The sequence below is a fragment of the Pedobacter sp. JY14-1 genome, assembly GCF_029269825.1.
GTDB lineage: Bacteria > Bacteroidota > Bacteroidia > Sphingobacteriales > Sphingobacteriaceae > Pedobacter.
The window spans coordinates 633432-691102 of sequence record NZ_JARJHU010000005.1; the positions used below are offsets into that span (position 1 = coordinate 633432).

Here is a 57671-nt window from a genome sequence, read left to right on the forward strand (position 1 = left end):
GACCAGCGGCAAATAAAACTTTAAAAGTGGAACTCATGTTTTGGGGGTAAAAAATAAAGATATACTGAACTATTGCTTAAATTGCCTGCTTTTATATACCTTATGAGCAGACCCTGGAACAGAACCGCCCTCACCTTCCTATTCACCGCAGTTGCCTTCCTGCCCCTTCAGGCGCAGACTGTAAGACCGGAAACAGCCGACAGTACAGCATACCGTGGTACGGCTACTAAGATCAACGCGTTGGTGCATACCAAACTGCAGGTAAAGTTCGATTACACAAAAAAATACCTTATCGGTAAGGAATGGCTGACCCTGAAACCCTATGCCTATGCGACCGATTCCCTCACGCTTGATGCCAAGGGGATGGACATCCGCTCGGTGGCTCTGGTAGAAGGCGGTACACTCCGCCAGCTCAAATACAGCTATGACCAGGAACAATTGCGCATACAGCTGGGCAAATCCTTTGCCCCGGGCCAGAACTATGTCGTATTCATTGACTATACCGCGAAACCGGATGAACTGAAGACAAAGGGCAGTGCAGCCATTACCGATGCAAAAGGACTTTATTTCATCAACCCGGACAGTGCCGTAAAAGGCAAGCCGGTACAGATCTGGACGCAGGGCGAAACCGAGTCCTCATCGGCCTGGTTCCCGACGATTGATAAACCCAACCAGAAGACCACCGCCGAGATCAGCATTACCGCACCGGCCAGATATGTGACCCTATCTAACGGAAAACTGGCCAGTCAGGTCAAAAATGCAGACGGCACACGCACCGATACCTGGAAAATGGACTTACCGCATTCGCCGTATCTGTTCATGATGGCTGTAGGTAATTTTCGCATTTATAAAGATAAGTGGAAAGAAAAAGAAGTCAACTATTACCTGGAGCCTGCCTATGCGCCTTATGCAAGACAAATCTTTGGGAATACCCCGGAAATGATCGGCTATTTTTCCAAACTCCTGGGCGTAGATTATCCCTGGAACAAATACAGCCAGATCGTGGTGCGTGATTATGTGAGCGGGGCCATGGAGAATACAACCGCTACACTGCACGGCGATTTCGTACAGCGCACGCCAAGGGAAATGCTGGACGAGCATTTCAGCCAGGCGGAAAGTACTATCGCCCATGAACTGTTCCATCAGTGGTTCGGCGATTACGTGACCGCTGAAAGCTGGAGCAACCTGACTGTAAATGAATCGTTCGCGAATTACAGCGAAGTACTCTGGGCAGAGCATAAGTATGGAAAAGATGCGGCAGATGAGCACAACTATGAAGACATGCAGCAATATCTGGGATCTGAAAAGGATGTCCTGAAAAACCTGGTGCGTTTTCACTACAGCGATAAAGAAGAAGTGTTCGATGCGGTTTCTTATCAGAAAGGCGGACGTATTCTGCACATGCTGCGCAGTTATCTGGGCGATGCCGTGTTCTTCAAAGGCCTGAACATCTATCTGAAGCAGAATGCTTTCAGAAACGGCGAGGCCCATCAGTTGCGCCTGGCACTGGAAGAAGCCAGCGGACAGGACCTCAACTGGTTCTTCAATCAATGGTATTTCCAGGCAGGACATCCGCAGGTGCAGATCAGTTACAACTGGGATGCCTCGTCGAAATCCCAGAAAGTAACCTTGAAACAAATCCAGCAAGGCCAGGTCTTTACGCTTCCGCTGGACATTGACCTGTATTCAGGAGGAAGTAAAAAGAGATTTTCGATAATAGCTAACCAAAGGGAACAAACTTTCAGCTTTGATGCGCCGGCAAAACCTGAGCTCGTCAATGTAGACGCCCGCAAGATCACGCTCTGGCAGAAGGAGGACCAGAAAGGCCTGGCCGAATTTGCAGTACAATATGCCCGTGCGCCTTTATACACAGACCGCCTGGAAGCCATAACCGCTGCTGGAAAAGAACAGCAGACCGCGGAAGGCCGGCAGCTCCTGATCAGGGCGCTGGACGACAAATACCATGCATTGCGGCTGCTGGCACTCGACTCAATAAACTTCGAAAATGCAGCACTCCTGAATGCCGCCCTCCCTAAAGTGCGCAGTATGGCATTGGGCGACCCATCGAACATCGTTAAGGCTAAAGCACTGGAACTGCTGGGTGCGCGTAAAGATGCTGCAGACTTGCCGCTGTTCCGTAAGTCGCTCGAAAGCCAGAGCTATGCAGTGCAGGCGGCAGGCCTGATGGGCCTTGCTATGCAGAATGATCAGGAGGCACTGGATGCAGCCAAGAAACTGGAAAAAGACCATAAGAAACAGCTGACGTCGGCCATTATACAGGTATACGCCAAATCTGGAGGTACCGCGGAAGTTCCCTTTGTAGTCTCAGGATTTTCCACAATGGGCGCTCAGGACCAGGTGAGCACCATTCCAGCCTTTCTCGCCATGGCCATGCGCACGGATGATATGGCTACGGTGAGACAAATTATCGATACGGCGAAACAACTTGGCCTGAAATACAAACAATATGGCATTCACAATTATGTCACAAAACTAATGGGCCAGCTTAAACAGGCAATGCAGGGTAAAACCGAAGCAGTGCAGTATATAGACAAGACCATACAGGAACTTCAGTAAACACACGATTAATAACCATAAATTACCCAAATGAAAAGAAGCACGCTTTTAGTTCTGGCCCTTTTAGCCAGCCTCACCTTCTCCTGCAAGACCAAAAAGATCGCTGCAAGGCCGGAACCGGCCCCAATGGAAAAACCGGGCGGTGACGATGAACTAGACAAGATCAGGAAACAGATGCCTAATGACGAAGTAGAACGCACTGAGAACGGCATCAAGTTTACCTTCAGCTCAGAAGTCCTTTTTCCTACCAATTCCTCTTACCTGAGCGATGCGGCAAAAAGCAAACTCGTCGATGTAGCAAAGATTTTGAGTTCGAAGGACCCTAAGCGAAAAATACAGATTGACGGCCACACAGATGCTACCGGCACACCTGAATACAATATCTGGTTGTCGGAAAAGCGGGCAGTTTCGGTGAAAAATTTCCTGGTCGCACAAGGCATAGAAGAATCACGGATCAAAACCTCCGGAAAGGGCGCCAACCAACCTGTAGATACCAACAAAACACCCGAAGGCCGGCTGAAGAACAGGCGCGTAGAGGTTACCCTGCTGAAATGAGCTTGGCAGCGTACTTACTGCCTTAGCCTTTTACCACCTAAGACATATGTCCAGGGTCAACTCCTGAGTTTCTGCTGAAGCTGAAAAAGGTATTGCACCGATTTTATCAGACCGCTGCCATACCAGGAGAACAACTCTCCGTCCACCAGCATTACCTGAACACCTGGAAGCTGCCGTTGCAGTTCTTCCAGGTGTTCCTGTCTAAAGGGATAGGGAATTGATGCAAGCATAACGATGTCCGGGTCCGTTTCCCGGATTGTGGTGATGTCCAGGTGGATGTAACGGTGCTTCCCCGCCACATTCCTGAGCCCGTTGCGGACAAGCAGGTCACTGATAAAAGTATCCCTCCCTGCGGCTATATAAGGGTAATTTCCAACCAGGTAAATTACTTTTTTATCGATTTTTTGCTGCGCAGCCAGTGATTGTAAATCGCTGAAACCTGCCTGCAGCAAATGGTTGAGATAGCTGGCTTCAGGTTCGCGGTCGACAATCGAACCTACAGATGCGATCATGGTCATGGCGTGTTCCAGGGTGGCAACGTCACTGGTCCATACCGGAAACTCATCTGCCAGCTGGCTGAGTTCGCCCCGTCGGTTTTCTTCCTTACCTGCAAGAATCAGGTCGGGCTGAAGACTGCGTATTTTTGCCAGATCCAGCATCTTGGGATCGCCGACTTTAACCCTGGCGGCAAATTTCGCAATCGGATGGATGCAGGAACGGGTAAGGCCCACTACTTCGTTATCAAGGCCGAGTTCAAAAAGGAGTTCGGTCTGAGAAGGCACGACTGAAACGATCCGCTTAGGAGGAAAACTGAATTGCATCGTTCTGCCAAGCTGATCTGTAAAACTACGCTGCATATGACAAAGATATACATAGGGGCCGCTCCAAACGATTTATTCATATTTTAATGCCTCCACGGGGTTTGATCTCGCAGCACGCCAAGCCTGCCAGCTTACTGTCACAAGAGCTAACGAGATGGTGGACAATGCCGTGATCAGAAAGATATCGGCGCCAACAGGTACGTGATAATCAAATTTAACCAGCCATTTATTCATAATGAAATAGCCGAGTGGCATCGCTACAATCAGTGCGACCAGAACGGTCCGTATAAAGTTCAGTGAGAGCATCCCGATGATTCCGGGGACAGTGGCACCAAGCACCTTACGCACGCCTATCTCCTTGGTACGCTGTTCTGCGCTGAACGCGGAAAGAGCGAACAGTCCCATACAGGAAATAAAAACCGATAAGCCTCCGAATACATTGGAAAGTACAGACAGCATTTTTTCTTCTTTAAATTTTCTTTCGACCAGTTCGTCTATAAAGCGTATTTCCGCAGGATACTCTGGATTGAATATCTTAGCGATGCGGCCAATCTCTGCCACATTTTCCTGAAGCCTGCGGTTTGTTCCCAAGCGCATGGTGATATTGCTGGTGCCTCCCGGGTCGTAAGTGATGACCATGGGCGTTTCTGCCTGGTTAGGACTGCCCCATACGATGTCTGCAAAAACACCGACAACTGTCCGCCTGATGTCGTTGTGAACGATCTGCTCACCGATGGGATGACGTAGATTCATTTTACGGACAGCGGTCTGGTTGAGCAGCACCGCTGCAGAATCAGAGGCAAAATCGGGGTTAAAATCACGCCCCTCAATAAGCCTGATTCCATTAGTCTTCAGAAAGTCACGCTCTGCAGCGATCTCATCAAATGTCACATCTTTATCGGACTCCTGCATTCCCCGCCAGCGTAGCCCTGCAGTCATCCAGCTACGATTGGAAATACTTGCAGAGGTCCTGCTGACTGCAGTAACTGCACCCGACCTCAGCAACTGTTCGCGGAAAACGGCGAATTTTTCTTTAAGGAGTCCTTGCTGTGGCATTTCAGCCAGCAAGGACTTTTCATATCCCAGTGGCTTGTTCCGGATAAACTCCAGCTGCCTGTAAATGATAATTGTGGCAATGATGAGTAACACGGAACATCCGAATTGCACGACTACAAGCACCTGACGCACATTCAGCGCATGACGTCCGCCTGTTTGCATCTTTCTCTTCAGTGCCTGTACCGGGCTGAAAGAGGAAAGGAGAAAGGCGGGATAACTACCGGCGATCAGACTGGTGAGCAGCAATAATGTTAAGGTAAGTAACCAATTGTCAGGATCAGCATAGTCAAGTTTTAATCCGATTTCAAGAAGCTGGTTGAATTTAGGCAAACAGAGCTCGACGATGATAATGGCAAGAGCAAAGCTGGCAAGTGTAAGGATAAGTGATTCCATAAGGAATTGTATGACCAGGGCTTTCCTGGTCGCCCCGACGGTCTTTCGGATCGCCACTTCTCTAGACCTCCGCTGTGCCCGGGCGGTGGCGAGGTTCATAAAATTGATACATGCCAGTATCAGGATTCCGAATCCGAGCGCACTGAATAGCTTGACTTGTTCGATCAGGCCTCCAACCGGCTTCCCGTTCTCGAATTTCCCGAACAGATGGCTGTCGGTCAGGCGATAGAGAAAAACTGTCGACTTGGATCCATTATTACTGGAATGGTTGCTGATAAAATCACGGATCCTATTGTTCAAAGCAGGCGCATCAGTATCGTGTTTTAGCGTTACCAGGGTATTAAAGGAGTACGCTGTCCATTGCGGATTGCGCGCCCAGTCATTGAGCCGTTGGAAGAGTTGCCAGTTGGTCAGGCATTCGAACCTGAAAGTTACATTGTCAGGCAGGTCTTTGATCACCGCAGCTACCCGTAAAGCCACTTGGTTTTCAAAGCGCAAGGTTCTGTTGAGCACTTGAGTGGTACCGAAAAGCTTAAGCGCACCGGTTTCGGTCAGCAAAATGGCATCGGGGGTATTAAGGGCAGATGGATCTCCACTAATATAAGTGTATCTGAAAATATGGAGAAATTCCGGGTCAACATAATGTCCCCTTAGTCTGAGCATCTGCTTCCCGTTACTGACCAATCGGCCGCCCTGCCACGTAACACGTGCGATTTTGCTGATCTCTGGGACTTCAGCCTTAAGTGCCCCTGCTAGTGCATCAGGAGTTTGTTCGGCCGTATGTTTAATCACTTTTCCTTCATGGAAATTGACCATGAGGCGATATATATCACCGGCTCCCCGGAACTGTTTGTCATAATTCCATTCATAACTAACGTAAAGCAGCAGGATCAGGCTGGCCGCCAGCCCGACTGCAAGTCCAATGACATTGATCAGCGCAGCCATTTTATGCTTCAGCAGATTTCTGAAGGCAATTTTAAGGTTGAGTTTAAACATAGGTTATGGTCGGTTACTTCGATAAAATATCATCATCCTTAATCACACCGTCTACCAGGTGCAGTATCCGGTTCCCAAATTGAGCATTGGCTTCCGAGTGGGTCACCTGTATGATGGTGATCCCTTCATCCTGGTTGAGCTTTTTGAACAGCTCCATAATCTGCAAGGCCTGCACGGATTGCAGGTTGCCTGTCGGTTCGTCGGCCAGGATGAGTGAGGGCCTTGCCACCAGCGCACGGGCAATACCTACCAGCTGCTGCTGGCCGCCACTGAGCTGATTGGGAAACAGGTCCTTCTTGGCGACCATATTGAAACGGTCTAGCATATCGGCGACCCGGCTTTTGCGCTCAGCGCCACCGATCTTCTGATAAAGCAGGGGTGCCTCGATATTTTCAGCTACAGTCATTTCATCGATGAGGTGATAGGCCTGGAAAACGAAGCCGATATGGCTTCTGTACAGTTCGATACGCCTGCGTTCGTTCAGCGTAGTGATGTCCTCACCCATGAAATGGTATTTGCCGTAGGTAGGTTCTTCCAGCATACCAAGAATATTCAGCAGCGTAGATTTTCCCGCGCCGGAAGGGCCCATAACAGACACAAATTCTCCCTGCCCTATAGTGGTGGTCACATGGCGCAGGACATAGCTTTTTACGCCTTTATTGGAATAATATCGCTCAATGTCTTTTAGTTCGATCATCGTTTTTTAAGTGTTATAGATTAAATAGCGCTGTTGTGATGGTTATTCATATTTCAGTGCATCTACCGGGTTCGTCCTGGCCGCTTTATAAGCCTGCATGCTCACGGTCAGGAAAGCGACCATCAGTGTAAAGCCGACAGAAAGCGTAATGACCCACCAGGAAAGGCTCACCTGGTAATCAAATCCGTTTAGCCACCTGGAAATCAGGATACCGGCCAGCGGCACGCCTGCCAGTACAGCAATAAATATGGTCTTCATGAAGGATACAGACAGCAGCCCCATAATGCTGGAAACGGAAGCACCCAGCACCTTGCGCACACCAAATTCCTTTGTGCGCTGCTCGGCGCTGTAAGCAGCCAGTGCAAAAAGCCCGAGGCAGGAAACGAAAATGGCCAGCCCGCCAAAAAGGTTGGCCAGGATGCCCAGTATCCGCTCCTTCTGGAGTTTCTCTGCATAAAGGCTGCTCACGAACTTCAGGTCTGGGGGGTAAGCGGGATTAATTTCTTTGGTGATCCGCGTGATGGTTTCTATATTGCTGCTTAAACTGTTCGCCGGGTTCAGTCTTAGGGTGATCTGTGAACTCCAGCCAGGGTTGAACGCGATCACCATCGGCTTCTCAGAATAAAACGGCGATCCCCAGATAAAATCCTGGAAAACACCTACTACGGTCCTTTCCTCGCCATGGTATTTTACCCTTGTGCCTACCGGATCCTTCAGCTTCATCACCTTTACCGCCTTGCTGCTCAGCAGCACGCCTGCGGTATCAGAAGCAAATTCACGTGAAAAATCCCTTCCCGCCAGCATTTTCAGCCCATTGGTCGCTGCGTAATCATAGGTAGTGACGATTTGGTTGAACACGACCATTTTATCGGCCTCATCCATCCCCGGCCATTCGAAATACCAGAAGCTGGAACCGTCACGGGAAATGCTTCCAGAAGATTGGCAGAGGTTGGTAACTGCACCGCTGCGCAGCAGGGCCTCGCGATATAGCGCAAACTTCCCGGTAAGTGTCCCCTCCTGCGGAATCTCTACCAATTGGTCGATATCGTAACCTACCGGTCTATCCCTGATGTAACCCACTTGCCTATAGATCATAGCTGTGCTGATGATCAGCACAATAGTAAAAGTAAACTGCAGCACCACCAGCACCTGCCTGAAACTGACGTTAAACATACCTGAGCGGGGTGTCCGCTTCCTGAAGATCCTGACCGGATCAAAGGATGAAAGGTAAAGTGCAGGATAACTGCCGGAGATGAGCCCGGTTACCAGGATACAGGCCAGCATGCCCAGCCAGTAAACCGGATTGCGGTAATCGATGTGCAGTTCCATATGGAGCATATGGTTGAAAGCCGGGAGCGAGACTTCTACAAGGACGATACTAATGGCCGCGCTGATTACAGTAAGCACGGTAGATTCCATGAAAAACTGACTGATCAGGGTACTGCGCTGCGCGCCGAGTGTTTTTTTGATGCCCACTTCCCTGGCCCGCTTCTCAGATTTTGCGGTAGCCAGGTTCATGAAATTGATGCAGGCGATCAGCAAGATGCCGATGGCCAGTGCAGTAAACAGGTATACGCTGCTGATCTCTCCGCCTACGCTCTTTCCGTTCAGGAAACTGCCATGCAGATGCTTTTCCGATAAAGGATAAAGGAACATCTCGGTATTTGAACCTTTCTGATGTCTTTTGATCAATCCGTGCAGCTTTTTATTGATGGCGACGACGTCTGCCTTTTTATCCAGTAACACCAGGGTCTGCCAGTTGTAATTTCCCCATTCGGGTACTTTTACCCATTCAAACTTTGATTCATAGAATGACCAGGGGATCAGCACATCAAACCGGTTGGAACTGTTGAGCGGCAGGTCTTCGACAACTCCGCTGACCTGCAGGTCGGACTCATCCTGATAGCGCAGGGTTTTGCCGATCCATGGGCCCCTACCAAAGAGCAGGCTTGCGGTAGACCGGGTGAGTATCACCGATTGCGGTGAGCTCAGCGCAGTAGCCGAATCGCCCTCCAGAAAATGATAGGGGTACATCCTGACAATATCGGGTTCGGCAAACTTCACTTCCCTCCTGAAGCCTTCTCTGCCAGCCGATACGAGTCCAAGCCCACCGTAGCCGATCCTCGACGAGGCGATCACTTCAGGTATTTCCTGGCGGATAGTTGGCGCGGCCATGTTACTGGTCAGTTCACTGGTACTGCCTATCTTTCCTTTTTCATCTTCAAAATTAGTCATAACCTGGTAAACCTGCCCGGCATTGTGGCCCCGCCGGTCAAAGCTCAGCTCATGGCCTACATAGAGCATCAGCAGGATACAAGCAGCAAGACCAATGGCCAGACCGAGCATATTGATCAGCGAAGCGCTCTTGTGCTTCCAGATGCTCCTTAATGCAATTTTAAAATTGAGTTTATACATACGTTTTCAGGTTATTCATACTTAAGGGCATCTGCAGGATTGGCTACCGCGCTTTTATAGGCCTGGTAAGCCAGGGTCAAAAAAGCGATGAGCAGGGTTCCTGATGCTGCTGCTGCAATGATCCACCAGGAGATCCCGGTCCGGAATTCGAAACTGCCCAGCCAATTATCCATCAGGTAACAGGCCAGGGGTATAGTTATAACGATGGCTATGAGGACCATCTTCAGAAACGATGCCGATAAAAGACCGACCAGGTTCGCTACGGAAGCCCCCAGTACCTTGCGTACCCCAAATTCCCGGGTCCGCTGTTCAGCGCTGAAGGCAACCAGGCCGTAAAGCCCCATGCAGGATATGAAAATGGCCAATCCGCCGAAGATGTTGGACAGTACACCCAGTTTTTGTTCCTTCTTCATCAGGTCTTTATAGGCATTGTCTGCAAAACTCAGTTCTGCAGGATAGGCAGGGTTCATTTCCCTGGCAATATTGGATATGGCCTCTGTATTTTCACGAATACTACGTGCCGGATTAAGCCGGAAAGTGATGTTTGTTCCTGCACCACCATTAAAATAGACAATCATCGGTGTATTGGATTTATAGGGCGAATCCCATATATAATCCTGAAAAACACCGATGATGGTGGCCTGCCTGCCACCCAGCCTGAGTACTGCGCCCAGTGGATCCTTCAACCCCATTGTCTTTACCGCCGAGGCACTGACCATTACAGCCGCAGTATCTGAAGCCTGCCGGCGTGAAAATTCCCTTCCTGCAATGAGCTTCAGACCGTTGGTTTTGACGAAATCATAGGTAGTACCGACCTGGTTGAACAGAACACTGCGCTCCCTCGGACCTGAACCCGGCCATTCCAGACCGTTAAAATTTGAACTGTGGTGGATAAGGCTTACCGTAGTCTGACACATTTCCGATATTGCACCAGCTTCAAGCAACTTGTTCCTGAAAAGTTCAAATTTTTCAGTTAATACTCCTTCCATGGGCATTTCTGCCAGTATTTTGATGTCTGCACCTGCCGGTCTGTTTTTAATAAACTGCAATTGCCTGTAAATAACCAGTGTGGAAATGATGAGCAATACGGCAAAGCAGAATTGTCCGGTAATTAGCACCTGTTTCAGGCCCACCGAAAACAAACGCCGGCGGCGACCTTTTTTCCTGAGCGCGCCGATAGGATCAAATGACGAAAGATAGAAAGCGGGGTAACTGCCGGCAACCAGTCCGGTGAAAAGCATAACGCCGGATATACCCAGCCAGACCCAGACATTGAAATAAGTAATGTCCATTTTAAGACCGAGCAGGCTATTCAGCACCGGCAGGAAAGCTTCTACCAGGGCTATCGCGGCCACCGTACTGACAAAAGCAAGGATGACGGACTCGAACAGGAACTGCAGCATCAGTGAAGTTCTTGTTGCCCCTATCGTCTTGCGAATCCCTACTTCCCTTGCCCGTTTTTCAGATCTGGCCGTAGCCATATTCATAAAATTGATGCACGCGATCAGCAGTACACCGGTAGCGAGTCCGAGGAAGAGCCAGATCTGTTCAACAGCACCACCGGTATTCTTGCCATTCTCAAACTTTCCGAACAAATGCATGCGGCTGAGCGGATATAAGAAGAAGGGCTGCTCACCGGAAATTTTACGGTCATTTTTAACCAGGGTAGCAAGCTTTTTATTAAGGGCTTTTACGTTTGTTCCTTTATTGAGTGTGACCAGGGTAACGAAACTATAATTATCCCAGCCAGGTGTTTTCAGGTCAGGAGAAACCACCTCGAACATCGACCAGGGCATGAGGTAATCAAATTTCTGAGAACTGTTGTCTGGCAGGTCCTGTATAACACCGGTAACGGTAAGGTCCTGCTTATCCTGATAACGCAGCGTTTTACCCAGCACATCTGTTCTGGCAAACAAAGCATTTGCCGTACTTTCGGTAAGGACGATCGATTGCGGTTGTTGCAGGGCACGGGCCGGATCGCCATAAATGAACTTATAATCAAATATCTTCAGTATGTCCGGATCCGCAAAGCGGGCAAGCTTCTTGAAGCTATTCTCTTCATGCGCAATGAGATCCATACCGGGATAATTGGTTCGGCTCAGGAACCTGACTTCAGGCAGTTGTTCTTTCATCAATGGGCCCAGGGCAGGAACAGTGCCATCCATGGTCATCATGATCTTTCCACTGTCATCACGGATGTGCGTCAGAGTTATATACGTATCTGCCGAGTTTTCAGTGTGTTTGTCGAAGTTCCACTCGTAAAGGACGTATACCAGCAGCAGCAGGCAGGCAGCCAGACCTATGGCCAGCCCGGTAATGTTGATCAGTGATGATACTTTGTTTTTCCAGAGGCTTCGCAGGGCGATCTTAAGGTTCAGTTTAAACATCTTCTTTCTTAAATAAGTGTTTCGGTACGGCCTTTATTGATCTTTTCTGAAATGACGTGCCCGTCTTTCAGGTTAATGATGCGGTTGGAGAAACTGGCATCATGCGAGGAGTGTGTCACCATAACAATGGTTGTACCGGCCTCATTCAGCTCACAGAGCAACTCCATGACCTCATTACCATGCGAGCTGTCGAGGTTGCCGGTGGGCTCGTCGGCAAGGATCAGCTTCGGCCGGGTAACCAGTGCCCGGGCTACAGCTACACGCTGTTGCTGACCGCCGCTGAGCTGTTGTGGAAAGTGCCCGCTTCTGTTTACGATATTCATTCTTTCGATGATCTCATTGACCAGCTTTTTACGCTCGCCCGAAGAAACCTTATTATAGATCAGCGGGAGCTCAATGTTTTCGAATACGGTCAGTTCATCGATGAGATTGAAGTTCTGAAAAACAAAGCCCATATTCCGTTTTCTGAAATTAGAGCGTTCCCGGTCGTTGAGCGTCAGCAGTTCCGTACCTGCAAAGCGGTAGCTTCCGCTTTCGGGTTTGTCCAACAGACCCATGACGTTGAGCAGCGTAGACTTTCCGCAGCCCGAAGGCCCCATAATGGATACAAATTCGCTTTCGGCAACGCAAAGGTTGATCCCGTTGAGCGCGGTAGTTTCAATTTCCTCTGTCTTGTAGACCTTTTCAAGGTTTTCTATGGTTATCATGGGTAGTGCTTTTATTTGGTTATGGTGATAATATCGTATTGATTGAACTGATCATAAGACGAAGTGATGACCTCCTCTCCTTTTTGCAGGCCTTCCAGGACTTCATAATAAAGATAGTTCTTACGGCCGATCCTGATGTTTCTTTTCTCTGCTTTTCCGTCGCGGACAACAAAAGCCCATGAACCTCCTGTACTCTGGAAGAACTGGCCCTGAGGAAGCAGCAGCGATTTGCTATTGTCTGAAAGCGTCAGCTTGACCTGCAGCGACAGTCCCCTGCGCAGGTTCTGGGGTGACTGTCCTTCAAAAACCATCTCTACCTGGAACTGCCCGCCCGTAATTTCCGGGATCACCTTAGCAACCCGAAGGGTATAGTTCTTGTTATCAAATTCACAGGTTGCCCGCTGACCTTCCTTAACCCGGTTCACATAATATTCGTCTACCCCGGCCTGGAGCTTGTACCCCTGCATTACATCGATCTTGCCCAGCATTTCGTTCGTTCCGTAAGATTTACCGATTACCGGATCGTAGGAAGATAATTTTCCGGAAACGGGAGCTTTAATGGTCATGTTCTCGATGTTCTGACGGATGGTTTCCAGGCTTTCGTTCATACGCCCGATGGAGAAATCAATCTGTTTAAGCTGCATTGTCCTGCTCTGATTTTCTTGTCTTACGGCCTGTTGCAGTATTTTACGCCGACCCTGGTAATATTCATAGTCCTGACTGGATATATTGAATTCCTGAAGGGTGATCACTTTCTTACTGAAAAGTACACTGTCTATCCTGTATTTGCGGGTAGCCGTTCTCAGGCTGTTCTCCACTTCCATCATATCCTGGCTGATGATCCTTTGGTTTTGCTCCAGGTCGAGTCTGAGTTTTCTTAACTGGTTGATCTGTTCAGTAATACCGGTCTCACTGGCAGTGTAACCCGACAGGGCATTGGGATTCGCAATACGCAATAAAGGTGTTCCTTTTTCTATTGTTGCTCCGTTTTCTGTAAATATCTCAGCCACAGTGCCTCCTTCAGGCGAACTGACAATCACCGAGGTTAGAGGCACAACACTGGCATTCAGCAGCACTACGTCTTCAAAATCACCATAAGTGACTTTACTGATCGTCAGTTTCTCCACATCTGCCCGGTATACCTTATCCAGTGAAAGCCGGTAACCATAAGCCACAAGACCGATAAAAAACACCGCTCCTGCCGTCATAATAATGCGTTTTCTGCTGAACCTCTTTTTCTTTATTTTCTTATCCATTTTTTCTTATTCGCGTTTGCAAAATGCAGTATGCCAAAGTTATACCAAGCCAACATTTTAAAATTATATTATTGACTATCAGTAATTTAATCGAAAAATAGTTTTAAAACTGTTCATAAACGGACAGTACTTGTACACCTTCGGACAGTTTTGTGTTAATTTTGAGCAAGCTTAAAAACATATGATTGATGCAACCTTACTGATCATCGATGATGATGATGATATTCTGCTAAGTGCCAGGCTTTTTTTGAAACAACATTTTAGCCAGGTCATCACCTGCAAATCACCCAGGGAACTGAATGTCCTGCTAAGCCGCAATGAAGTAGACGTGATACTGCTTGACATGAACTATCAAAAAGGGGCAAGCGATGGCAGGGAGGGGCTTTACTGGCTGGACCATATACTTTCTATTGACAAAGATTACGTAGTCATTTTAATGACGGCATATGGCAATGTGGAACTGGCCGTACAAGCTATCAAAAAAGGGGCTACCGATTTTATCCTGAAGCCCTGGGAAAACGAAAAGCTGTTTGCGACGCTGTCCTCTGCCTCCAAACTAAGGCAAAGCAACAAAAAGGTCAGAAAGCTTGAAAAGCTGCATTCATCACTGCAAACAGATGTGAACAGGGCTTTCAGCAATATTGTGGGAAGTTCCGAATCGTTAAGACAGTTACAGCATACACTGACGAAAGTAGCGCCTACCGATGCCAATGTACTCATTTTGGGGGAAAACGGTACCGGAAAGCAGGTATTTGCCTATGAACTGCATCGGCTCTCGCCACGCCGCAACCAGGTATTTATGCATGTGGACCTTGGCGCCTTGCCGGAACAATTGTTCGAAAGTGAGTTGTTTGGTTATGCGAAGGGCGCATTTACCGATGCAAAAGAAGATAGGCCCGGCAGGTTTGAAATGGCAGAAGGAGGAACCATATTCCTGGATGAGATCGGCAATCTCTCCCTGCCCTTACAGGCAAAGCTGCTTACTGTGCTACAGAACCGCACCATTACGCGACTAGGTGAAGGCAGGGAACGTAAGATCAATGTCAGGTTGATTACAGCGACCAATATGCCCCTGAATGACATGGTAACCAAAGGTACTTTCCGCCAGGATCTGCTTTTCAGAATCAATACCGTTGAATTGGAATTGCCGCGTCTGGCAAAAAGGGGCGATGATATCCTGCTGCTCGCAAACCACTTTCTGCAGGCTTTCAGCAATAAGTACCATAAGGGTATGCTTAAATTGAGCGATAAGGCTGAAGCACTGCTGCTGAACTATAGCTGGCCGGGTAATGTCAGGGAATTACAGCATGTTACGGAACGGGCGGTGATTATGGCTGATGGGCCAGAAATCTGCCCAGCCGACCTTCAGCTAAGCCCGCAGAAATTTGGAACGCCAGCGATCCAGGCGGACATTCCACTGGAGGAAATGGAAAAACTCATGGTCCAAAAAGCCATAGACAAGCATAAGGGCAATATTTCAAGGGCAGCAAACGACCTGGGGCTTACCAGGGCGGCATTATACAGACGTATCGAAAAATTTGATCTCTGATGTTTTACCAGCGCTTCACCTTTAGGCTTATCCTACGTCTGCTCGTCATCAATATCCTGATCATTTTGCTAATCTATCTCATTCGGAATACAAAACTTTGGTTTACCATTACGGGGATTTCGATTATCCTGACAGGAGCTATTTTCAACCTTTATCACTATATTGATCAGATCAGGGAAGATATCCAACGTTTTATTTTAGCAGTTAAGACTCGTGATGCCACGCTGAACTTTAAAAATAAAGCTACCAGGGGAAGCTTTCCGGAACTCTATGACTCTTTCAGTGAGGTTATCCAGGCACAAAAGGACATACAGCTGGAAAGGGATTCTATGTTCCAGCTCATCAGGGCCATCCTGGAACAGGTGCCTGTTGGTGTGATTGTAGTCAGAAAGGAACAAACCGTCTCATCGGAGATATCGATGAAAGAAATTGTCTTTTTTAACCAGGCCGCATCGGTTTTATTGGGTGTCCCTGCTTATAAATACTGGCATCGGTTATCGCAGCACCTTCCCGCATTTGCAGAAGAGATCAATGCCATTTCGGCAGGCGGAAAGCGTTTTATAGAATTAAAGATACAGGAGAAGCTTATCCAGCTATCGGCAGAAGTAATCCCCCTTAACCTTTATCAGCGCGACTATACCATCATTTCCTTCCAGAATATTAAAGACGAGATCGAACAAAAGGAATCTGAGGCCTGGAACCGGCTGATCGGTGTAATATCTCATGAAATACTTAACTCCATTACTCCCATCAGTTCACTTTCGGATACCGTAAGCTCCTTGATCGAAGGACGCGAACAACTAGACAGGGAGACGCTGGAAGACCTGAGACCAGCCATTCAGACGATCAGAAGAAGATCGGAAGGATTACTGGATTTCGTAAAAGATTACCGGCTCATTGCCGAACTGCCTACTCCCGTATTGCAGTACCATACCATTGGTGAAGTACTGCATCATATCCGTGTGTTGATGCAGCCATTTGCGAGTGGGCGTAACATTGTATTAGCTATAGCAAACACTTCTGCTAAGGTAAGTCTTAAAATTGACCTGAAATTGGTGGAACAGGCATTAATCAATCTGGTCACGAACAGCATTCATGCCGTTGAAGAGGTGGAAAGACCGTTAATTAACATTGCCTACCGGTTAGAGCAGAACAGGCTGTACATCGATGTGTGCGACAATGGGAAAGGGGTAAGCCCGGAATTGATGGAAAAAATATTTATACCCTTCTTTACTACCCGTAAGAACGGATCCGGTATAGGCCTGACAATCACCAGAAACATTATGAAAATACACCAGGGAAACTTAGAAGTCAGCTCGATCCCATATGAAAAGACTACGTTTTCCCTGGTGTTCAGGTACGAATAGTGGCCAGGCTATTCAATTACAGTACCATTCGGAACTATTGCGCCCTTTTTCACAACTACAATTCCGTCTTTAACCGTATAAAGCGGAAAATCACCATCCGCAAGCTGCGGCCCACCAATGATCCTGACATCATCACCGATCCTGCTGTTTTTATCGACTATTGCATTTACGATCTTGCAACGGTCACCTATTCCGATCATTGGCTTACCATTGGCTTTATCTTCGGCTATTTCTTCCAGTGTCTGGTACTTGTCGCTACCCATGACGTAACAACCTTCTATGTGCGTGCCCACGCCAATCCGGGCACGGATACCAATCACTGCATGTTTGATGCTTTGCGCCTGCAGGATACAGCCTTCTGCGATGACCGTCCTGTCAAGGGTGGTGCCGAGTATTTTAGATGGAGGCAACATGCGGGCTCTGGTAAAAATACTATGGTTCTGATCAAACAGATTAAACTGGGGAATATCGTCCGTTAAACCTAGGTTAGCCTCAAAAAACGACGCAATATTTCCAATATCGGTCCAGTAACCTTCATATTGAAAACTGAGTACGTCATGTTCTTTCAGCATTCTTGGAATAATTTCCTTACCGAAGTCCTTTTCTTCCTCATTCTCTGAGAATATCTTTACCAGCAGGTCTCTGTTGAAAATATAGATACCCATAGAGGCGAGGTAGTCACGACCCTCAGCCTGCATTTCAGGTCCTGTGTCAGAAGTCCAGTCAGGTAACAGTTCGCTCTTTGGCTTTTCAATAAAAGAGGTAATGATGTTTTGCTCATTTGCCTTTAGAATGCCAAATGAGGGCGCATCTTTGGCATTAACCGGAATCGTTGCCAGGGTGATTTTTACACCAGCATCAATATGTGCGTTCACCATTTCGTTAAAATCCATCTGATATAACTGATCACCGGAAAGAATCAGTACATACTCAAAGTCATGGTTTAACAGGTGGTGCATAGTCTGTCTTACCGCATCCGCCGTTCCCTGGAACCAGGTTGGGTTTTCCGGAGTCTGTTCTGCAGCAAGAATGTCAACAAATGCAGTACTGAAGGTACTGAAATGATAAGTGTTCTTAATATGCTTGTTCAGAGAAGCCGAGTTGAACTGTGTAAGTACGAACATGCGGTGTATTCCAGAATTTAAACAATTGGAGATTGGGATATCTACCAATCTGTACTTGCCTGCTATCGGCACTGCAGGCTTTGAGCGAGTTTGTGTAAGTGGAGCTAACCTGGAGCCCTGACCCCCGCCAAGGATTACACCCAATACTTTTTCAGTCATTTCAGTTCATATTTATATTTGATATAGATTAATGTACTCTTGGGCAGCTTTATCCCAGGAGTGATCCAGTTGCATTATAAATTTCCGGATTTCCCCGACTTTGTTTTGATCGCCATATAACTCCATTGCGCGTCCCATTGCCCTTGACACATCCCACACATTACTTTGGTCGTGACATATGCCAAACCCACCGTCACCGATATCGGTTACCGTATCCTTCAGGCCACCGATCCTCCTTACGACAGGTATGGTCCCATACCTCAGGGCATACATCTGGTTGAGGCCGCAAGGCTCTACCCTGCTGGGCATCAGCAGAAAATCCGCACCAGAATAAATCTGGTGCGACAACTGTTCATTATAGCCTATAAAAACATTGTAACTTCCTTCAAACATCTGCTTTAAGTGATTCAGTCTTCCTTCTACCTGCGGATCACCCGATCCCAATACCAGTATACCGATCTCTTTTCCATACTGCGAAAGCATATTGTAGAAGATATCGGGCAGCAAATCGGCACCTTTCTCGCCGACCAGTCTTCCGATGAAAGTAAACAGTGGTTTGGAAACATCCAGGTTGAAAACACTACAAAGTTCTGCTTTGTTTTCTGCCTTACCTGTTTCAGCTGTTTTCAGATCATAAGCCTTGTATAACATAGGATCAGTGGCTGGGTTCCATACCTCATTGTCAATTCCGTTAAGGATCCCCGCAGATTTTGCCCATTCCTGGGAAAGCAGGCTTTCCAGTCCGTTGGCACTGTGCTTGATTTCCTCCAGATAACTGGGTGATACGGTCGTTATTTTCCAGGAGCACTTGATGGCGGCTGCCAGTGGGTTGATTGCACCCCTCCATTCCAACAGTCCGGCTTTCCAGAGATCGAAAGAAGGAATAAGATGCAGCCTGTCCCAGCCAAACTGTCCCTGATATTGTCCGTTATGGATGGTCAGTACAGTGGGCACACTGGCAAGGCTCCTGAACTGGCCACAATAAGCGGTCATAAAAGCAACAAGCCCGGTATGATGGTCATGGCAATGAATCACATCCGGCTTGTGTTCCCACTGCGCCATCCAGTCGAGCGCAGCGATCTGGAAAGCGAGGAAACGTTCGGTGTCGTCCCCGTAACCGTAAACCCCTTCCCGGTCCGTGAGCCCTTCAATATGTACCAGATACAAGTCAAATCCAAGCTTATTTGTCTTCTCCCGGAGTATACGCACGGGAAAGTTCCGGAAGCCCAGCTTTACAAGGCCATCATAAACGACCTCAAATTCGTGTTCAAGCAGGAATTTCGTGTGATAGGCCGGCATTACCACTTTTGCGGTGTGTCCCAGCTTGTTCTGGTATTTTGGCAGTGCTCCTACAACATCTCCCAGCCCCCCTACCTTGGCCACGGGATAACATTCAGCACTGAGATGAATAATCTCCATAATCGAGTTCTTAAAAACTATCTTAAATTAGGAATAAGAACAAGCAATCCAAATACCGGAGAAATAAAAAATAAAAAGGGATTGAATTTAGTTCAATCCCTTTTTATTTAATTACCTACCGGTTATTCTACGGAAGCTCTGAACATCAGTGCGGCTACAGTAAGATTGGTCCTGCTGTCGATCAGGATAGCGGCCCCATTTGCCTTATTTTCCGCATAGATATCAAATGCCAGCGGCTCTGCGGTCTTAACAACTACCCGACCGATATCATTGAGCTTAAATTCGTAAGCCTCCTGTTCCTCCAGTGTATTGATATCCACTTTATGAATGATCTCTCTTATCTTACACTTAGTCAGTTTACTGTTGTGCTGTAACAAATAAGTAATGCTGTCGTCCAGCGGCCGGGTATCCATCCAGCAGATATCCGCCTCGATGAGTTGCGCTTGCTGAGGCAGATGATCTGAATTTACAAGCACGTCGCCCCTGCTGATATCAATATCGTCCTTCAGGTGCAATGTTACTGACTGACCTGTGTGGGCCTGGTCCGGCTCCTGATCAAATATCTCTATCCGTTCGATTACAGAACTGTTACCGGAAGGTAACACGGTAACGCGGTCGTTGACATGAAATGTGCCGCTCAATATTCTACCTGCATATCCCCGATAATCATGTAAAGCTTCTGTTTGCGGTCTGATCACCCACTGTACAGGCATACGGGCCAGACCATAGTCTTCATCTGCCACATCTACGCTCTCCAGAAAATGCAGCAGACTGCTCCCCTTATACCAAGGCATATTTTCGGATTCGTTTACCACATTATCGCCTTTCAGCGCACTAACAGGAATAAAAGTTACTTCCTTTAATTTCAGCTGTGTTGCAAGTTCCTTATACTTTGCAGTAATTGCTTCAAATACAGTTTCACTGTAACTGACCATATCCATCTTATTTAAGCATACTACCACATGCTGTATGCCCAGTAAAGATACCAGGTAAGAATGCCGGATGGTCTGTTCGACAACTCCGTTACGGGAGTCGATCAGGATAATGGCTAGTTTGGCGGTAGATGCCCCGGTAACCATATTCCGGGTGTACTGTATATGTCCGGGTGTATCTGCGATGATAAACTTGCGCTTGTCGGTCTGGAAATATTTATAGGCAACATCGATCGTAATACCTTGCTCACGCTCAGCCCTCAGCCCATCGGTAAGGATTGCGAGATCGATGGTACCGTCATCATTCTTACGGTTACTGGCCTGGAGCGCCTCCAGCTGATCAGCCAGGATAGAATCGGTATCGTATAGTAATCTTCCGATCAGTGTACTCTTGCCGTCGTCTACACTTCCGGCAGTAAAAAACTTCAGTATGTTCATTAGAAATATCCTCCCTTTTTTCGGTCTTCCATAGCGGCTTCAGAAACCTTATCGTCCATTCGGGCACCGCGTTCGCTGATTTTGGATGCACTGATCTCTGCAATGATATCATCCAGCTGATCAGCTCCTGATTCCACAGCAGCGGTACAGCTCATATCTCCCACGGTACGGAACCTTACTCTCTTACGTTCTACAACATCCTCATCGTCCATATTCAGGAACGGAGAGGCTGCCATCAGCTGCCCGTTTCGGGTAATGACATCCCGTTCATGTGCAAAATAGATCGAAGGCAGTTCGATTTGCTCGCGTTTGATATAGTTCCATACATCCAGTTCCGTCCAGTTACTGATCGGGAATACCCTTACGTTTTCGCCCTTGTGGATTTTACCGTTATAAATATTCCAGAGCTCGGGGCGCTGACGCTTAGGGTCCCATTGTCCAAACTCATCACGTACAGAAAAGATGCGCTCCTTGGCCCGCGCTTTTTCTTCATCTCTGCGGGCGCCACCGATACAGGCGTCAAAACCATGTAATGCAATCGTATCCAGCAACGTTACAGTCTGCAACGCATTTCTGCTTGCATTCTTTCCGGTTTGTTCTACTACCTTACCCTGATCAATGGAATCCTGCACATAGCCAATGATCAGTTTTTCACCGATACGCTCAATCATACGGTCACGGTAGTCTATGGTTTCCTTAAAATTATGGCCGGTATCGATATGTACCAGTGGAAAAGGGAACTTTCCAGGCCTGAATGCTTTCTCGGCCAGTCTCACCAATGTAATCGAATCTTTGCCTCCTGAAAAAAGCAGGGCAGGCTTTTCAAATTGACCGGCGACCTCACGCATGATGTGGATCGCTTCAGCCTCAAGTTCGTCTAAATAATCTAAATTATATTTGCTCATGTCGTGATATTCAATTTATGAAGCAGCATGCAGCCCGCATTCCTTTTTCGACTGGTCTTCCCACCACCAGCGCCCCGCCCTGAAATCTTCCCCTTCTCTGACAGCACGCGTACAAGGTGCACAGCCGATACTTGGAAATCCTTTATCATGCAGGGGATTATAAACAATGTTGTATTCTTTGATATAGGCCTTCACCTCGTCAAGCGACCAGAAAAAGATCGGGTGGAATTTGATCATCTGGTTTCCCTCATCCCATTCCAGGTTGCTCATGTCATGCCTGTTGACCGACTGCTCGGAACGGATACCGGTAATCCAGATTTTATGCCCGCTCAATGCCCGTTTCAGCGGCTCTATCTTTCGGATATAGCAGCATTCCTTCCTGTTTTCCACAGAGTCATAGAAACTGCTGGGCCCCTTGCTGCTTACCATCTGCTGAACCGCTTCCGCTTGAGGAAAATAGGCCTTGATGGGCTTTTGATACACATCCAGTGTACGGTTCCAGACATAATAAGTCTCAGGAAATAACCTGCCAGTCTCCAATGTAAATACCTCTATGGGTAGATTATTAGAGAAGATCATATGGGTAATGGCCTGGTCTTCCCAGCCAAAGCTGGTAGAAAATACAACCTGACTTGGATAGGCTTCCGCAAAATACCTCAGTCCCTCTACCGGTCCAAGCCCTTTTATCTTTTCTGCGATCGCCGCTAATTGCTCCTTCATATTACAACAGATTAAGAATAAATTTAATAATGCTCCGAAGACTCACCAAGATGACCAGGATGCCCACGGAAACCATAATTGTTTTGGCCGAGATCCTGTTGGATACTTTAGCCGCTATTGGCGATGCGAGCGCACTGCCGATTACAAGCCCGGATACCGCTTCCCAATGGGCTCCGTTCAGCATGGTGATAAAGGTCAGTGAACTCATCAGCGCCACAAAAAAACGAGTGATCTTCACTGTTCCAAGGGAAAAGCGTGCATTGCGTCCGCCAGCGATCAGGCTGGACAGCACAATCGAGCCCCATCCTCCACCACCTACGGCATCGATGAAACCACCAAACAGCCCCAGAAGGGAGATTTTCTTTATCTTCTTACGCCTGACTGCCTGCTTTCTACCCTGGCGTGCTTTCGACAAAATAACAAATCCCAGGATAAGTGTATACAGCGAAACAAAAGGTTTCGTATAATGGCTGTAATGCTCCAGAGATGACAACAGGTAAGCGCCCGTTACTGCGCCTATGATACCCGGAATAAGCAATAACCGGAACAGCTTCCAGTTCACATTACCAAAACGATAATGCATCCAGCCGGCAATCCCATTACTCATAATCTCCGACAAATGTACCCCCATACTTGCAGACGCTGGTGGCACGCCCATGGCTAGTGAAAAAGATGTGGACGTTACTCCATAAGACATTCCGATTGCCCCATCGATCATCGAAAAAACAAAGCCTCCCAATAGAAACCAATAGAATATCGGATTGAGTTCCTGTACAAAAGCCTGAAACTGAGGTTCCTTATGCCAGAACGCGGCCACAACTATGGCACCTGAAAAAACGATGGCCAGCCATATCAGCCACTTTAGTCCTTTCTTTCTGCCTTCAGCAACAGACTTATCTGTTTCGGCAGCAGCCATGCGCTCCACAAAATCACCACTATGCTCGGCTTCGATAACCATTGCCTTTACAGGACCTGCACTTACAAGTGAGGAAGTTACCTCGTTCAGCCTTCTCACTTTTTCCGTAAAATCTCCCGATAGTGTACTTCTCAAAGACTGCATATGATCAAGCGTATCATTAAGCTCGTCCGGTAAATTATCAGCTAAAACCTCTTTAAGACGCTTGGCAATTGTCGGCGATTTGCCATTGGTAGAAATCGCAATTTTCAGATCACCTTTTCTCACTACGGAACCCAGATAAAAATCGCAAAGTTCCGGTTTGTCGGCAAAATTAGCCAATATACCCCTTTTATTGGCAATCGCACGAAGTTCAATATTAAGTTCGTGATTGTTGGTAGCTGCTATTATCAAGTCGGCGCTATTTGCATCATCAGGTTCAAAAGCCTTTTCTAATACCGTTACTTTTTCATAATCCGCAGCCAGTGCCCGTAATTCAGGCAAGACCTCTCTGGCAACTACAGTTACAGTGGCTTCCGGACTGTTCTCGAGAACAGCAGACAACTTTTCCAATCCGACTGAACCGGCCCCAACAAGAAGGGTATGCTTTATGTTTAGTTTTATGAAGACAGGAAATAATGGGTTGCCCTCCATAAACCTACAATTCTTCCTTAAGTGCTTCGTAAAATTCCCTGATTGGCTGATAGGCCGGGTGCAGCGACACCACATGCCCGAATACCAGTAGTGCAGGAGCAGAAATACCCTTCTCTTCTACAAGTTCTACAATCGTATCTACGATGCCAACCGCCAGTTTCTCATTTTTAGTAGAACCACTTTGTATAGCAGCTACAGGTAATTGTCCTTTACCCTCATTCCTGAATAATTTTACGATTTCCCTGAGTTTACCCAATCCCATCAATACCACTACAGTGGCCTTCGACCGTGCGGCTTCATACAAATCGTTGGAAATCTGCCCCGAAACTGTAGTGCCGGTCACTACCCAGAAGCTCTCACTTAACCCCCTGTGGGTCAACGGAATCTGCTGAAGTCCGGGCACAGAAATAGCACTAGACAGCCCGGGAATTACTTCGGCCGGTATGCTGTATCCAGCGGCAAAATCAAGCTCTTCATATCCCCTTCCAAATACAAAAGGATCGCCACCCTTAAGTCTCACTACATGGCCATAGTTCAACGCATAGTCAATCATCAGCTTATTAATAGCGTCCTGTCCATAAGAATGCTCTCCCGAACGCTTGCCTACGTACACCTTGATCACTTCCGGGTTTGCATAGTTCAGAATACCCTCATCAACCAGTGCATCATAAAGGATCACATCTGCATCCTTCAGAGCCTTTGCCCCTTTCACGGTGATCAGCTCCGGGTCACCCGGGCCTGCACCCACAAGCGTTATCCTGGGCTCTCTTCTGCTTGTTTTATTACCAGTGGTCATATCCATATACTGATCAACTTCTTAACGTCTTTATCTTCACGTAAAACTCTTCCAGTTTTGCCAGGTAGGCTGCAGCAAATTCTTCGGACGGCTCGTGTTTGTTTATCTCCAGCACCAGATTACTGAATGAATCCTCCAACTGTATCTCTCCCGTCTCAACATATTGTGTATCGAACTCACGGATGATTCCGATCTGGGTACTTGCATTAACACTTTTATCCAGCAGCAGCGCCTTTGCAATACTAACATAAACTGCATAGGTATGGTATATGGCATCTGCCCATGCACCTGCCTCAAAAGAAGCCTTTGCCCAACCTAGTTTTTCATCCGATTCCAGCAACAATGTAGCCACCAGATCAATGACCACACCGGCACATTCTCCTACGCCTATTGCAGTCTGAAAGATCTCCTCATGTCCCCAGTCTACAAATTCATCCTCTTTCAGGTTAGTAAGGTCCGCCAGCGGCTTAAGCAACTGGTAAAAATAATCTTTGGTCTGTCTGTCGAAATAGGCATGGAAATTTTCACCACTTTCACTATTGGCTGAGAAGTCATTCAATAAAACCCTCAGTACGTCAGTCGCACGCTTAGAAGGAGTCTTGATCACTCTTTCTGCTACACGACCTTCGCCATTGCCTATCGTACCGCCACCCAGCATCACCTGTACTGCGGGCACGACTTTACCAGCCGCTTTCAGCGAGCTTCCATGAAAGCCGATATGTGCCAACCCGTGCTGACCACAGGAGTTCATACATCCGCTGATCTTGATCTTAAGGTCTTTGTCGTAGATCAGTTCAGGGAACTCCTCATAAATTACATCCTCCAATGCTACAGAAAGCGACATACTATTAGAGATTCCCAGGTTGCAGGTATCCGTTCCCGGACAGGTGGTTACATCACCGACGCTGTCAAAACCAGGTTTGGCAAAGCCCAGTTTTCTCAATTCCGTAAACAACACCGGCAACGCGGCTTCTCTTACAAATTTAAGCATGAGCCCCTGGTTCTGGGTTATCCGGATCTCATCGGCAGCGTAAGGTCTTATCGCTGCTACAAACTCACGGGCCAGCTCGGTCGGAATATCACCTTTAGTTACTTTAATATAAATGCTGTAAAAACCTTCCTGCTTCTGAGCGACAACATTGGTGGCCCTCCAATGTTTGTATTCCAGCGATTCTGTTACTTCCGTCAACTCCGGATAATCCATCTGCCCGGGAATATTCGGCTGATCGACAGCATTCCGATCGATCACAAAAGACTTTGACTTATTGGCAATACGCTCTTCTTCGATCAACCTGAGGGTTTCTTCCAGTCCAAGTTTTTGAATCACGTATTTTAAACGCGCCTTATTGCGGTTATTTCTTTCGCCATACCTGTCAAACACCCTCAACAATGACTCCCCATAGGGAATAATCTGGTCCTCTGGAAGAAATTCATGTACTACGTTTGCCAGAAATGGTTGTGCTCCCAGACCACCACCAAGCATTACCTTAAAGCCACGTTCACCTTTTTCATTGATCTTGGGAATAAAACCAAGATCGTGGATATAACTAAAGGCGCTATCCGAATCATCTGACGAAAACGAAAATTTGATCTTACGTCCCATTTCCTGACAAATAGGATTACGCAGAAAATAAGAAAAATAAGCATGTGCGTATGGTGATACATCAAATGGCTCATTGGGATTGATACCTGCATCAGGAGAAGCAGTCACATTCCTTACCGTGTTGCCACAAGCTTCCCGCATTGTGATGTCATCACGCTGAAGCTCTTCCCACAACTGAGGGGTCCGATCAAGGCTAACATAGTGTATCTGTATATCCTGACGTGTGGTCAGGTGAAGGTTTCGGCTCGCATACTCATCAGAAACATCGGCAATTCTCAGCAACTGCTTAAAAGTTACCTTTCCAAACGGCAGTTTTATCCTGACCATTTGTACACCTGGCTGTCGTTGTCCATAAATACCCCGGGCCAGGCGCAGGCTCCTGAATTTTTCCTCGTGGATATTCCCTTCCCGGAACGCTCTGATCTTTTTCTCGAGATCGATTATGTCCCTTTCAACAACAGGATTTTCTAACTCTGTTCTAAAGCTTTGCATGTCAAATTTGGTTTATAAAAAAATAAGCTCCTCAGTTCCTTTCGGACCGGAGAAGCTTCGTATCTTCTTTCTCAACAGCCCGAAATTAATGGTAAATGCAGCAAGGCATATTCATATCATTACGGGAGTTGACAGTTTTGTTCATGCAGCAAATATATAAAGTATAGAGGTCTAGTAGTATATTACCATTGTCATAATTGCATAAAAAACTATACATCAATAACTTAAAATACTATAAAGAATGATTCCAATAACTACAAATTCAGTATACTTTGAAATTTAAAAGTAGAATAGGGATATCAGCGAATAAGTATCCGGTCAAAGGCAAGACTGTCCCCGTTAAAAGTGTTAAAATCCACGACATGGCTGATACCGGAGATGCGCGCTTTGTCTGAATGCTGCCAGAACTTCCACTGCGACCGGTCCAGATCAAGCCTCGACTTATAATAATGTGCGATCCAAAGCGGATAATCATCAAAATATCCCTTCAGATAATCTTTATAAAATGAAAGGCCTGTATAAATAATTGGCCTGGTACCGGTACTTTTTTCGATATGTTTAAGGAAATCATGCAGTTCAATTCGCATTTTTGCCGGTGAAGCCCCGTTGAGCTCTTCAATATCTACCACAGGCGGAAGATCACCGCTCTCAAACTTCACCGTTTGCAAGAAAAATCTCGCCTGCCATTCTCCTGACTTTTTAGGTTTGAAATAATGATAGGCACCACAGACAATACCAGCCTTAGGTGCTTCCCGCCAGTTGCGCTGGAAATAAGGATCAACACTAAAAACACCTTCGGTAGCTTTGATAAAGGCAAAGTGCACACGCACTTCATCCTCTTCCATTTGCTTTACTTCCTTCCAGTTTATCTTACCCTGATATGATGATACATCGATGCCATGAATCAAATAGCCTCTGGGAATACGGATATCAAAACTACTGTAAGTGCGGTAGGCCGTATCTTCTCCGATGTCCCTAAGCCAGCGCCAGGTGGAGGTGAAGCCTCTGATCACATATCCGTAATAAAAAGGCGAAAGCAATATGAGTAATAAGGCAGCAACCACAAACTTCCATTCGAGTGAAATACCCTTCTTCTTTCCCCGGCGCTTTCGGGAAGTGGCCTTCATTCCGGTACGAGTTCTTTTTACTGTGCTTGCTGTGCTTGTCTTTTTAGGATTCAGAGTTGGCATGAGGTTCAAAAGTAAAAAAAAGCGGCCATAAGGCCGCTCTTAATAAACCAGGTATACGGAATGACTTCTATTAACTGATTATCTGCTTAGCTCTGCATAATATTTATAAAACAATGGCAGGGTCTCTATTCCTTTGTAATAATTATAAATGTCGTACTTTTCATTCGGAGAATGCAGCGCATCGCTGTCCAGTCCGAAGCCAAACAAAACAGATTTAATGCCCAGTACACTTTCGAACAAGGCTACGATAGGAATACTGCCACCACCTCTGGTCGGTATAGGTGCTTTTCCAAAAGAATCGACAATGGCCTTTTCAGCTGCGCGATACGCAATGCTATCCGTTGGCGTTACCACTGGCTCACCGCCATGATGGGCAGTTACTTTTACTTTGACATAGTCTGGCGCAATGCTTTCGAAATGGCGCGTAAAGATCTCTGAGATTTCTTCCGAAGACTGATTAGGGACCAGCCTCATGGAAATTTTAGCATTGGCCTTAGCGGGCAGCACCGTTTTTGCACCTTCACCGGTATAACCGCTCCAGATACCGTTGACCTCCAGTGTCGGACGGGTACCCGTGCGCTCCAGCGTAGAATAGCCCTTTTCGCCCCATTCCGCATCGATCTCCAAATCTTTTTTATATGCATCCAGATCAAATGGTGCAGAATTGAGTGCATCCTTCTCTTCACTGTTCAACTCAACCACCTTATCGTAGAAACCAGGAATGGTAATTTGATTGTTTTCGTCATGTAAAGAGGCAATCATTTTACAAAGAATGGTTGCGGGATTTGCGACCGCACCACCGTAAACTCCCGAATGCAGATCCCGGTTGGGACCGGTTACTTCCACTTCCATATAAGCCAGCCCACGCAAACCGGTTTCAATAGAGGGGTTTTCCATGCTGATCATCGAAGTATCGGAGATCAGCACTACGTCAGCTTTTAGGCGTTCCTTGTTTTCATTCACAAAAATGCCCAGGTTGGCCGAGCCAACCTCTTCCTCCCCTTCGATCATGAACTTCACGTTGCAGGCCAGGGTACCGGTCTGCATCATCAGCTCAAAAGCCTTGACATGCATGTAAAACTGTCCTTTATCATCACAGGCTCCACGTGCATAAATCTTGCCGTCGCGTACTGTTGGCTCAAAAGGAGGTGTATGCCATAGCTCCAGGGGATCAGGTGGCTGCACATCATAGTGACCGTAGACAAGCACCGTAGGCAATGCAGGATCGATGATCTTCTCGCCATATACGATCGGGTAACCAGCGGTCTGACAAACCTCTACATGATCTGCTCCAGCTTCCTTCATCTTACCGGCCACATAACCAGCCGTTTTCAGCACATCGCCCTTATATTTAGGATCGGCACTTACCGATGGAAAACGCAGCAACTCAAACAGTTCGTCCAGGAAACGCTGTTTGTTGGTTTCCACATATTTCTTGATCTCTTCCATATCTTTATCTACTGGTATTATTTTTTTGCTTTATAGGCAGCTGCCATCTGCAATGCTTTATAAGCATTGACTACACCTCCCGATTTACAAAGTTGGGTAAAAGGAACGGGTGAACTATCTTTCTTCCCGGGAATAATGACCGGCTGGCTTACCTTCTCTACTGAGCTGACAATGATATCCTTTACCTGGGAAGCTGTGAGCTTCGGATAATATTCCCTGATCAGTGCAGCAAGGCCCGCTACTACAGGAGCTGCCATACTGGTACCCTGATGGTTCTCATATTTTGATCCCGGTACGGTAGAGTAAATAGCAACGCCGGGTGCAAATACATCTACGGTTTTTGCACCATAGTTGGAGAAAGTAGCTGGAAGGGTCTCATCGTTTTTGAATGAAGAAGCACCTACTTCGATCCAATGCGTTTCGGCACTACCCCCGTCCAGATAGTTTACTGTCGGATAGTTTTTCTCCTCATCCAGGTTCTTGGCATCATTACCTGCAGCATGTACCAGCAACACATCCTTACTTACAGCATATTTAAATGCATTGTCAACAACGTCCTTATTTGGTGAATACCCTTTGCCAAAACTCATATTAATTACCTTGGCACCATTATCCACAGCATAACGAATGGCATTAGCTATGTCTTTATCTCGTTCATCACCATTAGGCACCGCCCTCACCGCCATGATCTGTACATTGTCTGCGATACCATCGATACCCAACCCGTTACCACGCTGCGCTGCAATGATCCCCGCCACATGGGTACCATGATCACAGTCAAAGGCATCTACTTCCGCATTGCCGTAGTAGCGCTCGTTCATATTATTGGGATCATCCCCAACCGTATCCCTTGAGTTGTAATCCGGATTGAGACTATATTTTAATTCTTGCTCATAATGCTTTATGGAACCATCAATATCTTTCCGAATATCCTCATAAGATTCACCCTGGCTCATGATATTTAATACCACAGCCTTTACACGCGCTTCCAGATCGGAAGCCGGCTGAAACTTTGCAAAGGCTATACTATCGGGCGTAGCACTACCTATTTTTGACACTACGCCTGCAAGGGCGCTCTGAAAACCTTTGGTGCCATTTACGATATTGCTGGCTTCAGCGATCTTCTTGTCCAAAGTGTCTTTCAATGGTGAGGCCGGGTCTTTTCTGACCAGCCTGGCCAGCTCCATATTGTCATAAGTGACACTGCCTTTGGCGGATCCCAGAAAGTTCCAGCCGTAAACATCATCCGCATAACCGTTTTTATCATCGTCTTTACCATTACCGGCAATTTCCTTCTTATTAATGTACATGACATTTTTAAGGTCTTCGTGTTTATAATCTGCCCCCGCATCCACAACACCAACGATCACTGGCCTTGATTTTTTTCCCTTCAGCAGCTCTTTATAGGCTTTTTCTGTGCTGATCCCAAAAATGCTGTCGGACTTAAGGTCCTTGTGCAGCCATCCCGGCTCCTGTGCAAAAGCAGCTAACATACAGCCCGTCAGCGCCAATGTGCTTAAAATTGTTTTCATTTTTCTATGTTAAGTTATGTTTCACTTGTTCAAGCCCTGCAAATCAGGAGCAGGTGCCTTTAACGCGCTAAGCTAAACATCTTTAAGTAAAGTGCCTGTTTAAACCAGTCTGTTTTTTGTTAATTTATGTTAAAGAAGCGGTTTATTTTCTGCAGGATATTTTTTTACTGTAACTTCTCGTAAAGAAGTATATTTGTCAATCACAGCATGAGTAAGCCCCCGCAGATGTCGATCTGGCAGCAATGGCGCCATTTAGCAGGGAGTCCAGCGCACTTTTCCTTCGAAGAAAGAATATTCCATGTGGTCTCAATGATCGGTATTATCGCTGCTTTGATAATCGGGATATATAACTTCTCCACTACCCTGGTCTATTCCGGTATCCTTTCTGTAATCTTCGCGACATTCCAGGGCTTTCTCTTTTTCCTCAGCAGGAAATTCAGGCGTTTCAGGATCGCCGTACTGATCTGTGCAATACAAGTCAATATCATTTTTACTGCCGGCTGGTTTTACAATTCAGGGCTTACCGGGAGCATGCCTTTGCTTTTCCTGCTTTCGCTCGCACTGGTTATTATCATTACACCCAGAGCGGTGTGGAAGTATATGTTTACCCTTAACCTGATGATCGTCCTATCACTGATCATGCTGGAATACCACTTCCCCAGGGTGATCAGACAACACTATCATAACCGTCAGGAACTTTTTACTGACCAGGCCTTTACCTATACAGCAGCCTGCCTCCTTATGTATATATGCACTGCGCAGTTACGCAAGAATTATGATGAACAAAAAAAACTTGCCGAGGCCAAGGCAATTTCACTGGAACACACAGGCCGGATCAAAGACAAACTGTTTCACATCATTTCTCACGATCTGAACGCCCCCCTGCATTCTATACAGCAATACCTGCAGATGCTGGAAATGAATGTACTTGACAACGAAGAACGGAGCTTTTTACAGAAAAGCCTTGGGAACACGGTTCTGCAAAGCAGAAACCTGTTGCACAATCTGCTGAACTGGTCACAGAGCCAGACCAACATGATGCCCGTTCATATGGAACCGCTTCAGATTAAAACACAGATTACTGATGCCATCGCACTTTATCTACCTATAGCGGCGAGAAAAAGTATCAGCATCTGTATTGATATTAACAGCAGCAGCTTTGTCTCTGCCGACAGGAACATGATGGATCTGATCATCCGCAACCTGATAAACAACGCCATTAAATTTAGTTACGAGGGGGGTAAGGTGACCATTGATGCGGAGGAAATAGGTGCGCATCACATCATCAGGGTTATAGACCAGGGCACAGGAATCCCCTTACAAAAACAGGAACTCATTTTCTCGGAACTCCTGATATCTACACCTGGTACAAAAAATGAAAAGGGTACAGGACTTGGTTTAGGTCTGTGCCATGATTTCGCTTCCAGACAGGGAGGCAGGATATGGTTTGACAGTACACCCGGAGAAGGCACATCCTTTTATCTGCAATTAAAGAAGACTCTGTCAACAGGACAACATACTTAAAATAAGTACCCTTGAAATAGGCAGTTTTTCTTAGTTTTGTACCTTTGCTTCAGGAAAGCAAGGACAATTTCGCATATTAAACAGCAAGCAGATTTTGGATTATTTAGCAGGTTTAAATTCCCAGCAGCGCGCGGCGGTAGAGAATACGCAAGGCCCCTCTATGATCGTAGCAGGCGCAGGTTCGGGTAAGACTAGGGTGATCACTTACAGGGTAGCGCATTTGATCCGGCAGGGCATCGATCCTTTTAATATCCTGGTTCTTACCTTTACCAACAAGGCTGCCAAAGAGATGAGGGAACGGATTATGAAGGTAGTCGGCAACGAGGCCAAAAATATCTGGATGGGGACATTTCACTCTGTCTTTGCAAAAATATTACGTATAGAAGCGGAAAAAATAGGCTATCCCTCCAACTTTACCATATACGATACGGACGATAGCAAGAGCCTGATCCGGTCTGTCCTGAAGGAAATGCAACTGGATGATAAATTATATAATGCCAATTTCGTTTACAACCGTATATCAGCAGCAAAGAACAACCTTATTTCATATACGGAATATATGGAGAGCCCGGAGATTCAGGCAGAAGACAACAGCAACAAGCGTCCGCAGTTGGGGGTAATCTATGAGGCTTATGCCAAACGTTGCTATAAGGCCGGGGCGATGGATTTCGATGACCTCCTGTTCAAAACGAATGTATTACTTAAAACCCATCCTGAAGTATTATACAAATATCAGCAGAAGTTCAGGTATCTGATGGTGGATGAGTATCAGGACACGAACTTTTCGCAGTATACCATCGTGAAAAAACTCGCAGCGGCTTATCAGAATATTTGTGTCGTAGGTGACGATGCCCAAAGTATCTATGCTTTTCGGGGGGCCAATATCCAGAATATCCTGAACTTTGAACGTGATTACCCTGACCTGCAGGTTTATAAGCTGGAACAAAACTATCGTTCCACACAAAATATTGTAGAAGTAGCCAACAGCATCATTGCCAACAATAAGAACCAGTTGGAAAAGAATGTATTTTCAGCCAACGAACCGGGCGACCGCATTAAGGTGCAGCGGGCCTTTACGGATAACGAGGAGGGAAAGCTGGTAGCCGAAGCCATCGTACAGGAGCGCTCGCTCAAAGGGCTGCATTATCAGGATTTCGCCATTCTTTACCGGACCAATGCCCAGTCCAGGGCCATGGAAGAATCACTACGGAAACTCAACGTACCGTATAAGATATACGGCGGTCTTTCCTTTTACCAGCGTAAAGAGATCAAGGACCTGATCGCCTACTTCAGACTTACCTTCAATCCTGCTGATGAGGAAGCCATCAAGCGTGTGATCAATTATCCGCGCCGGGGTCTTGGTGACACCACAGTGGAAAAAATCATTGTGGCAGCAGATAAGCATGATATCACGATGTGGCAGGTGATCTGCAACCCGCAAATGTATATTGAAGGCCGCATTGCCAGCCAGCTCAACGATTTTGCTTTACTCATCCAGAGTTTTGCAGCAGAATCTAAAAAACTGGATGCCTATGAAACTGCGCTTTATATTGCCCAGCATTCCGGTATCCTGAAAGAACTCCATACAGATGACAGTATTGAAGGCCGCAGCAGGTATGAAAACATTCAGGAACTGCTGAATGGTATTAAAGAATTTGCCGAGCGTGAAGATATCGAAGACCGTAGCCTGGCCGTATTTATGCAGGATATTGCCCTGCTGACCAACGACGACCGTGAAGGCGATCAGGAGAAAGATACTGTATCGCTTATGACGATTCATTCCGCGAAAGGGCTGGAATTTAAGAATGTATTTGTCGTCGGCCTGGAAGAAAACCTGTTCCCTTCACAAATGAGTCTCAATTCCAGGACCGACCTCGAAGAAGAACGAAGGTTATTCTATGTGGCCATTACCCGCGCTGAAAAAAAACTGACGCTGACTTATGCAACCTCGAGATACCGCTGGGGCACACTGACCAGTTGCGAGCCCAGCCGCTTTATCAATGAGATCAATGCCCGGTATCTGGAAATAGAAACCGCAAAACCAGCGCAAAGCCTGGGCGCAGACACCTTTGAAGGGGAACGTAAAAGCTGGTCTCAGCAACGGGATACCTTCAGCAAACCCAAACCTGCCTCATCCTCGCCAGGAACGGGTAACACAACCGTTCAGCGACCGAAAACGACCACCTTGCTACCTAAAGCACATGTACCCACTCCCGGCTTCAGCCCTGATGCGGCCGGCGCATTCCAAAATGGCATGGAAGTAGAACACGAGAAATTCGGTTTCGGGAAGATCATTAGCCTGGAAGGCACGCTGCCTGATATCAAGGCAACTGTATTTTTTCCTGGCATGGGCAACAAGCAATTGTTATTAAAGTTCGCAAAGTTGCGGATTGTGAAATAAGCTATCTATATTTGAGACACATGAATTTCGAATACAATACCACCAGAAACGAGTTAATACTTGCAGAATATGGCCGTAACGTGCAGAATATGGTCAAATACATTATCGAACTCCCGGATCGGGAAGAACGCAACAGGTATGCGCAAGCTGTCATCGATTTGATGGGTTTTTTAAACCCACACTTGCGTGACGTAGCCGATTTTAAACATAAACTCTGGGATCATCTACATATCATTTCTGGTTACCAGATCGATGTAGACAGTCCTTATCCTAAGCCGGAACCGGAAGCTGCACTGATCAGGCCACAGCATATAGGGTATCCTCAGCAAAAGATCAAATACAAACATTATGGCAAGACCATAGAAGCGCTGATCGAAAAGGCCAAGGAAGTAGATGAGCCTGAACGTAAGGCTGAAATGGTTGAAGGCATTGCCAATTTCATGAAGATGTCTTATGTGACCTGGAACAAGGATACCGTCACTGATGAAACCATCATCAAAAACCTGACTGAATTGTCAGAAGGACAGCTTCAGCTTCAGGAAGGCGTAAATCTTTCAAAAGTAGAGTTCAAGCCTTTGGCCATGCAGCAGAACAAGCCAGGGAATGCAAAAAAGAAAAAGAATAAGAATAAGCAAAATAAACAAAGGTACTAGATCTTTAACAGAGCTAACAGATGAATGCATTCGAAATCATAGGCGGAAAGAAATTAAAGGGTGAAATACAGCCTCAGGGCGCAAAAAATGAAGCATTGCAGATCATTGCGGCCGTCCTGCTTACCGATCAGAAAGTAACCATTAGCAACATTCCTGACATTAAGGACGTCAACAAGTTGATTGAGCTGTTAAGTGACATGGGAGTAGTCGTTGAACGCTTGTCTAAGGACACTTATACCTTTGAAGCAAAAAATATTGATCTGAAATTTTTTCTTTCAGACAGTTTCAAGGCAAAAGGCGGAGGATTAAGAGGCTCCATCATGATCGTTGGCCCATTGCTCGGACGTTTTGGAACAGCAGCCATTCCAAAACCGGGTGGTGACAAAATTGGTCGTAGGAGACTGGACACCCACTTTCTGGGCTTCGAAAAGCTGGGCGCCAAATTTATCTACGACTCCAAAATGGAGTTTTTCAATGTAGATGCAACCAATCTTAAAGGTACTTATATCCTGCTGGATGAAGCATCTGTGACCGGAACGGCCAATATCGTGATGGCTGCCGTACTGGCCAAAGGTACTACGACCATTTACAATGCCGCCTGCGAACCTTACCTCCAGCAGCTTTGCAAAATGCTCAACCGCATGGGTGCAAAGATATCAGGTATCGGTTCAAACCTGCTGACCATTGAAGGTGTAGAAAAACTGGGTGGCACAGCGCATCGCATGTTGCCAGACATGATCGAGATCGGATCGTTCATTGGTCTTGCTGCCATGACCGGGTCTGAGATAACGATAAAAAATGTATGCTACCAGGAACTGGGGATCATACCTGAAGTTTTCCGTAAGCTGGGCATAAAATTCGAACTGAAAGGAGATGACATTTATATTCCCTCCCAAAAGCACTATGTAATTGAATCTTTTATAGACGGATCGATGCTTACCATCGCCGATGCACCCTGGCCCGGTTTTACCCCTGACCTACTTAGCATCGTATTGGTAGTGGCTACCCAGGCCAGAGGCAATGTTCTCATTCATCAGAAAATGTTTGAAAGCCGCCTGTTCTTTGTAGATAAACTGATTGATATGGGTGCCCAAATTATCCTGTGTGATCCACATCGTGCAACTGTAAATGGTATAGACAAAAAATACAGGTTAAGAGGCATCAGCATGACCTCTCCCGACATCCGTGCAGGTGTTTCCCTGCTTATTGCAGCACTTTCGGCAGAGGGAAAATCGACTATATTCAATATTGAACAGATTGAACGTGGCTATCAGGATATCGACATCCGCTTAAGGGCACTAGGTGCACAAATTAAACGCGTAGAGGCGTCAGCTCCGGGACATTAGAACCTTTAAAAGTTCTCCCTTAAGTTTTTTAACCGGAAATGGCGTTGATGATGTCATATTGTGTAATGATCTCAATTTTACCATACTGATCTTCTACCAGTACCGCGCTATTTTCCTTGTTGATCAACGAGGAAATACGGTCAATCGATGTATTGAGATCTACAAAAGGAAAACCGGTCGTCATAATCTCTTCTACTTTAGCAGATTTCAGGGAAGGGTTTTCCATCAGCGCCATTAAAATATCCCGTTCTTCAAGCTTGCCGACAACCATCCCATGCTGGGTCACCGGGATCTGGGAAATGTTTAGTACGCGCATAGTATTAATTGCATCCTGTACCATTTTCTCACAGTCTATTGTTACGATCTCAGAATTATCCTTTTTAGCGATAATCGATAAGGCAGTCAATCTCTCATCCTTCAGGAACCCCCGCTCCCGCAGCCAATCTTCGTTATACATCTTACCCATATACCTGCTCCCGTGATCATGAAAAATGACGACCACTATATCTTCAGGTTTTAGCTTATCCCTTAGCTGCAAAAGGCCGGCGACTGCCGCGCCTGCCGAGTTACCGGCAAAAATACCTTCTCTTCTGGCTATTTCCCTGGTCATCAGGGCAGCATCTTTATCCGTGACTTTTTCAAAAAGATCAATCACCTGAAAATCCACGTTTTTAGGCAGAAAATCTTCACCTATACCTTCGGTAATATACGGGTAGATTTCGTCCTTATCGAAAATACCTGTCTCCTTGTATTTTTTGAAGACCGATCCATAAGTATCAATACCCCACACCTGGATACCCGGATTCTGTTCTTTCAGGTATTTTCCTGCCCCGGAGATTGTACCACCTGTACCTACCCCGGCCACCAGGTGTGTGATCTTACCTTCTGTCTGCGCCCAGATCTCGGGACCGGTTTGTTCGTAGTGAGCCTGGCTGTTGGATAAGTTATCGTACTGATTAGGTTTCCAGGACTTGGGAACTTCCTTCTCAAGACGGGAAGATACTGAGTAATAAGACCTCGGATCTTCCGGTTCCACATTAGTCGGGCAAACGATGACCTCAGCTCCGAAGGCCCTTAGTGCATCAACCTTTTCTTTGGATTGCTTATCTGTGGTTGTAAAAATACACTTATATCCCTTAATTACAGCCGCGATCGCCAGTCCCATGCCAGTGTTGCCCGATGTACCCTCGATAATGGTGCCTCCGGGGAGAAGTTTTCCGCTACGTTCCGCATCTTCGATCATCTTGATCGCCATACGATCTTTGATTGAATTTCCAGGATTTGTCGTTTCGATCTTGCCCAGTACTGTAGCTGTAATATCTTTGGTGATGCTGTTCAATTTCACCAGCGGGGTGTTGCCGATCGTCTCTAAAATGTTGTTATACCACATAAGATAAAATTAAACAATGAAATCAAATAATAATATAATTTTAAATCATATAAACATAACAAATTTTTAATTCGATTTTTTTTTAAAAAAAGTATTATATTTTAAACTACAAATTTAATATACTATTATTCAGAATATTATTAGCCCTTTGGAAGTACCAGGCTATAATACTTGCCCGGCATTGAAACCAGTAAGCCACGCATCTCAAGCTCCAGCAAATACATAGCCAGCATTCCCTGAGGAAACTGAGTTAAGCCTGTCAGTTCATCAATGTGCTTAGGACCTGACTCCAGCTGTTCCGCTATTCTGCGCTCTTCATCGGTAAGACCGGAAAGCAGCTCCGGTTGCTCAACCGGCTTGCTCAGCCTCCGTTTTTCCCAGCCCATTTCAAAGATCAAATCTTCCGCGGAGGTAATCATTACCGCTTTGTTTGAACGGATCAGGGCATTACATCCTTGTGAACTCCGGTCACCTACCCGCCCAGGAAAAGCATATACATCCCGGTCATAGGAGTCCGCAAGTTCTGCCGTGATTAGCGCCCCGCCTTTCTTTATGGCCTCTACTACAATTGTTGCGTCAGCCATGCCTGCAATAATCCGGTTACGCTGTGGGAAATGTCCACGCAAAGGTTCGGTATACACAGGAAATTCAGTAAGCAAACCTCCGGCCTCCAACATCTTAGCGGCTATCGGCTTATGTATTGGCGGATATATCCTGTCCAACCCGTGTGCAAGAACACCTATGGTAGGCATACCATTCCTGAGACACTCCTGATGTGCAGCAATGTCGATACCATACGCTAGTCCACTAATAACCAATACATCGTAAACGGCTAACTCCTCACACAAAACCCGGCAAAGCTGCCGGCCATATTCAGTAGCCATGCGGGTGCCCACCACACTGATCACCCGGGAATAGTTCAAATCTGCTTTGCCTTTAAAATACAAGATAACAGGCGCATCGGGGCAATTGCGTAAACGACGTGGATAACCGTCATCTGTATAGGAAAAAACCCGGATACCATACCGCTCGGTAAATTTCAGTTGTGTCTCCGCTTGTTTCAGCGCATTTTGAGAAAGCAATCGCCTGGCGACCGGTTCCCGAAAACCAGGAATAGCCATAAGATCGGCAAAATTTGCCTTAAATACCAGCTCTGCTGAACCAAAATGCGCTAACAATTGCTTCGCGTAAATATGTCCCACCCCTTCAACCAGAGTTAGACCGATCTGATGAATAATACTCATGAGATAATGTATTCCATTTTGTATCTTCTTCCTATCTTAAAAAAATAAAAAACTGTAAATCAGTTAATTAAAACAAAACTACAAAAATAGTTTACAAATTATAAAAACAGTAGCAACTTCATATAAACGATATGTAACTGCGATGAGAGAATTGACAAAAGCTGAAGAACAAGTAATGCTGATCCTATGGGAAATGAAGGAAGGACTGGTTAAAGAAGTCATCGACCGGATGAACCCGCCTAAACCAGCCTACAATACTGTATCCACCGTAATGCGGGTGTTGGAAGGAAAGGGCTTCCTGAGCCACAAGGCTGTCGGAAACACCCATATCTATTTCCCCCTGATCACTGAAGAGCAATACCGGCACTTTGCATTTGATAAAGTAATGAACAACTATTTTGAAAACTCCTACCAAAGCCTGGTTTCGTTCCTGGTCAAAGAAAAGAATATGGACATCGACGAACTGGACGAACTCATCAGGCTGGCGGAAAAACTTAAAAACAAAGCATGATGACCTGGCTAAATTACCTCCTCGAGGCAAATCTTTATCTGACCCTTTTCTACGGGTTCTACCGGCTCCTCTACGCCGGGAAACTTTCTATGCGCTGAACAGGTATTTTCTGATCACCTCTACCCTGCTGTCCTTCCTCTTGCCGGCGCTGCAGGTCAGTTACCTAAACGGCATCTTCGACGATGATTAGTTGGTTCAATCCCGTCTCCTAGCTGATCAGCCACCATCAAGAAATACGGCGAAGCCGCCAAAGACGGTGTCATTGAGCTGGAAGATGGAGAATTCTTCTATGCTGAGCCAGTCGGTAAGAAAAAGGAATAATTCCTACTGCGGTATATACACCACATACTTAGTTTCAAAAAATGCTTCTTTAAAGTAAGCTGAGAGCGGATACAACTCCGCTTTCAAGCGTGATTCAGCTATTTCCTCCGTAAGGTCACCTCCTTTAAGATAAAGAATACCATTGGGCAGGGCATTCTTAGATTCCTTCAGAAATTTTCCCCTTACCCACGGATAAAAATCGACCAGCCTCGTTACCGCTCTCGACACCACAAAATCATATTTGTCTGATACCTGTTCGGCCCTCGAATGCGTAGCATTTACATTCTTGAGTCCCAGGCCAGTAACCACCTCACTGACCACTTTGATCTTCTTCCCGATTGAATCCACCAGGTGGAACTGCACCTCGGGAAACAATATTGCCAGTGGAACGCCTGGAAAACCACCACCGGTACCGACATCCAGTATCCTGGTCCCCGGCACGAAACTGCAGAATTTCGCAATACCCAGCGAATGCAGGATATGGCGTTCATAAAGCTCATCGATATCTTTCCTGGATACCACATTGATCTGCGCATTCCAGAAATTGTAGAGCGCATACAACTGCTCAAACTGCTGCTTCTGCTCTTCAGAAAGCCCCTCAAAATATTTATAGATGATGTCGGGTTTTATTTCCACTGCACTTTTTTAACAAATATAGACACAAAGCCATTAAAGACGAGAAAAATGAACAAGAGGATATCCAGTAGCGGGAACCACCAGCACAGCCCGCCGTAGTTAAGCCGCTTCAGCAGCCTAGGATAGACAAAACAGCGGATCAGCAGGCTCAAGGCGAAAATGCCAGCAGCAATATAGCAGGCAGGTTGCAAAAAAAGACAGGCCATAAAAAACACGTAAAACAGAAACTGAAAAATGACCTGTACCGAAAGCACAAACCTATGTTTTCCTTTATACAGCTTTCCGGCTCCCGCATGGCGTTTTTTTTGCCTCAGATAAGCAAGAAAAGTCGTCTTGGGGACACTCCAGACCTGTGTATCCTTGTGTACGCGTATTGCTGTGTTGCGCCCCGTAGCGTGCGCATTCACAAACAGATCATCATCCCCGGAAGGAACGTGCATATGACTTGCAAAGCCCTTGTTTTTAAAAAACAAAGTCTTTTTATATGCCATATTGCGTCCTACGCCCATATAAGGCATTCCCTTCAGTGCAAAAGACAAATAATTAACCGCGGTAAAAAAAGTCTCGAAACGTATCAGCGCATTCAGCAGCCCGCCACGTTTCACATAAGGCGAATACCCCAGAAGGATTTCGGTATCCTCATCAGCAGGCTGCTGCATCCTCCTCAACCAAAATACCGAAGCAGGAACGCAGTCTGCATCCGTAAACACCAGCCAGTCATATTTCGCCGCTTTGATGCCCATTGTCACCGCAAATTTCTTACCCGCGATAAACTTTCCGCTTTCATTGATCGTCACCACTTTCAAATGCGGATAGACCGCTGAAAACTCCTCAAGCACTTCCCTCGTTGCATCCCAGGAACGGTCGTTCACCACTACCACCTCAAATTCAGGATAATCCTGCTCCAGTACCGCAGGCAGGAATTCTCTGAGGTTCGCCGCCTCATTCCGCGCGCAAACAATAACACTAAGCGGTCTTTCTCCACCTTCATCATCGGTCTCCACCGGATTGAGAACAAGCTTCAGATGCACAAACAGCGTAAAATAAATCTGAATTAAAAAACAAAAGACCAGCCCGCCAAGCAGGCCGTATTCGACAAAGGTTAGTTCCACGGTTTAATTTAAACAGGCCGCAAATTTCTCATTTTAAATCGGTAATGCCGACCCGTGTTGATAAAATCAGGCGCTTTTTTGCTATTTTTGTACCGATTTACGTACAATGAATTTTACTTTACAGGCAAAAGACCCACAGTCCGGGGCAAGGGCAGGCACCATTACCACAGACCACGGAGAGATCCAGACACCGATATTCATGCCAGTGGGTACCGCCGGGACCGTAAAGGCAGTCCACCAGCGCGAACTGAAAGACGACATCCAGGCACAGATCATCCTGGGCAATACCTATCACCTTTACCTGAGGCCCGGCCTCGAAGTGCTGGAAAAAGCTGGCGGGCTGCATAAATTCAATGGCTGGGACCGGCCCATACTTACCGACAGCGGTGGCTATCAGGTTTATTCCCTGAGTAAAGTACGCAAGATCAAAGAAGAAGGTGTTACCTTCAACTCGCACATTGACGGCTCCAAACACCTCTTTACGCCTGAATATGCCATGGACATCCAGCGCACCATAGGTGCCGACATTATCATGGCCTTCGACGAATGCACCCCTTATCCCTGCGATTATAAATACGCAGCAGCCTCTGTAGACATGACCCACCGCTGGCTTAAAAGATGCTGCACACGATTTGATGAAACTATTCCCAAATACGGCTACAGCCAGACTTTGTTCCCCATTGTACAGGGTTCCGTATACAAAGACCTCCGCGTCAAATCCGCCGAGTTCATCGCCTCCATGGGACGTGAAGGTAACGCTATTGGCGGCCTTTCCGTTGGAGAACCCGCTGAAGAAATGTACGCCATGACAGAAGTTGTCTGCAACATACTTCCTGCCGATAAACCGCGTTACCTTATGGGTGTAGGCACTCCCGTCAATATCCTGGAAAACATCGCTCTGGGCATCGACATGTTCGACTGCGTCATGCCCACCCGCAACGCCAGGAACGGCATGCTGTTTACGCGCAACGGCATCATCAACATCACCAATAAGAAATGGGCAGACGATCTTTCGCCCCTTGACCCTGAAAGTGAGCTTTTTGCAGACCAGGTCTATTCCAAGGCTTACCTGAGACACCTTATGCACTCGAAAGAGATTCTTGGCGCACAGATCGCTACACTGCACAATCTGCATTTCTACCTATGGCTAGTCAACGAAGCAAGGGAAAAAATCATCAGCGGGGAATTTAAGTCCTGGAAAAATAAAATGGTCGCTATATTAGGCAATAAATTATAACCGGTTTTCCCAGAAATCCCATGAAACTCCTGAGAGGCAGAATCAAGATCATCGACTGGTACATTATCAGCAAGTATTTAGGCACTTTCCTGTATACCTTGACCCTGTTCGTGGTGATCATCATCATATTCGACCTTTCAGAAAAACTGGACGACTTCCTGAAGGCCAACCTTACTTTCTGGCAGGTAGTGAGCCTTTATTATGCTGGCTCCATTCCCTTTTACGTAAATATGCTCTCCCCGCTGATCAACTTCATCGCTGTGATATTTTTTACGGCAAAAATGGCTGATCAGACCGAAATTGTGCCCATATTGAGCGGTGGTGTTAGCTTTAACAGATTCCTCGCTCCGTATTTTGCATCCGCATTTATCATTTTCGCAGCCAACCTTGCTGCTAACCTGTACATCCTGCCCTACACCAATCAGCTCAAAAACAGCTTCGAAAACACCTATGTAAAGACTAATGCCTCGGTAAATAAACGCGACATCCATATGAAACTGGACGACAAGACCTACATCTACATGGATTACTTCAACAATGCGACCAAAGTAGGCACCAAATTTTCCCTGGACAATTTCAAAGGCGATACCCTTACCAAAAAGCTGGTTGCTGAAGAGATCCGCTGGGATTCTCTTAAACGCAACTGGAAGCTCAGCAACTACTCTATCAGGTATGTCAATGGCCTGAAGGAAACCTTCGTCAACGGTACAGGAAAAACCAAGGATACCGTCCTCGATATGCGGCCCAATGACTTTTCAGCCTTTGACAATATCTATGAAAACCTGAGTAACAAAGAACTTTCAGAAAAGATCAGAAAAGAAAAGATCAGGGGTACAGGTATCATGAACGATCTGCTTTTCGAGCAGTATAAACGCTATTTCCATCCTCTTTCCGCATTCGTTCTCACCCTCATCGGGGTTGCATTGTCCTCACGTAAAGTGCGCGGCGGTGTCGGTCTGCCCCTGGGCATCGGCATCCTGCTCAGCTTCGCCTATATCGTATTTAACCAGTTTGCCAAAATGTTTTCCCTGAAGGGTGGTGCCCCTCCTCTCTTTGCTGTGATCGCGCCGACGCTGATCTTCGGCCTTCTGGGGCTTTACCTGCTTAAAAAGGCACCTAAATAGATCCCAATGACTCCAAGTACTTCTGCCGTGACCAGGAATTTACTTATCCTGCATCTTACCGTATTCATCTGGGGCTTCACTGGCATCTTAGGCGCCTTGATTTCTGTCAGTGCCATCCACCTGGTCTGGTACCGGGTCATGATAGCAAGCATTTCTCTTTTTGTATGGTTCAGCATCAGTAAAACCAGTCTGCTGATCAGCAGAAAACAGTTCTTCCAATACCTCTTTACGGGGGCAATCGTCGCGATACACTGGATATTGTTCTTTTACGCCATCAAGGTTTCCACAGTTTCTGTTACGCTGGTATGTCTCTCTTCCTTTACGCTTTTTACTGCCATTTTAGAACCACTGATCAAAAGACAACCCATTCTGATCCCAGACGTGATCATCGGCCTGATCATCATTCTGGGCATTTATCTCATCTTTAAATTCGAATCCCGGTACACGCTGGGTATTATACTCGGGCTTGTTTCAGCTGTTGGGTCCAGTCTGTTTTCGATCATCAATTCCACACTGGTGCAAAAAGGCGACCCAAAGATTATCGGCTTTTACGAGATTTCAGGTGCTTTCATCTGGATCACTTTATACCGGCTCTGCACCGGCGAACTGTCCAGTGAACGTTTCGATTTGATTCTGACCGACTGGCTTTACCTAGGCCTGCTCGGCACCATTTGCACCGCTCTGGCTTATGTTGCCGGAGTAGCCGTAATGCGCACATTATCGGCCTTCAGGGTAGCGCTCATCACCAACCTGGAGCCTGTTTACGGCATTATTTTAGCCTTCATTTTCTTCGGCACTAGAGAGTCCCTGTCCATCGGTTTTTACCTCGGTGCCCTCCTGATTTTAGGCTCGGTTTTCCTCTACCCGGTATACAAAAAGTACAGGAAACTTGAGCACTAAGCAGTACTTATTATTGTCTTATCGCTGCTTTTCTATTGTTTCACCACTTCATTCTTGGCGAGAACCGCTCCCCTTTTCCGGGTTTTCCAACATCAGGAAACCGGCAAATTATTATTCTTTCCCTTCGCGATTTTTGCTATAATTCCTTGCTTATCATGACGAAAAAACAACCGATCTGCCCTGGTATAACTAACAACCTGTCACTGAAAAAAACATCAGGCCATCATTAAAAACATCTGCTGACCATCATAAAAATCGCCAGCTCCCAGATAGCAGAAATACATTCCAAGGTACTCATTTTTAACCTTAGTAATACCCGGTTCTGCTGACCTGGAAGCTTCAAAAAAACACCTTGTAAGGTACAGCAGGAAAGACAAAAATTACCTGGAAAATCAACAATTCCGATCTGAATTTGAGCATACATCTCCCGCTCATTGTACCGGAATTTTATTTTAATTCCGGTACAATTAGTGTATCTTCATCAGCAACGCAACTAATGATACAAAAAACATACACCGGCAGGAAAACCACCATAAAACAATATAAAAAAACGGCATTTAATACTGATACTCAAAAACAAATAATAATAAATAAGCATTTGTTATTCAATATTTTAAATACAAAAATATAAATTAAAAATAAACCTAGTAACCGCTCCAGACTATCGAAATAAACTAATATTTTTAGCATAACAATTAAATGCATCATATCACAATATACAAATCATTAAAAATCAATATAATTACAATTATTATATTAAGTACAATTTCACAACAAGTGTCTGCACAGATTTTTGGTGAGGAACAGAACCCACTTAGTGTAAAATGGCGTCAGATAAAGGCTGATGGGTTCAGCATCATCTTTCCCCTAGAACTTGAAAAGGAAGCCAACAGAATGGCCACTACGCTGAGCACCATTTATCCCCGTGTCGGGTACAGTCTCGGACAACAGAAAACTACCCTCTCACTCCTGCTTCAGAACCGCGGCGTAGTAGCCAACGGCTTCGTCAGACTTGCCCCGAAAAAGTCAGAATTTTACAGCACCCCACCCCAGGGTTTCGATAGCCAGGACTGGCTCAACAACCTGGCTGTTCATGAGCTCCGGCACGTCGCCCAGTTCGATAAACTGACCGGCGGCAGAGCCTTCCCATTCCCCGAGGAAATTTACTTCGCCTGGTTTGGCCTCAGCATCCCCACCTGGTTCTTCGAAGGCGACGCTGTCATCACCGAAACTACACTCACCCAATCGGGACGCGGACGGCAACCCGAATGGATCATGCCCTACCGGACCACCCTGCTCGAAGGAAAAAAAATCAGTTACTCCAAAGCCTACTTCGGATCGGACAAAGATGTCACTCCCGGTTACTATCAGCTTGGCTACCTCATGACCGCCAACATGAGAAAGGCCGAAGGCGCTATTCTTTTTGACAGCGTCCTCTCCGACATCCGCCGCCGGCCGCTACGGCTATACCCATTTTCCAACAGCCTCCGCAAGTTTACCGGCAAAGGCTCCAGGAAATGGTTCCTGCAAACCACAGATACCATTCGCAAATACTGGCAGACACAAGCCGCACAGTCCCATGGCATCGATTACCCTGCAGTCAACCCCCAGATCGGCGTCGCCACCAGTTATTACCTTCCAGTCAGGCTCCCCGACGGACGCATTCTTGCGCTCAAAGAGAGCAAGAAAGAAACCAACCATTTTGTCATCATTGACCATTCGAAAAAAGAGCAGCGCCTCTTCGGTATCGCCTACCAGGAGCAACCCTGGTTCAGTTACGCAGCCGGCAGGATTACCTGGGACGAAGTCCGCTACGATCCCCGGTACAAACAACGCAGCTACAGTGTCCTCTGCACTTATGATCTGCTTTCTCGGAAGTACCGTAAACTCAGCTCCCGTAGCAGACTTTTCTCTCCTTCGCTTTCTGCTGACGGCAGCAAGATTGTAGCCGTACAGATCGACCTCTCCAACCAGTCCAGTCTCGTCGAGCTTGATGCCACAAACGGGAAGATCCTTAACGTACTGCCCAATCCCCGCAACCTGATCCTCCAGACACCCTCCTACGACAGCAGCGGACAGCTGATCACCTACATCGCTGTCAGCGAAAAAGGGAAATCCCTGGAAGTGATCAGCATCACCGGAAAGCAACGGCAAATGATTGCTGAAACCAGACAGCAACTGGGAAGGCCAATATATTTTAACCGCTGCATCGTTTTTAATGCCCACTACAACGGGATCAATAACATTTATAAGCTAGATACCGCGTCAAAAAAAATAAGCGCGCTGAGCGCCTCTAAATACGGCGCATTTAACGCAACGCCCGAGAGTCCCTCGGCAAATAACGGCCATGCTACGGAAAAACTGACGTTCAGCGATTACGCGCTCCATGGCTTCAACATCGCGGAGTTGGCGACCGGCCTCACCAGGGAAACCCCGCAGGACACCACCGATCAGCAACCATCACTGGCCAACCCGGAAAACCACTTTGTCAACTTTGCTACTGCAGCCATAACCCAGGAAGTAAAAACACCCGGTCAAAACATCTTTGACAGCATCCCTGCCAAAAACTTTCCCTCCACACCCTATCCTGCACTCAGCAACCTCTTGAACTTCCACAGCATCAGCCCTTTCATCGAAAACGAATACCGCGGCGGCTTCGAGCTCAAATCCAATAACCTGCTCAGCACCTTTGACTTCTTTACCGGCGCGGGCTATCAACGCGACATTCGCCGCTTTGATTACTATAGCGGCTTCAGCTTCAAGGCATTCTATCCCATCATCCGGGCTACCTACCGCAACCGCCCCCTTCGTACTTTTTACAACAGCAAAACCGGCATGCAACAAGGCGACTGGCGGGAAAACACCATCCAGTTGCAAGCCTCGCTGCCCCTAAGCATCAACGCCCTTGCTCACAGCTACAGTTTCTCCTTCAACACCATCACCAGCTACACCAGCCGGTACCAATATGAAAACCTGCCCGCTAACTTCATCGGCACCATCAGGTTTCCCATGGAATACAATTTCGCCTTTACCCACAGCCTGAGACAGGCCGGGCGTGACATCGCACCCAGGTGGGGGCAGGTCTTCAGGCTCACCTTTATTCACCAGCCTTTTGATGACAAGCTAAAGGGCAGGATCTTCGCCACCGAAAACTTCCTGTACTTCCCCGGCATCCTGCATAATCATTCCTTCCTCGCCAACTTCAATTACCAGACTGCCAGCGGTATCCGCAGGTACGAGCAGCAGATCAACACCGTATATGGCTACAACAACATCAGGGCCCGCAGCGCACTGAATAACACCCTGCTGTTCAACTACCGCTTCCCTTTCGCCTTCCCCGACGCCGAGATCGGCCCGCTCGCCTACGTAAAAAACTTAAGGGCAGGCCTGTTCTGTCACTACGAGAACATCGGCACGGAAACCAATCTGGCGCAACCCAAAACCTATGGCTTCGAACTCCGGAGCAGCATGCACCTGCTGCGCTACCAGCCCCTCGCCGACATTGGCGCAAGATTTGTTTTCGTCAATAGAATTTACCATCAAAACCCTATATTGGAATTTATTTTTAATTACCGCTTTTGACGGCGTTATTTTTGACAAAGATTTATTTTTGACTACACACGGTTAATCAATTCATTTTCGGCAAGAGGATGAACGACTTTGATAAAAAAATTCACTTTTTTGAGGCGAATGAATCAAAAAGAAGCTAAATTCCACTGTAAAAGACAAATCCTATGAGCGCAAAAACCATCTTCATCATCGCATTTACCGCCATCATCACCGTGTTCCTGATGAGCAACACCGATGCTGTTAACTTTGACTTCCTCTTTTTTGAAAAACCGATCAGTAAGTTGCTTGTCGTGGGTATTTGCACCCTTATCGGCTTCATATTGGGCTTCTGGGCAGGGCGCCCGCGCGTTACCGTAAGCACCTATGATAAAAACGGCCTTCAGGATTACTCCGAAGACCGTAATAAGAATGCTCCTAAAAAAGAGCTGGACGATGAAGACCGGGACTACATTAGCTAACAGCCTCTGAGTTGGTCAGCAATTAGAAACCGTATCGTGAGCACAACAAGCAATGTCGGCTGCTAATCCAACGCTTGCCTGATATCGCCCAGAATATCTTCAATATGCTCCAAACCGATAGAAAGACGTATCGTACCCTGCTCTATACCCACCTGCAGTCTTTCCTCCTCACTTAGTTTAGAATGCGTACTCGTGGCCGGATGCGTCGCGATAGACCGCGTATCTCCCAGATTCGCAGAGATCGAAAACATCTTCAAGCCGTCCATAAAAGACCGCGCGGCTTCCACACCGCCGTCCAGCACCAGCGTCACAATACCACCACCGGCACGCATCTGCTTCTTCGCGATAGCATATTGTGGATGCGAAGGCAAAAATGGGTACATCACCTTTTTCACTTTTGGATGACTTTCCAGGAATTCCGCCACCTTAAGCGCATTTTCACAATGCCTGTCCATACGGACCGCCAACGTCTCCAGGCTCTTAGACAGCACCCAGGCATTAAACGGCGACATCGCCGGCCCACTGTGCCGTGCAAAACCTTCGATCTCCCTGATCAGTGCATTTGAACCCAGAATAATCCCCCCCAAAGTACGGCCCTGACCGTCGATGAACTTGGTCGCCGAATGGATTGAAATATCTGCACCCAGCCTGATGGGCTGCTGCAGGTAAGGTGTTGCAAAACAATTGTCGATCACCAGTAGCGCGCCGTACTGCTTTGCAAAATTACCCAGCCACTCCAGGTCGATGATGTCGATGCCCGGATTGGAAGGCGTTTCCACAAAGATGATCCGCGTATTCGGCTGTATACCCTGTTCCCATTGTTCCGGCTTGTCCAAATCCGCGTAAGTATAGGTAATACCCCATTTAGAGAACACATTATTGAGCAGCTGGTGCGTAGAGCCAAATACGGAACGGCTCGACAGCACATGGTCGCCCGATTTCAGAAACGTCGCAAAAGTTGTAAAGATCGCTGCCATACCGCTGGCCGTGGCCCAGCCGGCCTCAGAACCCTCCAGAGCAGATATCTTACGGATCAGCTCATCTGTATTGGGGTTTGCGTAACGGCTGTATACATTACCTTCCTTTTCATTGGCAAACAACGCCCGCATGTCCTCAGCATCGTCAAACTTATAACTGGAGGTCAGGTAAAGCGGTACCGAATGCTCCTTATACTGGCTCCTTTCCGCCTGGAGGCGTATGGCAATGGTCTCAAAATTTTCTTGCTGCATATAATTTTGGTCAGTTAGTTTCTTAAATCAGATAGCTGCGCGGTAAGTCGCAGAATCGGGCATCCCTTCAGGTATGAATCTCGTAGGTATACTTCAATTTAGCTGAACGCTCCAGGATATTTGATACCGAACAATACTTTTCAAATGTCATGCTCAGCGCACGCTCCACCTTTTGGGGGCTCAACGCCCCGTAAAGATCAAAATGAATTGTGATCTCTTCGAAAATCTGAGGGATCTCTTCTCTCCGGGTGGCCTTAATGGAGATCTTCACATCGTCCAGAGGCTCCTTCTGTTTGGTCAGTACGTTCACCATATCAATGCCGCTGCAGCCACCCAGCCCTGCAAGGAGCATTTCCATCGGCCTGAAACCTTTACCTTCGCCCCCGATCTCCTGCTTCGCATCCAGTTCCACCTTAAACCCCGAGGCATTTTCAGCCTCAAAATTAAATTTTCCGCTTTTGCGGATCAGATTGATTTCCATAATGTACAAATGTACCAAATTCCGGCCATTTACCATGATCCCGGAACCTACATCTGCTGAATTGAAAGCATATATGGCAATGTGCATCAAATTATGACATTCACCAGAAGCAGTAACCCTCAGACTCCGTAAAATAGCTCACATTTGCGCGCTAATTCCGGCAATATTACCGGCGTCCTGAAAATCCCGAACACAGAAGAACCGCTGCCACTCATAGCCGCATACACCGCCCCGGCTTCATATAATGAAGCCTTCAGCTGTGCAATCTCAGGATAACGGGCAAATACCGAAACTTCGAAATCATTCTTCAGATGCTCCCGCCACTCTGTTACCGGCTGCGCAATCACCTCCTTCAAAGGTACAGCAGGCTTTAGCGGTTTCACTCCCCCATAAGCCTCTGCAGTAGATACATGTATTTCCGGCTTCAGCAGCACTAGATACCAGGCGGAAAGATCAAGTGCCACCGGACTGAACACATCACCCTTTCCCTCTGCATAAACCGGCCTGTTCCTGATGAAAAACGCGCAATCAGCCCCCAATGGGCGCACATAATCTTCCATTTGAGATGTACTGAGTCCCAGCTTAAACTTTTCATTGGCCAGCCTTACGATAAATGCTGCATCCGCAGAGCCGCCACCTAACCCGGCTCCTACCGGAATGTTCTTCAGCAGGCTGATCTCCTGCGCGGGCAGTTTAAAATCCTTCTGAAGTATCGAGAAAGCCTTCAGGCAAATGTTATCGTCCAATACCCCCGGTATTGCCGTTCTGAAAACCCTGAACTGGTTTTGGCGCTCATCCCGACCAGCTGTTGCTGCCTTGCCAGGCAGATCGGTCAGTTCAACGACATCACAGATCCCTACCGGGTAAAAAACAGTCTCCAGGTCATGATAACCATCCGGACGTTTCGCCGTAATGTGCAGCCCAAGATTGATTTTGGAATTGGCGAAATTCAACATACCCTCAGATAGGTCCGGCTTACAGGACCTGGCGGCAAACATACAAAAAAGCTGCCTATCCCGATATCATTAGTATGAGCGCAAAAACACGAATCACTGGAAGTCAGGTAAAACCTTGTTACAAGGCTTTGCTGAAATACAACGGATATTCTTCGTAGCCCTGCGCGAGATAAAACTGATGGGCTTCGGTGCGCCAGATGCTGCTGTGCAACTGGATGCGGTCACAACCACGTTTCCGGGCGATCCACTCAGCATATTTGTTCATTTCCGTACCTATTCCCTTTCCACGCACCGCTTCATCGACGCAGAGATAGCTGACGATGGCAAAATCACCGGCAAGGGCGATCTGTGGTACGAAATGAATCGACATAAAGGCCACGACGACATGCTCAAATTCGCAGACCAGCAATTCATGGTCGGAATGGGCAAGCATTTTAGGCAGTTGTTGTTCGATAAAACCCGGATCTGTCGGATATCTGAGTTGCTCCAATAGTGTCCTGATAATGCCGGCATCCTTTAAGGTTGCTTGTCTGATCAGTTTTTGTTGATCCATTGCTACAATTTACATTTAGTTGATACCGCTAATATGATTAAATCCACTGATTTTTTGAACATTTGTAGTAAAATTTCACCTGGCTGGTTATATTAGCCAGACATCAATTAAAACATGAAGCAATATTTAGACCTGATGCAGCATGTGCTGGAATATGGTACGCAGAAGCACGACCGCACGGGCACGGGTACCATCAGTGTATTTGGCTACCAGATGCGGTTCAACCTGCAGGAGGGTTTTCCGATGGTAACCACCAAGAAGCTGCACCTGAAATCCATTATCCATGAACTGATCTGGTTCTTGAGCGGCGACACCAATATCCGGTACCTGAAGGAAAATGGTGTACGCATATGGGACGAATGGGCAGATGCTGAAGGTAACCTTGGTCCGGTATACGGTTCGCAGTGGCGCTCCTGGCCTGCCCCGAATGGCGGGCATATCGATCAGATTACGAAGGTAGTCGACACCATTAAAAATAACCCGGATTCCCGCAGGATCATAGTTTCCGCGTGGAATGTGGCCGAAGTCGATCAGATGGCCCTGCCGCCATGCCATGCTTTTTTCCAGTTTTATGTAGCTGAGGGCCGGTTGAGCTGCCAGCTGTACCAGCGTAGCGCCGATATCTTCTTAGGTGTACCCTTTAATATAGCTTCTTATGCTTTGCTAACCATGATGGTAGCGCAGGTCTGCGGCCTGAAACCAGGCGATTTTGTCCATACACTGGGCGATGCACACTTGTATAATAATCATATCGAACAGGCAAAACTGCAACTGAGCCGTGAACCGAGGCCGTTGCCGGTGATGGAACTGAACCCGGAGGTAAACAACATCTTTTCTTTTAAATACGAGGACTTTACACTGAAAAGTTACGACCCTCATCCGCACATTAAAGCCGAGGTGGCGGTATGAGGGTAGCCGCTATCGTAGCAATGGCCGAAAACCGGGCCATCGGAAAAGACAATGAACTGCTCTGGCACCTGCCGGAAGACCTGAAACATTTCAAGACGATGACCAGGGGGCATGCCATCATTATGGGCCGTAAGACTTTTGATTCCCTGGGCAAGCCCCTGCCACACCGCCGGAATATCGTGATTACCCGCAATAAACACCTGGAACTGCCTGGCGCCGAGGTTGTGGGCAGTGTGGACGAAGCGCTGGCCCTCTGTGCTGGTGAAGAGGAAGTATTTATCGTGGGCGGTGCAGCAATTTATAAACTGGCTTTACCGCGGACGGATTGCATTTACCTCACCACTGTGCATGCAAGTTATGAGGGCGATGCTTACTTTCCGGAGCTGGAACCTTCGGAATGGAAAGAGACGACTTCAGAGCGGCATGAAGCAGATGAGCGGCATAATGTGGCCTTTACATTTTCCACTTTGGAAAGGCCCTGAAACCGCTTATAAGAAAAAATCCAATAGACGGCCTATTATTTAAAAAAATAATTAGATTTGCCGACTTGTAAAAAATAGATATAGCTGATATAGAATTATAACAACAAACAATGCAGGGTAAAGGTTTTATTAAATTTATGGCAATACTATTGGGTATTGTCTGTGTGTATTCTCTCTCTTTCAACTTTGTAACCTCCAAGGTTGAAAACGACGCAAAAGCTTATGCCAAAGGTGACCCGGAAAAGGAAAAGGCCTATCTGGACTCAATGGCTACAGTACCGGTTTATCCACTGTTTGGGTTCAATTATCAGTTCTGTAAAGGAAAAGAAATCAATCTTGGTCTTGACCTGAAGGGCGGTATGAACGTGACTATGGAAATTTCACTGGGCGAATTGGTGAAATCCCTTTCAGGAAACACCGATGACCCTAATTTCAATAAGGCATTGTCTGCAGCCCAAACCCAGTTGAATGCAGGTGGCAAAGACTTTATCAGTTTGTTTGTTTCTGAGTTTGAAAAGCTTTCTCCTGGAGTGAAGCTGGCCGACTACTTTTCGAATCAGGACAATGCTTCTGTGCTGAAGCCGGATGCAAGCAATGATGAGGTAAAGAGATACCTGTCTAAAGAGGCGACCAGCGCAATTGACCGCTCATTCATCATTATCAGGAGCCGTATCGATGGTTTCGGTGTGGTGAGTCCGAACATGCAGAAGCAGGAAGGTACCAACCGCATCCTGATCGAGATGCCAGGTGTACAGGACAAGGAACGTGTGCATAAGCTGCTTCAGGGATCTGCCGAGCTGCAGTTCTGGCAGGTGTACAGCAACGAAGAAGTGTATCCGGTTATGGAAAACATTAATAAGACCCTTGCCGCTACATTAAAGACAGCAGATACAATTGCTAAGGCTGCTGGAGATACTTCCAAAACTGCCTCAGGAAGTAAACTGGCTAACCTGGCCAAGTCAAAAGACACTAAAGACACTTCTGCTGCTGCACAACGTATTGAAGCCGCAAAATCTAACCCGTTATTTTCTGTAATGACTCCCCCGAGCTATCAGGCTCAGAACGGGCAAATGGCTTTACGTCCGGGACCAGTGGTAGGTTATGTGGCGCAAAAAGATACTGCTAAGGTAAATGCCTATTTTAGAAGACCTGAAATTGCCGCTATCATTCCACAGAGTTATAAGTTTATGTGGAGCGCCAAACCTGAAGATTTGGGAGTTACCACACCAGGTGCTGCTAAAATATTCGGCTTATATGCCATTAAAGTAACTTCTACAGACGGAAAACCCGATCTGGGTGGCGAAGCGATCAGCGATGCCCGTCATGATTATGACCAGAAAGGCAAGCCTGAGGTAACGATGTATATGACCGGTGAAGGCGCTCAGAAATGGAAGAAAATCACTGCTGACGCTTCTGCCGATCCAAATAATAAAAAAGCAATTGCAATCGTACTGGATAACACAGTATATTCTGCCCCTACTGTTCAGAATGAAATCCCAAATGGCATTTCCTCAATCACCGGTAACTTTACCTTAAACGACACTCAGGATTTGGCTAATATCCTGAAGGCGGGTAAACTACCTGCGCCTGCAAGGATAGTGGGTGAATATGTAGTAGGCCCGTCTTTGGGTGAGGTTGCGATACACAACGGGCTTTTGTCCTTCGTACTGGCTTTTGTTGTGATCCTGATCTTCATGGCACTTTATTACAACAAGGCAGGTTGGGTAGCTAACCTGGCACTCGTGATCAATTTGTTCTTCATTATGGGTGTGTTAGTGTCCCTGGGTGCTGTACTAACCTTGCCTGGTATTGCGGGTATCGTATTGGTTATCGGTCTTTCGGTGGATGCGAACATTCTGATCTTTGAAAGGGTGCGTGAGGAGCTGACTGCAGGCCGCCCTACGCCTGTGGCCATCAGCGAAGGTTTTAAACACGCGATGTCCTCTATCATCGACTCTAACGTAACTGTACTTGTACTTGGTGTGATCCTTTACATCTTCGGCAGCGGTCCGGTACAAGGCTTTGCGACTACGCTGTGTATTGGTATCCTGTCTTCATTGTTCTGTGCAGTGCTGATCTCCCGTCTGGTATTTGATTACCTGCTGGAGAAAAAATCGAACATCACCTTTGGTAACAAAATGACGATCCATGCCTTCAAGAACATGGCATACAATTTTGTTGGTCACAGGAAAAAATACTATACCATTTCTTCTATCATCATCATCCTGGGTGTGATTTTCTATTTCAAAAACGGTGGTCTTAACCTGGGTATCGACTTCAAAGGTGGAAGGACCTATATCGTGCATTTTGACAAGGGCATGAACACGGAAGACGTAAAATCTAAACTGAACGTTGTGTTCCCTGAATCAGAAACCATCGTAAAGACCGCAGGTGCGGATAACGAACTGAAGATCACAACGACTTTCCACATTACCGATACCGACACTGGTGCAGATAAACTGGTGGAAAAGGCGCTGACCGACGGGCTAGACCAAACAGGTGCCAAATATAAGATCGAAAGCAATGAGAAGGTAGGTCCAATTATTGCCAGTGACATCGTTTACGGTGCTTATGGTGCGATCCTGTTCTCCTGTCTCGTAATGTTCTTTTATATAGTGGTGCGATTCAAGAAACTGAACTATGGTCTTGGTGCAGTAATCGCCTTGTTCCATGACGTGCTTCTGGTACTGTCGTTCTATACAATCCTGGACGGCGTAATGCCCTTTCCGCTGGAGATCGGACAGGACTTTATCGCTGCAATCCTTACGGTGATGGGTTATACGATGACGGAAACCGTAGTTGTATTTGACCGTATCCGTGAGAAACTGGGCGAAGCCGGTAAAGACGACCTTCATGGCGAAGAAAGGAACCAGCTGATCAATTTCGCATTAAACAGTACCCTAAGCCGTACAATACTAACTTCACTGACCGTATTCTTCGTGTTACTGGTGATCTTTATCTTCGGCGGCGCAAGCATCAGGGGCTTTATCTTCGCGCTGCTGATTGGGCGTATCATTGGTACTTACTCTTCGCTCTGCATCTCTACTCCTATCGTGATCGATTTGGGCAGCAATAAAAAGAAGTAAGCGAAAGCAACCTAATATAAATTAACTGACAAAGGGCACCCATAGGGTGCCTTTGTTGTTATAAAAGGATATCTTTGATTGAACTGGTTTATGGGAACAAACAAGATAAAACTGATAGAATGCCCACGTGATGCCATGCAGGGCATCCACAAATTCATTCCGACGGAGCTAAAAGCAGAGTATCTGAATACGCTGCTGCAGGTAGGATTCGATACACTTGACTTCGGCAGTTTCGTATCACCCAGGGCAGTGCCGCAAATGCAGGACACTCGTAAAGTACTATCCAGGCTGGATATCTCCACCACAGTTACGCGCTTGCTGGCCATCGTAGCCAACCTAAGGGGTGCAGAGGAGGCTGCGGGCTTTGAGGAGATCAGTTACCTGGGGTTTCCATTTTCCGTCTCGGAGACCTTTCAACAACGAAACACAAATTCCAGCATTGTACAATCTGCTGAGATGGTGAA

The 57671-nt window shown here is 46.8% G+C and carries 45 protein-coding genes (2 of these 45 cut by a window edge); 19 read left to right on the forward strand and 26 right to left on the reverse strand.

Annotated features, from left to right (window positions below; all coding sequences use genetic code 11):
- From P2W84_RS13280 to P2W84_RS13290, 3 genes are all read left to right on the forward strand, one after another.
- Nucleotides 1-16 carry the 3' portion of a GH92 family glycosyl hydrolase gene (locus P2W84_RS13280; protein ID WP_276090624.1) on the forward strand. Its footprint begins 2291 nt before the window's first position, so the window shows 16 of its 2307 coding nt (coding positions 2292-2307); its start codon lies off the left edge, out of view; it ends in the stop codon at nucleotides 14-16.
- Nucleotides 17-102: 86 nt separating this feature from the next.
- Nucleotides 103-2577: a M1 family aminopeptidase gene (locus P2W84_RS13285; RefSeq protein ID WP_276090625.1), complete on the forward strand. Its 2475-nt coding sequence runs from the start codon at nucleotides 103-105 to the stop codon at nucleotides 2575-2577.
- Between the two features lie 30 nt (nucleotides 2578-2607).
- A complete protein-coding gene (locus P2W84_RS13290) occupies nucleotides 2608-3132 on the forward strand; it encodes an OmpA family protein (RefSeq protein ID WP_276090626.1) in 525 nt (174 codons plus the stop codon).
- 56 nt (nucleotides 3133-3188) lie between these two features.
- Here P2W84_RS13290 and P2W84_RS13295 read toward each other — a convergent pair whose 3' ends face one another.
- The 7 genes from P2W84_RS13295 to P2W84_RS13325 are packed head-to-tail and all read right to left on the reverse strand — an operon-like array spanning nucleotide 3189 to nucleotide 13860.
- Nucleotides 3189-3989 carry a helical backbone metal receptor gene (locus tag P2W84_RS13295; RefSeq protein WP_276090627.1) on the reverse strand — a complete coding sequence of 267 codons (801 nt, stop codon included), beginning with the start codon at nucleotides 3987-3989 and terminating at the stop codon, nucleotides 3189-3191.
- Between the two features lie 36 nt (nucleotides 3990-4025).
- The gene (locus tag P2W84_RS13300; protein WP_276090628.1) at nucleotides 4026-6398 is read right to left on the reverse strand and encodes an ABC transporter permease; all 2373 of its coding nucleotides are present in this window, start codon (nucleotides 6396-6398) and stop codon (nucleotides 4026-4028) included.
- Between the two features lie 13 nt (nucleotides 6399-6411).
- Nucleotides 6412-7095, reverse strand: a complete 684-nt coding sequence (locus tag P2W84_RS13305; protein ID WP_276090629.1) for an ABC transporter ATP-binding protein — start codon at nucleotides 7093-7095, stop codon at nucleotides 6412-6414.
- A gap of 42 nt (nucleotides 7096-7137) precedes the next feature.
- The gene (locus P2W84_RS13310; RefSeq protein ID WP_276090630.1) at nucleotides 7138-9510 is read right to left on the reverse strand and encodes an ABC transporter permease; all 2373 of its coding nucleotides are present in this window, start codon (nucleotides 9508-9510) and stop codon (nucleotides 7138-7140) included.
- Between the two features lie 11 nt (nucleotides 9511-9521).
- Nucleotides 9522-11897 (reverse strand): ABC transporter permease, encoded by a 2376-nt coding sequence (locus P2W84_RS13315; RefSeq protein WP_276090631.1) that lies wholly within the window; start codon nucleotides 11895-11897, stop codon nucleotides 9522-9524.
- Between the two features lie 8 nt (nucleotides 11898-11905).
- Entirely contained in the window at nucleotides 11906-12604 is a 699-nt protein-coding gene (locus P2W84_RS13320) for an ABC transporter ATP-binding protein (protein WP_276090632.1), read from the reverse strand.
- Between the two features lie 11 nt (nucleotides 12605-12615).
- Complete coding sequence (locus tag P2W84_RS13325; protein ID WP_276090633.1) at nucleotides 12616-13860, reverse strand: efflux RND transporter periplasmic adaptor subunit; 1245 nt, start codon at nucleotides 13858-13860, stop codon at nucleotides 12616-12618.
- A gap of 181 nt (nucleotides 13861-14041) precedes the next feature.
- Between P2W84_RS13325 and P2W84_RS13330 the strand changes: the two genes are divergently transcribed.
- Both P2W84_RS13330 and P2W84_RS13335 read left to right on the forward strand, forming a co-directional pair.
- Nucleotides 14042-15409: a sigma-54 dependent transcriptional regulator gene (locus tag P2W84_RS13330; RefSeq protein WP_276090634.1), complete on the forward strand. Its 1368-nt coding sequence runs from the start codon at nucleotides 14042-14044 to the stop codon at nucleotides 15407-15409.
- Nucleotides 15409-16776 carry an ATP-binding protein gene (locus tag P2W84_RS13335; protein ID WP_276090635.1) on the forward strand — a complete coding sequence of 456 codons (1368 nt, stop codon included), beginning with the start codon at nucleotides 15409-15411 and terminating at the stop codon, nucleotides 16774-16776. The genes P2W84_RS13330 and P2W84_RS13335 overlap by 1 nt, the downstream gene beginning before the upstream one ends.
- Nucleotides 16777-16784: 8 nt before the next feature.
- Here P2W84_RS13335 and P2W84_RS13340 read toward each other — a convergent pair whose 3' ends face one another.
- The 11 genes from P2W84_RS13340 to P2W84_RS13390 form a co-directional block, all read right to left on the reverse strand.
- Nucleotides 16785-18059 (reverse strand): glucose-1-phosphate adenylyltransferase, encoded by a 1275-nt coding sequence (locus tag P2W84_RS13340; protein WP_276090636.1) that lies wholly within the window; start codon nucleotides 18057-18059, stop codon nucleotides 16785-16787.
- Nucleotides 18060-18071: 12 nt separating this feature from the next.
- On the reverse strand, nucleotides 18072-19478 hold the full coding sequence (locus P2W84_RS13345) for a glycogen synthase (RefSeq protein ID WP_276090637.1): 1407 nt from the start codon (nucleotides 19476-19478) through the stop codon (nucleotides 18072-18074).
- 122 nt (nucleotides 19479-19600) lie between these two features.
- The gene (locus tag P2W84_RS13350; protein ID WP_276090638.1) at nucleotides 19601-20848 is read right to left on the reverse strand and encodes a GTP-binding protein; all 1248 of its coding nucleotides are present in this window, start codon (nucleotides 20846-20848) and stop codon (nucleotides 19601-19603) included.
- Nucleotides 20848-21753, reverse strand: a complete 906-nt coding sequence (gene cysD, locus P2W84_RS13355; protein WP_276090639.1) for a sulfate adenylyltransferase subunit CysD — start codon at nucleotides 21751-21753, stop codon at nucleotides 20848-20850. Before cysD ends, P2W84_RS13350 begins: the two co-directional genes overlap by 1 nt.
- A 15-nt stretch (nucleotides 21754-21768) precedes the next feature.
- A complete protein-coding gene (locus P2W84_RS13360; RefSeq protein ID WP_276090640.1) occupies nucleotides 21769-22473 on the reverse strand; it encodes a phosphoadenylyl-sulfate reductase in 705 nt (234 codons plus the stop codon).
- Nucleotide 22474: 1 nt separating this feature from the next.
- Nucleotides 22475-24022 (reverse strand): TSUP family transporter, encoded by a 1548-nt coding sequence (locus P2W84_RS13365; RefSeq protein ID WP_276090641.1) that lies wholly within the window; start codon nucleotides 24020-24022, stop codon nucleotides 22475-22477.
- A 4-nt stretch (nucleotides 24023-24026) separates the two neighbouring features.
- Nucleotides 24027-24824 carry a uroporphyrinogen-III C-methyltransferase gene (gene cobA, locus P2W84_RS13370; RefSeq protein WP_276090642.1) on the reverse strand — a complete coding sequence of 266 codons (798 nt, stop codon included), beginning with the start codon at nucleotides 24822-24824 and terminating at the stop codon, nucleotides 24027-24029.
- A 7-nt stretch (nucleotides 24825-24831) separates the two neighbouring features.
- A complete protein-coding gene (locus P2W84_RS13375; RefSeq protein ID WP_276090643.1) occupies nucleotides 24832-26913 on the reverse strand; it encodes a nitrite reductase in 2082 nt (693 codons plus the stop codon).
- 299 nt (nucleotides 26914-27212) lie between these two features.
- Complete coding sequence (locus tag P2W84_RS13380) at nucleotides 27213-28103, reverse strand: glycoside hydrolase family 25 protein (RefSeq protein WP_276090644.1); 891 nt, start codon at nucleotides 28101-28103, stop codon at nucleotides 27213-27215.
- Between the two features lie 78 nt (nucleotides 28104-28181).
- On the reverse strand, nucleotides 28182-29552 hold the full coding sequence (locus P2W84_RS13385; RefSeq protein WP_276090645.1) for a dipeptidase: 1371 nt from the start codon (nucleotides 29550-29552) through the stop codon (nucleotides 28182-28184).
- A 17-nt stretch (nucleotides 29553-29569) separates the two neighbouring features.
- Nucleotides 29570-31084 carry a S8 family peptidase gene (locus tag P2W84_RS13390; RefSeq protein ID WP_276090646.1) on the reverse strand — a complete coding sequence of 505 codons (1515 nt, stop codon included), beginning with the start codon at nucleotides 31082-31084 and terminating at the stop codon, nucleotides 29570-29572.
- Between the two features lie 207 nt (nucleotides 31085-31291).
- On the opposite strand from P2W84_RS13390, the gene P2W84_RS13395 reads away from it, so the two are divergent.
- The 4 genes from P2W84_RS13395 to murA all read left to right on the forward strand — a co-directional run bounded on the left by P2W84_RS13395 (nucleotide 31292) and on the right by murA (nucleotide 37008).
- Entirely contained in the window at nucleotides 31292-32608 is a 1317-nt protein-coding gene (locus tag P2W84_RS13395) for a HAMP domain-containing sensor histidine kinase (RefSeq protein ID WP_276090647.1), read from the forward strand.
- A gap of 94 nt (nucleotides 32609-32702) precedes the next feature.
- On the forward strand, nucleotides 32703-35009 hold the full coding sequence (locus P2W84_RS13400) for a UvrD-helicase domain-containing protein (RefSeq protein WP_276090648.1): 2307 nt from the start codon (nucleotides 32703-32705) through the stop codon (nucleotides 35007-35009).
- 20 nt (nucleotides 35010-35029) lie between these two features.
- Nucleotides 35030-35662, forward strand: coding sequence for a DUF4290 domain-containing protein (locus P2W84_RS13405; protein WP_276090649.1), 633 nt, complete (start codon nucleotides 35030-35032; stop codon nucleotides 35660-35662).
- A 20-nt stretch (nucleotides 35663-35682) separates the two neighbouring features.
- Nucleotides 35683-37008 carry a UDP-N-acetylglucosamine 1-carboxyvinyltransferase gene (gene murA, locus P2W84_RS13410; protein WP_276090650.1) on the forward strand — a complete coding sequence of 442 codons (1326 nt, stop codon included), beginning with the start codon at nucleotides 35683-35685 and terminating at the stop codon, nucleotides 37006-37008.
- 28 nt (nucleotides 37009-37036) lie between these two features.
- Here the strand turns inward: murA and P2W84_RS13415 are convergent, their stop codons facing one another.
- Both P2W84_RS13415 and dprA read right to left on the reverse strand, forming a co-directional pair.
- Nucleotides 37037-38398 carry a pyridoxal-phosphate dependent enzyme gene (locus P2W84_RS13415; protein ID WP_276090651.1) on the reverse strand — a complete coding sequence of 454 codons (1362 nt, stop codon included), beginning with the start codon at nucleotides 38396-38398 and terminating at the stop codon, nucleotides 37037-37039.
- A 140-nt stretch (nucleotides 38399-38538) separates the two neighbouring features.
- Nucleotides 38539-39642, reverse strand: coding sequence for a DNA-processing protein DprA (dprA, locus tag P2W84_RS13420; protein WP_276090652.1), 1104 nt, complete (start codon nucleotides 39640-39642; stop codon nucleotides 38539-38541).
- Nucleotides 39643-39784: 142 nt separating this feature from the next.
- Here dprA and P2W84_RS13425 point away from each other — a divergent pair, with 142 nt between their 5' ends.
- On the forward strand, nucleotides 39785-40153 hold the full coding sequence (locus tag P2W84_RS13425) for a BlaI/MecI/CopY family transcriptional regulator (RefSeq protein ID WP_276090653.1): 369 nt from the start codon (nucleotides 39785-39787) through the stop codon (nucleotides 40151-40153).
- Between the two features lie 324 nt (nucleotides 40154-40477).
- Here P2W84_RS13425 and rsmG read toward each other — a convergent pair whose 3' ends face one another.
- Together rsmG and P2W84_RS13435 are read right to left on the reverse strand one after the other, a co-directional pair.
- Entirely contained in the window at nucleotides 40478-41110 is a 633-nt protein-coding gene (gene rsmG / locus P2W84_RS13430) for a 16S rRNA (guanine(527)-N(7))-methyltransferase RsmG (protein ID WP_276090654.1), read from the reverse strand.
- Entirely contained in the window at nucleotides 41101-42222 is a 1122-nt protein-coding gene (locus P2W84_RS13435; protein ID WP_276090655.1) for a glycosyltransferase, read from the reverse strand. The genes rsmG and P2W84_RS13435 overlap by 10 nt, the downstream gene beginning before the upstream one ends.
- 106 nt (nucleotides 42223-42328) lie before the next feature.
- Between P2W84_RS13435 and tgt the strand changes: the two genes are divergently transcribed.
- From tgt to P2W84_RS13460, 5 genes are all read left to right on the forward strand, one after another.
- Nucleotides 42329-43459 (forward strand): tRNA guanosine(34) transglycosylase Tgt, encoded by a 1131-nt coding sequence (tgt, locus tag P2W84_RS13440; protein ID WP_276090656.1) that lies wholly within the window; start codon nucleotides 42329-42331, stop codon nucleotides 43457-43459.
- Nucleotides 43460-43479: 20 nt separating this feature from the next.
- Complete coding sequence (locus tag P2W84_RS13445; RefSeq protein WP_276090657.1) at nucleotides 43480-44583, forward strand: LptF/LptG family permease; 1104 nt, start codon at nucleotides 43480-43482, stop codon at nucleotides 44581-44583.
- Nucleotides 44584-44589: 6 nt separating this feature from the next.
- The gene (locus P2W84_RS13450; protein ID WP_276090658.1) at nucleotides 44590-45483 is read left to right on the forward strand and encodes a DMT family transporter; all 894 of its coding nucleotides are present in this window, start codon (nucleotides 44590-44592) and stop codon (nucleotides 45481-45483) included.
- Nucleotides 45484-46260: 777 nt separating this feature from the next.
- Nucleotides 46261-49065 (forward strand): hypothetical protein, encoded by a 2805-nt coding sequence (locus P2W84_RS13455; RefSeq protein WP_276090659.1) that lies wholly within the window; start codon nucleotides 46261-46263, stop codon nucleotides 49063-49065.
- Nucleotides 49066-49217: 152 nt separating this feature from the next.
- Complete coding sequence (locus tag P2W84_RS13460; RefSeq protein WP_276090660.1) at nucleotides 49218-49511, forward strand: LapA family protein; 294 nt, start codon at nucleotides 49218-49220, stop codon at nucleotides 49509-49511.
- Nucleotides 49512-49573: 62 nt separating this feature from the next.
- Here the strand turns inward: P2W84_RS13460 and P2W84_RS13465 are convergent, their stop codons facing one another.
- The 4 genes from P2W84_RS13465 to P2W84_RS13480 all read right to left on the reverse strand — a co-directional run bounded on the left by P2W84_RS13465 (nucleotide 49574) and on the right by P2W84_RS13480 (nucleotide 52730).
- The gene (locus P2W84_RS13465) at nucleotides 49574-50740 is read right to left on the reverse strand and encodes an aminotransferase class I/II-fold pyridoxal phosphate-dependent enzyme (protein ID WP_276090661.1); all 1167 of its coding nucleotides are present in this window, start codon (nucleotides 50738-50740) and stop codon (nucleotides 49574-49576) included.
- Between the two features lie 67 nt (nucleotides 50741-50807).
- Nucleotides 50808-51308, reverse strand: a complete 501-nt coding sequence (locus P2W84_RS13470; RefSeq protein WP_276090662.1) for an OsmC family protein — start codon at nucleotides 51306-51308, stop codon at nucleotides 50808-50810.
- A gap of 32 nt (nucleotides 51309-51340) precedes the next feature.
- Complete coding sequence (gene ispE, locus P2W84_RS13475; protein WP_276090663.1) at nucleotides 51341-52177, reverse strand: 4-(cytidine 5'-diphospho)-2-C-methyl-D-erythritol kinase; 837 nt, start codon at nucleotides 52175-52177, stop codon at nucleotides 51341-51343.
- A gap of 118 nt (nucleotides 52178-52295) precedes the next feature.
- Complete coding sequence (locus P2W84_RS13480; RefSeq protein ID WP_276090664.1) at nucleotides 52296-52730, reverse strand: GNAT family N-acetyltransferase; 435 nt, start codon at nucleotides 52728-52730, stop codon at nucleotides 52296-52298.
- A gap of 114 nt (nucleotides 52731-52844) precedes the next feature.
- Here P2W84_RS13480 and P2W84_RS13485 point away from each other — a divergent pair, with 114 nt between their 5' ends.
- The 4 genes from P2W84_RS13485 to P2W84_RS13500 form a co-directional block, all read left to right on the forward strand.
- The gene (locus P2W84_RS13485) at nucleotides 52845-53639 is read left to right on the forward strand and encodes a thymidylate synthase (protein ID WP_276090665.1); all 795 of its coding nucleotides are present in this window, start codon (nucleotides 52845-52847) and stop codon (nucleotides 53637-53639) included.
- Complete coding sequence (locus P2W84_RS13490) at nucleotides 53636-54121, forward strand: dihydrofolate reductase (protein WP_276090666.1); 486 nt, start codon at nucleotides 53636-53638, stop codon at nucleotides 54119-54121. Before P2W84_RS13485 ends, P2W84_RS13490 begins: the two co-directional genes overlap by 4 nt.
- A gap of 110 nt (nucleotides 54122-54231) precedes the next feature.
- Nucleotides 54232-57207: a protein translocase subunit SecDF gene (gene secDF, locus P2W84_RS13495; protein WP_276090667.1), complete on the forward strand. Its 2976-nt coding sequence runs from the start codon at nucleotides 54232-54234 to the stop codon at nucleotides 57205-57207.
- A 90-nt stretch (nucleotides 57208-57297) separates the two neighbouring features.
- A protein-coding gene (locus P2W84_RS13500; protein ID WP_276090668.1) for a hydroxymethylglutaryl-CoA lyase crosses the window boundary here: on the forward strand, nucleotides 57298-57671 show its start. 490 nt of this gene lie beyond the right edge of the window; 374 of the gene's 864 nt are visible here — the first part of the coding sequence; the start codon lies at nucleotides 57298-57300; its stop codon lies off the right edge, out of view.

Coding starts and splice junctions, on each gene's coding strand:
- P2W84_RS13285 (WP_276090625.1), top strand. CDS start 103: ATGAGCAGACCCTGGAACAGAACCGCCCTCACCTTCCTATTCACCGCA.
- P2W84_RS13290 (WP_276090626.1), top strand. CDS start 2,608: ATGAAAAGAAGCACGCTTTTAGTTCTGGCCCTTTTAGCCAGCCTCACC.
- P2W84_RS13295 (WP_276090627.1), bottom strand. CDS start 3,989: ATGCAGCGTAGTTTTACAGATCAGCTTGGCAGAACGATGCAATTCAGT.
- P2W84_RS13300 (WP_276090628.1), bottom strand. CDS start 6,398: ATGTTTAAACTCAACCTTAAAATTGCCTTCAGAAATCTGCTGAAGCAT.
- P2W84_RS13305 (WP_276090629.1), bottom strand. CDS start 7,095: ATGATCGAACTAAAAGACATTGAGCGATATTATTCCAATAAAGGCGTA.
- P2W84_RS13310 (WP_276090630.1), bottom strand. CDS start 9,510: ATGTATAAACTCAATTTTAAAATTGCATTAAGGAGCATCTGGAAGCAC.
- P2W84_RS13315 (WP_276090631.1), bottom strand. CDS start 11,897: ATGTTTAAACTGAACCTTAAGATCGCCCTGCGAAGCCTCTGGAAAAAC.
- P2W84_RS13320 (WP_276090632.1), bottom strand. CDS start 12,604: ATGATAACCATAGAAAACCTTGAAAAGGTCTACAAGACAGAGGAAATT.
- P2W84_RS13325 (WP_276090633.1), bottom strand. CDS start 13,860: ATGGATAAGAAAATAAAGAAAAAGAGGTTCAGCAGAAAACGCATTATT.
- P2W84_RS13330 (WP_276090634.1), top strand. CDS start 14,042: ATGATTGATGCAACCTTACTGATCATCGATGATGATGATGATATTCTG.
- P2W84_RS13335 (WP_276090635.1), top strand. CDS start 15,409: ATGTTTTACCAGCGCTTCACCTTTAGGCTTATCCTACGTCTGCTCGTC.
- P2W84_RS13340 (WP_276090636.1), bottom strand. CDS start 18,059: ATGACTGAAAAAGTATTGGGTGTAATCCTTGGCGGGGGTCAGGGCTCC.
- P2W84_RS13345 (WP_276090637.1), bottom strand. CDS start 19,478: ATGGAGATTATTCATCTCAGTGCTGAATGTTATCCCGTGGCCAAGGTA.
- P2W84_RS13350 (WP_276090638.1), bottom strand. CDS start 20,848: ATGAACATACTGAAGTTTTTTACTGCCGGAAGTGTAGACGACGGCAAG.
- cysD (WP_276090639.1), bottom strand. CDS start 21,753: ATGAGCAAATATAATTTAGATTATTTAGACGAACTTGAGGCTGAAGCG.
- P2W84_RS13360 (WP_276090640.1), bottom strand. CDS start 22,473: ATGAAGGAGCAATTAGCGGCGATCGCAGAAAAGATAAAAGGGCTTGGA.
- P2W84_RS13365 (WP_276090641.1), bottom strand. CDS start 24,022: ATGGAGGGCAACCCATTATTTCCTGTCTTCATAAAACTAAACATAAAG.
- cobA (WP_276090642.1), bottom strand. CDS start 24,824: ATGGATATGACCACTGGTAATAAAACAAGCAGAAGAGAGCCCAGGATA.
- P2W84_RS13375 (WP_276090643.1), bottom strand. CDS start 26,913: ATGCAAAGCTTTAGAACAGAGTTAGAAAATCCTGTTGTTGAAAGGGAC.
- P2W84_RS13380 (WP_276090644.1), bottom strand. CDS start 28,103: ATGCCAACTCTGAATCCTAAAAAGACAAGCACAGCAAGCACAGTAAAA.
- P2W84_RS13385 (WP_276090645.1), bottom strand. CDS start 29,552: ATGGAAGAGATCAAGAAATATGTGGAAACCAACAAACAGCGTTTCCTG.
- P2W84_RS13390 (WP_276090646.1), bottom strand. CDS start 31,084: ATGAAAACAATTTTAAGCACATTGGCGCTGACGGGCTGTATGTTAGCT.
- P2W84_RS13395 (WP_276090647.1), top strand. CDS start 31,292: ATGAGTAAGCCCCCGCAGATGTCGATCTGGCAGCAATGGCGCCATTTA.
- P2W84_RS13405 (WP_276090649.1), top strand. CDS start 35,030: ATGAATTTCGAATACAATACCACCAGAAACGAGTTAATACTTGCAGAA.
- murA (WP_276090650.1), top strand. CDS start 35,683: ATGAATGCATTCGAAATCATAGGCGGAAAGAAATTAAAGGGTGAAATA.
- P2W84_RS13415 (WP_276090651.1), bottom strand. CDS start 38,398: ATGTGGTATAACAACATTTTAGAGACGATCGGCAACACCCCGCTGGTG.
- dprA (WP_276090652.1), bottom strand. CDS start 39,642: ATGAGTATTATTCATCAGATCGGTCTAACTCTGGTTGAAGGGGTGGGA.
- P2W84_RS13425 (WP_276090653.1), top strand. CDS start 39,785: ATGAGAGAATTGACAAAAGCTGAAGAACAAGTAATGCTGATCCTATGG.
- tgt (WP_276090656.1), top strand. CDS start 42,329: ATGAATTTTACTTTACAGGCAAAAGACCCACAGTCCGGGGCAAGGGCA.
- P2W84_RS13445 (WP_276090657.1), top strand. CDS start 43,480: ATGAAACTCCTGAGAGGCAGAATCAAGATCATCGACTGGTACATTATC.
- P2W84_RS13450 (WP_276090658.1), top strand. CDS start 44,590: ATGACTCCAAGTACTTCTGCCGTGACCAGGAATTTACTTATCCTGCAT.
- P2W84_RS13460 (WP_276090660.1), top strand. CDS start 49,218: ATGAGCGCAAAAACCATCTTCATCATCGCATTTACCGCCATCATCACC.
- P2W84_RS13465 (WP_276090661.1), bottom strand. CDS start 50,740: ATGCAGCAAGAAAATTTTGAGACCATTGCCATACGCCTCCAGGCGGAA.
- P2W84_RS13470 (WP_276090662.1), bottom strand. CDS start 51,308: ATGCACATTGCCATATATGCTTTCAATTCAGCAGATGTAGGTTCCGGG.
- ispE (WP_276090663.1), bottom strand. CDS start 52,177: ATGTTGAATTTCGCCAATTCCAAAATCAATCTTGGGCTGCACATTACG.
- P2W84_RS13480 (WP_276090664.1), bottom strand. CDS start 52,730: ATGGATCAACAAAAACTGATCAGACAAGCAACCTTAAAGGATGCCGGC.
- P2W84_RS13485 (WP_276090665.1), top strand. CDS start 52,845: ATGAAGCAATATTTAGACCTGATGCAGCATGTGCTGGAATATGGTACG.
- P2W84_RS13490 (WP_276090666.1), top strand. CDS start 53,636: ATGAGGGTAGCCGCTATCGTAGCAATGGCCGAAAACCGGGCCATCGGA.
- secDF (WP_276090667.1), top strand. CDS start 54,232: ATGCAGGGTAAAGGTTTTATTAAATTTATGGCAATACTATTGGGTATT.